The sequence below is a fragment of the Nostoc sp. ChiQUE01b genome (genome assembly GCF_034531255.1).
In the GTDB taxonomy this organism is placed as follows: domain Bacteria; phylum Cyanobacteriota; class Cyanobacteriia; order Cyanobacteriales; family Nostocaceae; genus Nostoc.
On the sequence record NZ_JAVRBM010000064.1, the window covers coordinates 1 to 53,340 of the forward strand.

The window sequence follows — 53,340 nt, forward strand, 5'->3', positions numbered from 1 at the left end:
GTCTGCTCATATTTCTTCTTTAACTATCTTTATCATTTTTTTAGTGAAATGGTATAAGAGCCTGCTCTTAGGGGCTGGGGGTGGGGTAATGGGGACTTTTGCAAGAGACTCCATGAGCCAATACGGTTCAGTTAAGGAAATTTATCCGTTGAGGCAGGCAGGGGGAGCAGGGGATGCAGGGGAAGCAGGGGGAGAAAAAAAGCTTATCTGAACCGTATTGCTCCATGAGCGGCGCTCACAAGGAACAATGAAAATACTTCTTTCCCAGTCCCCAGTCCCCAGTCCCCAGTCCCTATTTTCAAGCTAGGTCTAATGCCCACTTCTCATTACTATTGAGAAGGTCTAAGTCTATCCCGCCAAGATGGTTGTGACGATGAAGAACCAGAAGAACCGGAACTATTTGCGGAAGGCAACTCTCGCCGAGTTCTTCGAGGTCGAGGAGAATCAGATTCTACTCTTCTAGAGCGTCGCCGTGGAGTAGATGATTCGGAGGAGGAGTTACTAGACCTTGATTCGCTGCGATCGCGCCTTCTCCGTCTTGGGGTATAATCGCTCGATTGCTGTTCTTCTTGAGAATAGCTTCTCCTTCTTCTACGTCTTTGAGATGAACCACTCTCCTCAGAATTTCTCGCACTTTCCCCCTCTGAGTCATCATCTTTAGAGGCAATAGAACGATTCAGCACTTGTTTGGGCTTGATAGACTGGGCTTTGATAGTGCCTTTGCGACCGTCTAACTTGGGTCGTTTGGGAAACTTTTCTACAGGCATCCCCTCTACCGCTTTTTCCATAAATTCGTGCCAAGTGTAAGCGGCACTACTACTACTGCCATAAGTGGGGCGGTTGTCATCGTTACCTAGCCATACCCCTGTCACCATCTGAGGAATGTAGCCAATAAACCATAAATCGCGGGCTTCGTCGGAGGTGCCGGTTTTGCCGGCAACTGGTCTATTATCTAATTGGGCAGCGCCACCAGTTCCCGCTTGGACGACGTTGCGTAGCATCCAAGTCATGATGGCGGCACTGTCAGCGTCAAGGGCGCGTTTTGACTTGAAATTAGCTGACCAGATGACTTTGCCTTGGCGGTTGAGAATGCGGGTAATACCATGAGGTTCTGCGTGCAATCCCTGAGTCGCAAAACTGCCATAAGCGCTGGTCAACTCTAGCAGATTGACTTCATTTGAACCAAGAGCCAAGGAGTAAGTAGGCTTGAGTTCAGATGTTATCCCCATATCATGGGCAAGTTTAATCGTTGGGGTAAATCCTACATCAATCAACACCTTGACCGCAACAATATTAACAGAGCGGGTGAGGGCATCTCGGATGTTCATTGAACCCCGGAAGTTTTCACTATAGTTTTTCGGTTCATAGCCGTCTACGACAAAGGGTGCATCTTCGTAGCTATCGTAAGGGCTTTTACCGGTAGCGATCGCAGTTGCATATACAAACCCTTTAAATGTCGATCCTGGCTGCCGTTGTGCCTGGGTAACTCGATTAAACTGATTTTTACCAAAGTCTTTTCCCCCAACCATTGCCTTAATTTCACCGTTTCGGGGGTCTATGGCCACCATTGCAGCTTGCTTAAAGTTTTCCCAGCGTCCTTGATTTCGCAATGTTTTCGCAACTGCCTCTTCTGCCACTTTCTGCCAACTTGGGTTAAGCGTGGTTTCTACTACTAGACCTCCACTTTTGAGCACATTAGGAGAGACATACTTGGGCAATTCTTTTTGGATGTAGCTGGTAAAGTAGGGTGATTCTACTTGGACTCGCTTGGGTGAACTGCTTTTGAGGGTTAATGGCTCCTGAACGGCTGCTTGCCTTTGCTCTGGTGTAATTACTTTATCTTCCTGCATCCGTAGTAATACTAAGTCACGCCGCCGTTTTGCCGCTTCGGGATTTTTATCTGGGGCGTATAAGCTAGGAGCAGGAGCTAATCCAGCAATCGTTGCCATTTGGGCGAGGGAAAGTTGATCTGGCGACTTACTAAAGTATACCCAGGCGGCATCTGCCACACCATAAGCTCCAGATCCCAAATAAACCAGATTTAGGTAACGCTCTAAAATCTGATCTTTGGTTAATTCTTGCTCCATTTTTTGGGCTAGGCGGACTTCCTTGAGTTTGCGCCAGATTGTCTGCTCTTGTTTCAAAAACAGAATCCGGGCTAGTTGTTGGGTGATGGTGCTACCACCTTCTACCACACCTTGCGATCGCAAATTATTCAAACCCGCTCTGACAATCCCTTGCGCATCGACTCCGTTGTGTTGCTTAAATCTTCGATCTTCTGAGGCGATGAAAGCTTTTTTTAAATTATCTGGTATTTGTTCTAGCTTTAGCTGTTCTCTGGTCGCTTCACCTTGTTGTTGTAATATGCTGCCATCAGCAGCTTTAATGGTCAGTGTTTGCTCTCGAAACACAGCATTCAACTCGGACTTATCTGGCAAAGTCCGATCTATTAAACTGATGCCGTAGATCGAGGCAAGTATCCCACCACCAACACCCAAACCCGCCCAAAACCAGATGCGGCGATAGAGTGGTCTAGCGCCAGTTGCCCGATTGACCCTCATCCTAGATGGTAAAATTTTCATTTTGCTCAGTAACTGCCTCGTCTGCGCCAGATGTGCTGGTGGTAAGCTCTCATTCGTTCCTCCTTGTCCAGAGTCACTCAAATTAGTTGGTCTTCGCTTGAACCAGGAGGTAAGCTTCCCCACGTCAGTTCCTCGCTCAAAGTAGTAAGCAATTGTATAACCACAATTAATCAACTTTGGGGTTATAGCACTACCATTGTGTTTAGTATAATATCCTATAAATAATTAACTGAATTCACTATAAGATAATGTTTTTTAAATTTGGTTAATTTAGTTTTGTAAAAAAGCTTTAATTTTGATAACTACTGCGAATATAAAAGCTATTGACAAATATCCCCAAAGACAGCCCGAAAACGGCTTATTTCAGGAAAGTATAATGTCTACACCAGGCTACGACGAAGCAGAGTTAAGACGAAGCGCCGTTGCTCTTGGTAGTAATATCGGCGATTCCCAAACAATTTTAGAAGCAGCTATCGAGACTTTAGCCCAAACACCAGGTATTGTTTTAGAAACTAGATCCCATTGGTATCAAACCAAAGCTGTCGGGCCACCACAGCCAGATTACCTCAATGGCTGCGTCACATTGCAGGTAGAAATACTCCCCCAGCAGTTATTAGAAATTTTGTTAGGAATTGAACAACAATTTGGGCGCGTGCGTCAGGAACGCTGGGGGCCACGAACCCTAGATTTAGATTTGTTATTATATGATGACATTATTTTGGATACACCAAATCTCCAGATTCCACATCCACGAATGCGGGATCGGGCCTTTGTGTTAGTCCCCCTGGCAGAAATTGCCCCAGATTGGATAGAACCAGTTTCCGGCTGTGTTATTAAAGAGCTGCTGAAAGAGGTAGACTGTTCTGATGTACATTTATGGATGGACAATTAAAAACACCATCCTTAAAAGCAGAAGAACACTGATTTTTGCTCTGTATTCACAGATAATCAGATTTTACTATGCCATTAGGTAGAGAATTACCACAACTGCTGAGACAACGCCTGTTTCATAAAGGACGCAAGTTTGATTTTGAAGTTAATCGCTTGCGTTTGCCGAATAAATCGGAAGGAGAATGGGAATGTATTCGTCACCCTGGTGGTGCCTTAGCTGTACCAGTGACAGCAGAAGGTAAACTTATACTGGTGCGCCAGTACCGTTTTGCAATTCAGGGACGGATATTAGAATTTCCGGCGGGAACAGTGGAAGCAAGTGAAGAGCCTTTAGAAACAATACAGCGTGAAATTGCTGAAGAAACTGGCTACAGTGCCCAAAAATGGGATAAGTTAGGCGAATTTTTCCTAGCTCCTGGCTATTCTGATGAAATTATCTATGCTTTTCTGGCGCGAGATTTAGAAAAGCTGGAGACACCACCACCACAAGATGGAGATGAAGATATCGAAACTGTATTTATGACTCCTGAAGAACTAGAAAAAGCTATTCTGGAGGGAGAACCGGTAGACGCTAAATCAGTTTCTAGCTTTTTTCTGGCGCGTCCGTTTTTAGCTTAATACCCTGATGCTGCTAGAGTTAGCGATTGCAGATGCCTACGGTGTAGGTTTTAAATATGCTGACGAAACGATCGCTAACAATGATTTGAGTCGATACGTTGAACATCCGCGTTTTCGACTCAATCCTGGTAGCTATACTGATGACACCCAGATGAGTATTGCCATTGCGGAAGTGATTATCGCTCAAGCACCGTGGACGCGAGAAGTTTTAGCCGATAGTTTTGTTAAAGCTTTTAAACGCGATGAGAGAGAAGGTTATGCTCGAAGATTCTACCATTTTCTGTTACAGAGCTAAATCAAAAACCTGTTGCGCGGTTAGGTTAAGTTTGGGAAAGGTGGGGGAGGTAATCACATCACTACCCCTGAATAGTTTTTTTATATATTCTCCATCAACTAGTTCGCACACGAAAAGAGCAGGTTGTTTGGGGTTCCCAATAAAATCACGTCCCCCTAACCCAGCATAATCTACAATCCAGTATTCGGGGATACCCATCTCCTCATAGTCCCCAAATTTGTCGTAGTAATCGTCACGCCAATTGCTGCTCACAACTTCTACTATTAATTTGACGGAAGTTGAATTTTGAATAACTGATTCACTTTCCCAACGTGTTTCAGTATCAATAGTTTCTTGGTTCAGAACAATGATATCCGGTTCGTAACCTGACTGATGGCGATTAGGTTTAACTATCGATTCTCTAGGAATAAACCAAATATCGCCTTTAGCTGTCTCTCTAATAGTTATAAGTAGTTTTTCAATCAGGGAACCTGTTAATTTGGAATGTTTGCCTCTAGGCTTAGGCATTTCAACAATTACCCCATTATGTAATTCGTAGCGCAGTTGTGAGGTTTCTGGATACCATTCGATAAATTCATCGAAAGTAAATGTTTTTGGTTCGGCTTGTATTTGGTTCATCAAGTTTAGTAGTAATCCTTGCTTTGAGGGATGAATCGCTCACTATAAACTAGGATTTTATTTTATGTTGAATTATGCCTACCTACTCAATTTAGAAATCTCGCTTTCAAAACGGCTGATAGCGCACTGAAAAATTAAAGCCATTCTCTTGCAGCGAATTACCGCGATCGCTTGTGCCAATTAATGGTATACCATAGTCTGCACGCAATACTAAACCGTTAAAAGGTTGCCAGTTCAAGCCTAATCCCAAGCTGGCAATGGTTTGCGGGTCGGCATTAATACCGCGATTATTCCAAGCTGTACCGATGTCAAAAAATGGAATTAGCTGTATAATTTCCACTTTTGAGGCCAGGGGAATCCGAACTTCCATACCTCCAACTACCCCATTGTCAGCCACAATTTGATTTTGATCGTAACCGCGCACTGTATCAACTCCCCCAATGCTAATTTTTTCCAATGAAAGTAAGGAATCAGGAGTAAGTTGAGTATTAACTTTGGCTAGCATCAAGATGCGGGGAGATAGTCGTTGTACCCATTGAAATTGTCCCACCCAAGAGAAAAAGCGCCCATCGGTACCACTATCGTTAACGGTTGCGTCAATTGCATCAATCCCAAAACTAAATTGCGATCGCGCTGCTAAAACACTGTTAGCATTACGTTGTAACCAATCTTGAGAAAAGCGGATTACCGTAACTCTTGATTCCCCATCTTCGGGCCCTTCGGTAAAGGAGAAGGGGATATCATTGAGGATGTAAGTTTGACTGCGCCGTAAATCGAATGCTAAACCGAGAGCAAATTCTCTGTTTGGCGTGTGGATTAGCGGTTGACGGACATTAAAAGAAAGAGTTTCGGCTTCACTGCGAATATTTAAGTCACGAAATTCGCTTTCAATAATGCGGCTAGCGCTGTTGCTGTAGCGGACACCGATGGTTCCATCTAAGGCGTTAAAGGGAATAGAATAATTGATATCGTAAATGTCTAAACCTTCGCTACCAGCATATTCAGCACTAAATTTATCCCCAAATCCTAATAAATTATCATGAGCAAGAAAAACACTCCCTTGTTCTGAGCCTACGCTAGTTGATTGGTTATTTGCAAAGGCAACTCCAAGGTGAAAGGGTGGTGATTCGGTAATTGTCACCTGTAAAATATTATTTCCGGGAGTGCTACCTGCGGTTAACTCAGCATTAACTCGTTGAATCACCGGGTCAAGTTGTAATAATTGTAGCGCTTGTTCGAGGCTTTTTTGATTTAAAGGCTTACCTGCAAGCCGTTCAATCCGGGAACGCACATATCCGGGCTGCAATCTTTGTAACCCTAAAATGGAAATTCCTTCGAGTTCGCCTTCCACAACTTGGATTTGCACGACACCGCTAGCGACATTTTGATTGTTGGAAATAAATGCACCACTGGTGATATAGCCATTATCAACATAAAGTTTAGTGATTTGCGATCGCAGTTGCAATAACTGCTCAAATGTGATGTTTGTATTTTCTAACGGCTGTTTTAACTTGATGATTTCATCTTCTAAAACAGAATAACCTGTGACATGAATTTCTTTGACAAAAAACTTTTCACCACTAGGAAAAGCTGTATCGGGTAGATTTTCCTGTAGGGGTGATGGAAGTATAGGAACAGTTGGTGTCGGTGATGGTTGGGGTAGAGTTGGTGTCGGTGATGGTTGGGGTAAAGTTTCTTCAACTTTCCCTGGTGTATTGGGGGGAATTGTGACTCCTGATGGGGGTGTCGATTGTGCAAATACTGCAAGTGGAGTGATGTTGATGCAGGTAAATAATATGAAAAAAAGTTTTTGAAACCGAAAGTATGAACCCATTGTTGATATATGATATGTAAAATTTTTAAAAGAATTTTTGCGAATCACATCGGGTATAGCAATCCGATTTGATTCGGTGAATTACTCGTAGGGACTGGGGACTGGGGACTAGTACCGCAAGGCGGAAGTCAAAAGTCAAAAGTCAAAAGTCAAAAGTATTATGGAATGGACTTTTTAGGGATTTTAAATGGTTGCTCTATTTACGCCGTGGTGTACTAGGAAGAAGGAATAAAGGTGTACTGAGTTTTTTTCACACAATCAAATATGAGTCCTATATCTGAGAGAATAAAATACCCAGATATCCGACTTCTGCTTAATAATTAATCAAGCAGATATGATGTCATATCATGTCCAGATTAATAATTAATCAAGCAGACATGATGTTAGTAGATTTTCTAGAATTGTGTTTCTCAGATGAAGTCTGAAACATGATATTATTATTTAATTAAAATACCATAATAGTTTTCTTGATGATTTACATTTTTATGCAATCATCAAGAAATGATTTGGAAATCTCTAAGATTATTGATGGTCGCCTCCATGACCATAGAAAGTTATTCCATAGGTGCTGCAAAGATCGGCATGACGCATGACATCATAAGTGCCATCACTATAAATGGCTTTGACATCATAAGTACAATGATTACTATTATTGTCAAAGCTAATGGTGTCAGATGAACCATTAACAATATCTGAATTGAGAATATTACTACCCCAATATTTCGATACTGTTGATGATACATACAATTGAGTAATTTCTAATTCGTTATTGTTGTATACAAAGAAATCTCGATTATCTGCAAGAGCATTTTGGCTGGTTAATGGTACTATTGGTAATGTCAAAGCTGTTGCTAAAAGTGTGTTGCGGAATAGTTTGGAAAACATCATAAACCTCTCAATCTGAGTGAATAAAAATTACGAAATTTTCATCAGCAACGGTTAATAAATTTATGCTTGTTGTCTGTTTCGACTCATTAACCGTTTCTTTAATACTCAGATTAAGGGAGATGACTAGGTAATTCATTCACCATTTATGCATATATAGTTGCATGAATTGGATGGTGCGATCGCATGATGGTGCATCCCATTTTGCAGAAAACTGTGTATGCGATTTTTCCGATATGTGCAATATTTATCGAACAGAATTCAGGAGTCAGGAGTCAGAATTCAGAATGAATTCTGTACGACTGGTAGATGAATAATCGGCGTTTTTGCGCCCCCACCAAATTTTCAATTTGGTGGTGCAACAATTCAGTCGCGGGTCTGAATCCCAGACTGATAAAGCAGCGTTAGCGAGTACTCGAGCGTCGCGTCTTGATTCTGACTCCTGAATTCTGACTTCTGAATTCTTCTTCAATTTGAACAACTTCGACTCAAAATTAATTGTCCATTGGGTAATCGATACAATCCTTGTGGTTCAATTATTGGGTCGCCTTTTTTCCAAGGACGTGGTGTTGGTTCAACACTACGTACATCACCAGTTGTATAGGCAGAAGTTAACACATCTCCTGGAGTATAGCGTAAAGCACCAGAACCTGTAATGGTAAAAGAGTTTTCTTGTCGCTTGGTGGCGCGTGAAATGCAGCTATTGGCAATGAGTGCATTAGTATCGATAACGTTTGGTGATAATCCGGTGAAGCTATTTTGAATAGAACTGTTATCGGGTGTATTGATATTTGTTACACCAGAAACGCCTAATTCCGAACTGGCGGTAATATCACTTTTTTCGGTTAGTTTTGGACGCGATTCGATACCGAAAATACCTTGCGAGTTGATTTGGATGTTTCCACCTGTTCCTGTAAAGGCATTAGCGCTGATATCGCTGTTTTCTTTGGGAACTGCAACGATAAATTTTGAGTTGATATTAATATTACCGCCATTGCCACCTAATTTTTCTGTACCTGCGTTGGTGGAAATTTGAGCGCCATGACGGAGTAAGAGGAAGTCGCTGTTGGCGTTGATATTACCACCGTTACCAGATGCAGATTCGGCGTTGAGTTTACCTTGATTGTCTAAGGTAATTTTGGGTGAGTTGATTTCGATGTCGCCTGTGATTCCTGAACCTTTGGAATTGACAAACAAGCCACTGTTAGCATCGATATTTAGTACGTTATCAGGAAATTTAGTAATGCGATCGCTGTAACTAGGATCAATACCACTAATTATTACTTTATCAGTAGCGTTGACAGTTATTTTACCTGCACGTCCATTGCTTGAGGTAGTACTGGTGAGTTGTCCGCCGTTGAGTGCTTCAAAGACATTTGCATTTACCGTAATATCGCCACCCTTTTGATTATTTGTAGTGCGTGCATCCAGTAAAGCGCCGTCTGATACGTGAAAGATATTGGTGTTTACATTAATATCGCCACCTTTGCCTTGAGAATTAGAATCAGTAAATGTGAATAAAGCACTAGATAATCCTGTCTCTTGATTGGTTCCAGAAACAGTTACTGTATCTTTTGCATTGATGCGAACATTCCCCGCATTTCCCTGTCCAAAAGTTGAGGCAACAAGTAGAGCGCCATCAGTGAGTGACAGTGTTGCTGCATTAATGTCGATATTGCCTCCTTTACCTACGCCTCCTGCTTCTACGGTGCTTAAAATGTAACCATTTGCAAGGTCAACAGCATTTTTTGCACCCACTGTCACATTCCCCGCATTCCCCTGTCCCAAAGTTGAGGCAACAAGTCGAGCGCCATCACTTAGAGAGAAGTCACCAGAATCGATAAAAATGTTACCCCCATTCCCAACTGTTCCTGTATTCACCAAGCTGAAAATCGCACTAGGAAAACCGTTTTTCTGCCCAACAATATTAACAGCACCTGTTACTTTAACATTGACATTGCCTGCATTTCCCTGCCCTGCTGGTTGGGTAGCAGATGCTTCACGAGTAGCAGTTAGCAGTTGAGCGCCATCAGTGAGTGACAGTGTTGCTGCATTGATGTCGATATTGCCTCCTTTACCTACGCCTCCTGCTTCCACGGTGCTGAAAATGTTACTATTTACAAGGTCAACAGCATTTTTTGCACGTACCGTTACATTTCCTGCATTTCCCTGTCCATAAGTTGAGGCAGAAAGTCGAGCGCCATCACTTAGAGAGAAGTCACTAGAATCGATAAAAATGTTACCCCCATTCCCAACTGTTCCTGTGTTTACAAAGCTGAAAATCGCACTAGGAAAACCGTTTTTCTGTCCAGCAATATCAACAGTACCTGTTACTTTAACATTGACATTGCCAGCATTTCCCTGCCCTGCTGGTTGGGTAGCAGATGCTTCACGAGTAGCAGTTAGCAGTTGAGCGCCATCAGTGAGTGACAGTGTTGCTGCATTGATGTCGATATTGCCTCCTTTACCTACGCCTCCTGCTTCCACCGTGCTGAAAATGTTACTATTTGCAAGGTCAACAGCATTTTTTGCACCTACCGTTACATTCCCCGCATTTCCCACTCCTGAAGTTGAGGCATTAAGTAGAGCGCCATCACTTAGAGAGAAGTCACCAGAATCAATGGTAATGTTACCGCCATTCCCAACCGTTCCTGTATTCACCAAGCTGAAAATCGCACTAGGAAAACCGTTTTTCTGCCCAACAATATTAACAGCACCTGTTACTTTAACATTGACATTGCCTGCATTTCCCTGCCCTGCTGGTTGGGTAGCAGATGCTTCACGAGTAGCAGTTAGCAGTTGAGCGCCATCAGTGAGTGACAGTGTTGCTGCATTGATGTCGATATTGCCTCCTTTACCTACGCCTCCTGCTTCCACCGTGCTGAAAATGTTACTATTTGCAAGGTCAACAGCATTTTTTGCACCTACCGTTACATTCCCTGCATTTCCCACTCCTAAAGTTGAGGCAGAAAGTTGAGCGCCATCACTTAGAGAGAAGTCACCAGAATCGATAAAAATGTTACCCCCATTCCCAACTCCTCCTGTGAGCAGAGTACTGCGGATAGCACTGTTTGATCCCACAACTTCTGCTTTTCCTGTGGTATTGAGGGTAATATTTCCTGCCTGACTCTTAGGTGAATCTAAACCTTGTCCAGCAGTGCTAGCGACCAGTCGAGCGCCATCACTTAGAGAGAACGAGCCACTTGAGATGTTTATATTTCCCCCATTACCTCTTGCTCCCGTTTCTACATCGGTGAAAATTGCACTAGCACTTCCGTCTTTTGTTCCAGAGATTGTCAACGCACCAGTTAGATTAATATCAACACTTCCCCCATTTCCTTGTCCAGAAGTTGAGGCAATAAGTTTAGCGCCATCACTGAGGAAGAACGAGCCACTTGAGATGTTTATATTTCCCCCATTACCTCTTGCTCCCGTTTCTACATCGGTGAAAATTGCACTAGCACTTCCACCTTTTCTTCCAGAGATAGTCACCGCACCAGTAACATTAATATCCACATTTCCGCCATTTCCTTGTCCAGCTAACTCGTCAGTATCTGCTTTAAGAATTCCACTTTGCAGTTGAGCGCCATCAGTGAGAGAGAGGGAACTTCCTCTGATGTTGATACCTCCACTGTTTCCCACACCTCCAGATTCTACGTTATTGAAAATGGTACTACTTGCAAGAGAAACAGCATCTTTTGCAATCACTGTCACATTCCCTGCATTTCCCTGTCCATAAGTTGAAGCAGAAATTTCAGCGCCATCTCTTAATAAGAATGAGCCAGAATTGATAAAAACGTTACCACCATTACCAATTCCTTCTGAAAGCAAAGTACTGCGGATAGCACTGTCTGCTCCCGCAACTTCTACTTTTCCTGTAGTATTGAGGGTAATATTTCCTCCCTGACTCTTAGGTGAATCTAAACCTTGTCCACTAGTGCTAGCAACCAGTTTAGCGCCATCAGTGAGTGACAGTGTTGCTGCATTGATGTCGATATTGCCTCCTTTACCTACGCCTCCTGCTTCCACGGTGCTGAAAATGTAAGCATTTGCAAGGGAAATAGCATTTTTTGCACCCACTGTCACATTCCCTGCATTCCCCACTCCTAAAGTTGAGGCATTAAGTAGAGCGCCATCACTTAGAGAGAAGTCACCAGAATCAATGGTAATGTTACCGCCATTCCCAACCGTTCCTGTATTCACCAAGCTGAAAATCGCACTAGGAAAACCGTTTTTCTGCCCAACAATATTAACAGCACCTGTTACTTTAACATTGACATTGCCTGCATTTCCCTGCCCTGCTGGTTGGGTAGCAGATGCTTCACGAGTAGCAGTTAGCAGTTGAGCGCCATCAGTGAGTGACAGTGTTGCTGCATTGATGTCGATATTGCCTCCTTTACCTACGCCTCCTGCTTCTACAGTGCTGAAAATGTTACTATTTACAAGCGAAACAGCATCTTTTGCACCCACTGTCACATTCCCTGCATTCCCCTGTCCATAAGTTGAGGTATTAAGTTGAGCGCCATCACTTAGAGAGAATGAGCCACTTGAGATGTCTATATTTCCCCCATTACCTCTTGCTCCCGTTTCTACATCGGTGAAAATTGCACTAGCACTTCCGTCTTTTGTTCCAGAGATTGTCAACGCACCAGTTAGATTAATATTGATACTTCCCCCATTTCCTCGTCCAGCTACCTCGTCAGTGTCTGCTCCACGGATTCCACTTTGCAGTTGAGCACCATCAGTGAGGGAGAGGGAACTACCTCTGATGTTGATACCTCCACTGTTGCCTACACCTCCTGTTTCCACATTATTGTAGATGTCGCCACCCACAAGGGAAACAGCATTTTTTGCAATCACTGTCACATTCCCTGCATTCCCTTGTCCATAAGTTGAGGCATTAAGTAGAGCACCATCTCCTAATGAGAACGAGCCAGAATCGATGGTAATGTTACCTCCATTGCCTTTTGAATCTTCACGCACAAGATTGCGAATCCTACTCTCAGAGTCAGCAACTTTGATGTCCCCGGTAGCATTAAGCGTAATATCTCCCGCAGTCGCCTCTGGTTGACCCAAACCTTTAGCGATACCAGCAGAAAGCTGACTTCCTCCCAAAATATTTATGTTGCGGGCATTAATCGCAATATCACCGCCACCAGCAGCTTCTACAGACACACGCGCTTCATTGGTAAGTGATACCGAAGCACGAGTCACATTAAGAGGAAATTTCAAGCTGAGATTATCCCGATTAAAAAGAAGATTGACATTTCCAGGTGCTGCTAACCCCCCTAATTCAACTCTCCCGCCATAAGCATTTAAGTCGCCGCCATCCATGCTGACATTACCGCCCACTAGCAGCAAACTTTTACCATCAGGTACTCGTAAACCAGATGCATTAAAACCTGCTGGGTCTGTTCCGGCTCGTGCAATTGAGTTATTTTGAATCACTGCACCTTGATTAATCTGATTAAAGAACAACGCCGAAGGATTTACCGTCAACAATGGTGGTGCTTGAGGATTGGTGGCACTGAAAATACCTTGATTCCCAAATTGCACTCCATTGGCTGTTGTCCCAACAAAACTCCCCTGCACATCTAACCGCGCATTCTGCCCAAATAAAATTCCATTGGGATTAATCAAAAACAAATTTGCTGCACCATCAACTCCCAATGTCCCGAAAATATTTGATGCATTTCTACCTGTTACCCGCGTCAATATATTTTCTATTCCAGTGGGGTTAGCAAAATAGACTCGTTGCCCATTTTCGATATTAAACTCGCTGAAACTATGAAAAAGATTGCTGCCGCGTATTGCACCACCATCAATTTTGTCGCCCAGTATGCCATTAATTATCAAATTTTGATTGAGTCGAGAAGCTTCTGCACCCAGAGTATTATCGGGTGTGATTTGTGCCTGGGCTGGCGAAGCTTGGCTGAATGCAGTGGATATTAGGCATAAACAAAGAAGACTTTTAATACTGGCTTTTTGAGGATGATGTGCTTGATTCATAAATAATTTACCTTGGATAAATTCAAATAAAATCCACGAGCAAGTAAACGACTAGACAATGCATTCACCTTTTATGCAAATATCGTTGCATGATTTTGTCTGGTGCGATCGCATGATGGTGCATAGCATTTTGCAGAAAACTGTGTATGCGATTTTTCCAATATGTGCAATTCTGTACCTGCGTTGATGGAGATTTGAGCGCGACGACGGAGTAAGAGTAAATCGCTTGGCTCGTTGCCTTTGTTTAATTTTATTTTTCCTTCGGACAAGGGAGCTATGGTGTTTAAATTAGAACCATAATGAAAAGCAAAAGTTCAGGCTAAACTCTGTATGCTGACATTTACCCAACTTAAACCACCTAATTACGATGCCGCTGTTACTTTTACTCTGGCGCTGACAGCAGAAGAACGTACCCGCAGTCGTCATCGCTTTGAAACTGAAGATGGTAAAGTGGTGTTTTTACATTTACCCAGAGGAACTGTCTTACACGATGGCGATATTTTGCAAGAAGAAACCCATAGCAGTTTAATCAGAATTACTGCCAAACCAGAACTAGTGCTGACTGCCTTTGCCCAAACACCACTTTTATTATTACGGGCTGCATACCATCTGGGAAATCGCCACGTACCTGTAGAAATTACTTCGACTTATTTACGCTTGTCCTCAGATTCTGTTTTACGCCAGATGTTGGAACAACTGGGATTAGAAATTAAAGAGGAAATTGTACCGTTTCAGCCAGAATTAGGAGCTTATGGACAACACCATCATGCTCACTGATAGCCATCTTTTAAGTATTTTACAGTTGGCTAGCCCAGCTTTACCTGTGGGAGCATATAGTTATTCTGAAGGCTTGGAAATGCTGATAGAAAATGGTACGATCGCTAACCACGCACATCTCAAAGATTGGTTAAAAGCAGAGTTGCTTTATGGGGCAATTCGGTTAGAGGCGGCGGTGATGGTACGATCGCAGCAAGCTGTAAAAACAGGTGATGTTGAGTCCCTATGCCGTTGGAATCTGTGGTTATCGGCTGCTAGGGAAACAGAAGAATTACGCGCCTCTAGTTGGCAAATGGGGCGATCGCTGATCCAATTACTTGGTAAACTAGAACCGCAGATTGTACCTATTGCAGATGCTGTGGGGAATCCTTGCAATTATGCGATCGCTTTTGGTATTGCCGTTGCCCATTGGCAAATCAGCATCCAAGCCGCATTACTGGGATATCTGCACAGTTGGGCAAGTAATTTGATTACTGCTGGCGTAAAACTTATCCCCCTTGGACAAACAGCAGGACAGCAGTTATTGCTAGATTTGCAACCATTACTCAGTGCTGCGGCATTAGAAATTCTCACGTTAGAGGACGATCAACTCGCCTGTTGTAGTTGGGGTTTGTCGCTAGCGAGTATGCAGCATGAAACGCAATATACAAGGTTGTTTAGGAGTTAGAGGCAGAAGAATTTTAGATTTTAAATTTTGGATTTTGGATTAAATAGGACTTTCAAGAAACACAGGGAGTGGGGAGTAGGGAGTAGGGAGTGGGGAAAGATGGCTGATTTATTAGCTTTACTTATGTTATGAGGTTAACTCAGCCATTGGTATTGATATTTAAAATCACTAATTTTTCAACAAAAAACACTTAGTTAACTAAGAGTGTCCATACCGCATCGGAGAACGAGTGCGGGCATTAAAATTATTACGCCGAAAAATATAACACGGTGCGTTAGGTTAAAGCCGTAAGACACCCTAACTTTTGATTTACTTTATAAATGGTCTCTCAATGGTCACAATTCCAGTAATTGATTTTACTAATTTTACTAAGAGCAACGCAATAAATCGGCAAGCTGTCATCAAACAAATCTATGAAGCTTGTCATGAAATTGGCTTTATATACTTGCAAAATTTGGTAATATCAAAAGACCTAATCAAGGAAGTATTCACTCACAGCAAATCTTTTTTCAATTTACCTTTAGAAGTTAAGCAAAAGCAAGCTTGGAGTGATGAATTTAGTAATATGGGTTACGTTGGGATTGAGAGAGAACGTCTTAACCCCAATAAACCAGGCGACTTAAAAGAGGCGTTTAATGTAAACAAACAAGCGGCTATCGGGAGAGATGCTTCTATTGTCACCTTCTACGATCGCTGTACAGAACTTGCTAACACAATCTTACAAGCTTATGCGTTGGCGTTAGAATTGCCAGAAGATTTTTTGACTATCAGACATAATCAACAAAATCATACCTTGCGACTATTACACTATCCGCCATTGCAGACACCAGCGAAACCCGAACAGGTGCGTGCTGGTGAGCATTCCGATTATGGCAGTATTACCTTGCTTTTTCAAGATGACATTGGCGGGTTGGAAGTACAGACAGCATCTGGAGAGTGGATTGCCGCACCTGCAATTCCTGATACTGTCATAGTCAATACTGGCGATTTAATGCAACGGTGGACAAATCATCTGTTTTGCTCAACTAAGCATCGAGTGATGATTCCCACTGATAATAGGGTAAATCAGTCTCGGTATTCTATGGCTTTTTTCTGTCATCCTAATGATGATACAGAAATTACTTGTTTGGAGAGTTGCCAGAAAGAACAATCGCCTATCTATCCCCCTATCCTGGCGGGAGAATATCTTTTAAGCCGTTTACAAGCAACTTATGGTAATTCGTAATTCGTAATTAACTACTATTTCTTGTTGCACTCTCCGCTCGAAATAAATATTTATTTCTTCTTCCATACTTAGAAGCTCTTTCTTCAAACCCTTCGGTGCTGAGTGCGATTATTACTTTTTGGCGTTGCAGAGAAAGCGGGATGATTTTGCTAGTTTTGTGGGATGGGCATCTTGCCCGTCCCTTGTATTTCAGGGCGGGCGAGAAGCCCACCCTACAAGAATCATGATTCAGCAACGCCTACTTTTTTACTCAGCACTCAGCACTGTTTCGGTGAGTTGACAAGTGACGCATTTTAAAGTTGCTTTCAATAAACCTGTCTAATTCTTATTGCTCTAATTTAGACTAAAGCAGTTTTTTTTCTCTAATAACCCAAGTTGCTAGTTATTGATTCAGGCGATCGCTTTGTGCAAGCTGTGGGTTTTGCATCGGTGGCGAGGTGCGATCGCTCTACATCATCTATTTAATTTTTTGTTTAAGTGCATAAATCAGAAATTGCATCGTAATAAGCAATGTGGATTGGTAAAACCCATTGAGGGTTTGAAAAGCTCGTAATTTCATAATATCTCACACCAGCACGGGGGGTTTTGTGGGTTTATTCGATAGCTCTGAGGGCTTCTATGACCTCAATGGCTGAGGCGGTTGACTTGTAAAAAAATGGAGTATAAACATGCTAAGAAGAATAAAGATTCCAATTATCTTAACCGCAATGGTTGCGATTACGGGAGTGTCTCCTAAAGCAGCATTTGCTGATAATAGGCTAGCGACTTTCACTTCCTCTAATGGTTCTTATCTTAGTGCCGAAAATGGGGGTGGAAGTGGACTCTATGCCAATAGACCAGCGCAGGGACCTTGGGAGCGATTTACGATCATAGACATTTATCAAGGCGCACTTATGAGCGGTGATGCTGTCTGCCTTAGAACCGATAATGGTTATTTTGTAACTGCCGAGAACGGCGGTGGTCGTGAGACTAATGCAAACCGAAGTACTTGCGGTTCTTGGGAAACATTTCAGATATTCCTACTTGGCGATACGCCAGCGGGGCTTTTCCCGGTGTTTGGTGAAATCCCACGTTCCGGGCTTGTGAAAGTGGCATTTAAAGCGAGTGATGGAAGTTGGGTCGTTGCAGAGAATGGTGGCGGTGACGGCGTAAACGCCAACCGACCTGCGATCGGTCCTTGGGAAAAATGGACTTTGCTCCAGGATGCGATCCACTAGGAGACTTCCAAGAAATAAATTACTCAGAAAAAATAGACCTCTTGCAAAAATCCTTGAATCACCCCTCCCTAACCCTCTCCTTGTCAAGGGGAGGGGGCAAGATTTCAAGTTTCCTCCCAAAATATCGGGGGGATAAAGAAGGGTATATTCGATTTATACAAAAGGTCTAATCATAAGTTAAGGGACTTTCAGAGAATAAAATAACGCGATGTGCAACTTATTTTGTCACAAGAGCATCGAACTGTAATAGTTCCAAACCAATCTGTTTTGCCTCGCCTGTAGCAACTTCCGCCTTCACGTTTAAGTGTTTCGCGCACTCTGTATCAAATTCTGTCTTCCCTGGATCAACTTCCGCCTTCACGTTTGGGTGTTTTGCGCACTCTGTATCAAATTCCGTCTTCCCTGGATCAAATTCCGCCTTCACGTTTGAGTATTTCGCGCACTCTGTATCAACTTCCGCCTTCACGTTTGAGTGTTTCGCGCACTCTGGATCAAATTCCGCTCTGACGTTATCAGAAGTAGCTGGAAATTACTTAAATTTTAGATTTTTAAATAAAAACCAATAATTTTACGTATGACAACCTTTGAAACAATTGTCCACTATAGAGTTATGGTATATTTGAAAAATAAGTAACAATTATGGCAAGACCAAAACGAAATTCACGTACTCTGGGCAAAGCTCAAACACGTCTAGCAAGCATTAAATCCATCAATTTAAGTCTAGATGTCGGAGAGGGATTGTCAGTCAAAGATTATACTGGAAAAATCGAAAGCCTGCGACAATCTCTAGAAGCATACAATACTACCCTCTCCACTATTGATGTCTTACTAACCCAGATCCTTGAAAATGAGCAAGATTTAGCAGATTATTCTGAGAAAATTTTGCGTGGTATTGCTTACAAATTTGGTAAGAATAGCTATGAGTATCAGATGGCTGGAGGTATTCGTAAAAGCGATCGCAAGCGTAATGTGCGTAAAAGCGTGGTTTCTGCTCTCGGTGAACCCGCCCCTACTGGTTCGTAAATCAAATAGAAAAAGAGACTAGTAATTGCTAGGGCGTGTTTTCAAAGTCTTAGATCCCCCCAACCCCCCTTAAAAAGGGGGGCTAAGAGTATCTTAAAGTCCCCCTTTTTAAGGGGGATTTAGGGGGATCTAAAAAGTTAAAGGGCTAAACCAAAACCAGTAGTTTGAAAACACGCCTTAGTCTCTACAAGGTTATTGCATAAGAATCTGGCGGATTAAAATGCTCATCACCTCATGTGGATTTTCGGTGGGTACTAGTGGACTCCAGTCGCCAACGCTGGCGTAGCCAATTACTTGTAAATAGTGAATGGTGCTGGTAACGGCTTTTGCAGAACCAATCAATGTATGTTTAATCGGTTCTCGCCGGGGTAATGGTTGTCTGGTTGGTTGATGGCTGGTGGATGTATCTAAATTTTCCCCAGACAAAAACTGTTCTAACTTGGACTGGGCAGATTCTGGTAATTGTGACATGATGATATTTATACTCCGATATTGGGGTTTATATAAAGGCGATCGCTGTCTTCTTTGCGGGATTTGGCGATCGCCTTTATCGATCTTGGGGTTTAGATAGGGGCGATGGCTGTCTTCTTTGCGGGATTTAGCGATCGCCTCGATCATACTTTGATAATAATGTATAATTTTATACTTGTCAATCACTATTTGAAAAATTTTTATTAATAATTCTCAAGTTTTAACGGAAATAAATTATGACCAAATAATTACTAATTCGTAATTTGTAATTAAAGAGGGTACAGAGCAAGCATTGAATTAAGAATTCAGTGGTCAACAAGAAAGTGGCGCTTTTTTGCCCTCACTAATTGCAACTACGAATTACGAATTATTAATTACGAATTACCTTGACCCATTCACAATTTGCAAAATATGAAAACCTACGACTGGATTGTTGTTGGTGGTGGAATTACAGGTGCTGCACTCTCTTACGAACTAGCGAAAAAAGGTTTTGCTGTACTTTTGCTAGAACAAGATGTTACACCACAAAATGCAACTCGCTATAGTTATGGTGGACTTGCTTATTGGTCTGGTGCTACACCGCTAACTCGGCGATTGTGCGAAGAAGCGATCGCACGTTACCATATCCTATCTCAAGAGTTAGACGCTGATATCCAATTTCGGGAACTAGATTTATTACTGACTATTTCAGCCCATAACGACCCAGAAACAACTGCGGCATCATATAATCAGTTTGCCATTCCACCCCGTTTACTCAGTATCCAAGAAGCTTGTGAGTTGGAACCGCAACTAAATCAAGAGGCGATATCTGGGGCTTTAACTGTCAAACACGGTCATATTCACCCAGAAAAAACAGCACAAGCTTACATCCAAGCTTTTGAGCGGGCTGGGGGTGAAATGCAGATTACCCAAGTATTGCAAGTATTGCAAGATGGTGTACAAACTACCACTGCAACTTTCCACAGCGCTAACGTTGTCATCTGTGCGGGTGGACTCAGCCGCCAGCTCCTCAAATCTGCTGGTGTTTCCATCAAGCTGTATTTTACCCACGAAGAAATCATTCAAACCCCACCTGTTGATGTCAGGTTACGCACCTTAGTTATGCCAGCGAATCAACAACGGTTTCAACTAGAAGCTGAATCTACTCAAGTTGATGAATTATGGGATGAATTTGGTAATGAGTTAGTACCAGCAATTTTAGATGCGGGTGCGATTCAGTTTCAAGATGGTAGTATCCGCATCGGTCAAATTAGCCGTGCGATCGCAGATCCTCATGCCAAGATAAACTCAGACGTAAGCGAAAAATGGTTGCGACAAAGTGTTGGTCAAATTTTACCAGCATTGGAGAATTTACCAGGGACTTGGTATCACTGCTTAGTGGCATTTAGTAGCAATCAACTCCCCTTAATTGGTGCTATTCCAGGATTTGAAGGCGTTCATGTTTTCTCTGGGTTTAGTAATCCCCTAGTACTTATACCACCTTTGGCAAAGCGCTTTGCTAATTTTGCAACTGGCCAGGAAGATGAAATTATTACACAAATGCTAATCTAAAAGCCCGCAGCGAAAAACACAAATATTACTAATGCTGGCACATTAGGTGCAGTCAAACTTTGGAGTTATAAAAAGGGGATATGACCTGCACTGATTTTAGTTCAATCTCATTCTTGGTTAATTGACAATAGTGCAGCTTGTCTGTCTAAATAAATAATTAGAGTTCGCCTAATTTTCAGTAAAGGAACAGCAGCAATGTCTTCCATTGAGGACAACAAAATAATTGCTCAACGGTGGATTGAACTTATTAGCGAGCATAAAATCGAAGAAATTTGCGAGATAACCGCCCCGACTTGGAAAATGCACGGTGGTTTACCAGGACTTCCCCTTGGCCCTGAAGGAGTACGCAAACTCTTTGGTTCATTTGGGCCTATCCAGCAGAAATGGACAATTGAAGACGTAATTGCTGAAGGTGACAAAGTTGTTGTGCGTGCGACTAATACCTGCATCCAAGAGAGTTTCCTTGGCATACCTAGTTGCGGCCGTCAACAGACATTCACTGCTACGTTCATTCATTATATTGCCGACGGAAAGATAATTGAAACCTGGCGAAACGCTGACGATCTTGGACGAGTTCTTCAGCTTGGGGCACGAATTGAACCAGGAGTATCTAAGCAATAGCAGTGTAGGTGGAAGATTTTAACCTGACTTAATAATTAAAACTATTGTTGTATTAACCAGCTATCTATTCAGCATCGACAATAATTTTGCACAAAGATAGCCGTTTTTAACTGTCTAGAATCAAAAATGTTCGTGGAAGAGAAAGGTTTCGTTCATCCATAACGTATTGCATAGATATGAGAATCTTTATAAAGTTAATAAAGCTTAATATTAAAAAGATTGTTTTTTATTACAAAAACAATCTTTTTTGTATAAGGCGTCACTTTTTACTAGTAAACTATCGCACTAATATCACACTTTAAAGATTGATATTGTCAGCTTTCTATAAGTTGGCTGATTCATCAACAGGAAAATTCATAAAAAGATGAGAAGACAATTTAACCGACGCAAGTTTATAATCTACGGTTCTTTAACTTTTGGAAGCAGCTTTTTTTTGAAAGCTTGCGCGAATAATTCTCCAACTGCTACACAGAGTCCAGTTGCGCCTCCTACTGCTTCACCAGCGGCGGCTACTGCTGGTGACACCATAAAAGTAGGTATTTTGCACTCTCTGAGTGGTACGATGTCTATTAGTGAAAAAAGTGTTGTTGATGCTGAAAAATTAGCAATCAAAGAAATTAACGCTGCTGGTGGTGTCTTAGGTAAACAAATTGAAGCAATTACCGAAGATGGTGCTTCTAACTGGGATACTTTTAGAGAAAAAGCAACCAAGCTAATCGATCAAGATAAAGTTGCTGTAGTCTTTGGTTGTTGGACTTCTGCTAGCCGTAAGAATGTCAAGCCAGTATTCGAGAGCAAAAACCACATGCTCTGGTATCCTGTGCAATACGAAGGTCAAGAGTGTTCTAAAAATATTTTCTACACTGGCGCTGCGCCAAATCAACAAATTGAACCATCTGTTGATTGGCTGTTAAAAAATAAGGGCAAAGAATTCTTCTTAGTTGGCTCTGACTATGTTTTTCCCCGGACTGCTAACACAATTATTAAAGCTCAACTAGAAGCTTTAGGCGGAAAAACAGTTGGTGAAGACTATTTACCTCTTGGGAACACCGAGGTTACACCAATTATCACTAAAATTAAGCAAGCTTTGCCGAATGGAGGTGTAATTTACAATACTCTAAATGGTGATAGCAACGTTGCTTTTTTCAAACAATTGAAAGGTGCTGGATTGACACCAGAAAGATATCCTTCCATGTCTGTCAGTATTGCCGAAGAAGAAGTTAAAGCAATTGGTGTAGAGTATCTCAAAGGTCACTACGCTGCTTGGAATTACTTCCAAACAGTAGACACACCTGCTAATAAAAAGTTTGTCGCAGCTTTCAAAAAAGAATACGGTGAAAATCGGGTAACAAATGACCCAATGGAAGCAGCATACATTGCAGTTTATTTGTGGAAGCAAGCAGTTCAAAAAGCTGGTACTACAGATATAGCTAAAGTAAGTGCTGCGGCTTATGGTCAAACTTTAGATGCACCTGAAGGTAAGGTGACAATGGATGCTAATCATCACATATCTAAAATTGTGCGAATTGGTCAAGTTAGGCTAGATGGTTTGTTCGATATTGTCTATGCTACTCCGACAGCAGTTGAACCAGTTCCTTGGAATCAATTTGTCAAAGAAACTAAGGGATTTGCTTGTGATTGGAGTGACCCTGCTAAGGGTGGTAAATACAAGAAAGTTTAATTCATTAGTCATTAGTCATTAGTCATTAGTCATCAGTCATTAGTCATTAGTCATCAGTTAATAGTTACAAGCAACAAAGGACAAAAGACAAAGGACAAAGGACAAATGACTAATGACAAATAAGGAGAAATAAGTGTTAGCAGGATTTTTAGAAGCTGTATTTAATGGTATTAGTATTGGCGCAGTATTATTAATTGCTGCGTTGGGACTGGCGATTATATTTGGATTGATGGGCGTCATCAATATGGCGCATGGTGAATTGATGATGTTTGGTGCTTATACAACTTATGTTGTGCAAAATGGCTGCAAACAATTGGGTGGGGTGTGGTTTGAAGTCTATATATTTTTGGCTTTAATTATTGCTTTTATATTCACGGCTGCTGTGGGATTAATTTTAGAAAAAGGCGTGATTCGTTATCTCTATGGACGCCCATTAGAAACTCTACTAGCAACTTGGGGAGTAAGTTTAATTTTTCAGCAGTTTGTCCGCAGCGTGAATTGGGTATTGATAATTGGTATAGGCTTATTTTCTCTGCTGTTTTTTGGAGGTTTATGGATTTTAAATTCCCGCACTGATTTAGGAAGAGTTCGTAACTGGATTGTAGCGGTGATATTTTTATTATCGCTGGGGGTGACAATCACAACGGGCAATTTATTGAGTCAAACTTATCAGTTAGCAGTAACTCAACCTTGGTTTGGCGCTCAAAATGTGGATGTAACAGCACCTACTTGGTTACAAGCAGGGATGTCTTTAGGTGGTGTACAATTACCCTTTGCCAGATTATTTATTATTGCTTTAACAATAATCTGTGTGGCAGGAATTTATTTATTTTTACAACGTTCTAGCTGGGGTTTAAGAATTCGGGCTGTGACGCAAAACCGGAGTATGAGTGCTTGTTTGGGTATCCCAACTCAAAAGGTCGATGCGATTACTTTTGCATTGGGTTCTGGTTTAGCTGGTGTGGCTGGATGTGCGATTAGTTTGCTTGGTTCTGTGGGGCCAAATACGGGACAAAACTATATTATTGATACTTTTATGGTGGTTGTCGTTGGAGGTGTGGGGAATTTAGCTGGGACGATTGTGGCTGCTTTGGGTATTGGTACGGCTAATTTTTTAATTGGTTCTGGGACTTTGGCTTTGTTGTTGAGTTCTGTTAAACCTTTGGCTGATTTGTTTACTTTTTTTGCCACGACGAGTATGGCTAAGGTGATGGTGTTTGCGCTGATTATTGTGTTTTTACAGTGGAAGCCTGGGGGGATTTTTCCGCAGAAGGGACGTACTGTTGATGTTTAAACCGCAGAGGCACGGAGGACGCAGAGAATGAGGAAGAGGGGAGGAAGGTTAATTTTAATTGAGGTGGGGGTGGTGGTTGCAATCGCACTTTTCCTCATTATGATTATGCCACTGCTACTGTCGGAGTTTCGCCTGAATTTGTTGGGGCGATTTTTATCACTGGCGATCGCAGCTTTGGGTATTGATTTGATTTGGGGGTATACTGGTTTATTGAGTTTGGGACATGGTATTTTCTTTGGTTTGGGTGGATATGCGATCGCAATGTACCTGAAACTGCAAGTCCCTAGTGGAGAATTGCCTGATTTCATGGGACTTTATGGGGTTACAGAACTTCCCGCATTTTGGCAACCTTTTTATTCGTTTCCTTTGACAATAGCTTTGCTGGTACTAATTCCAGGGTTATTGGCGGGATTGTTGGGATATTTAGTTTTCCGAAATCGCCTCAAGGGAGTTTATTTTTCTATTTTGACTCAAGCCGGAACTATTGTATTTTTCAACTTCTTTAACGGTCAGCAAAAACTATTCAATGGTACGAACGGACTGATAGATTTTACAACCTTATTTGGAGCAACGGTCAGCGATGCCAAAACGCAGTTTATTTTCTACACGCTGACGGTAGTATTTCTCGCAGCCACCTACGGAATTTGTCGCTGGTTGACAACTGGACGCTTTGGTAGGTTGTTGATAGCGATTCGTGATGATGAAAGTCGGGTAAGATTTTCTGGCTACGACCCTACAGATTTTAAGGTAGTGGTGTTTGCAGTTTCCGGTGCGATCGCAGGTATAGCAGGAGCATTTTACACCATTCAAAGTGGTTCTGTCTCACCCAGAGCAATGGATATTGCCTTTTCAATTGAAATGGTGATTTGGGTAGCTGTAGGCGGACGCGCTACTTTAATTGGGGCGATTGTCGGAACTTTGTTAGTAAATTATGCCCGCACTTTTTTAAGCGAACAATTTGCCGAAATCTGGCTATTTTTCCAAGGCGCACTATTTTTGATAGTCGTTACAGTCCTTCCTGACGGCATTGTGGGATGGTTGCGTAGTCAGAATATTTCTCTTTTCCACCGTCGTCAAGAAATTGCTACATATCCCACCTTGGAAGAAGACCCCGAAGTGCAACATGAACGCGAAAATATTGGAAACTGAAAACGTAACTGTTAGTTTTGACGGTTTTAAGGCTTTAAACCAGCTTAACTTTAGTATGGATGTGGGTGAATTACGAGTAGTAATTGGCCCCAATGGTGCGGGAAAGACCACGTTTCTGGATGTGATTACGGGGAAAGTTCAGCCAACCGTTGGGCGAGTCTTATTCAAAGGTAAAAACCTACGTTCTTTACCTGAATATAAAATTGCCCGATTGGGAATTGGGCGCAAGTTTCAAACACCCAGAATTTACCTGAACTTAACGCCCCGTGAAAATTTAGAAATTACCAGTAACAAGAAGAAAAATGTCTTTTCTACTTTGTTTGAACATTCTAACGCTGTTGAAAAGAATAATATTAAAGGATTATTAGAAACCATCGGTTTAACGCCAAAAGCCGATATCAGAGCAGCTTTACTTTCTCACGGAGAAAAGCAACGTTTAGAAATTGGGATGTTAGTAGCACAGTCCCCAGATTTATTACTTGTTGATGAACCAGTTGCGGGTTTAACAGATGAAGAAACCTACAACATTGGCGAATTACTTTTAGCACTAGCGCAGAGTCATTCAATTTTAGTAATTGAACATGATATGGAATTTGTGCGTCAAATTGCCAAGAAAGTAACGGTGTTACATGAAGGTTCGGTATTGTGCGAAGGTAATTTTGAAGAAGTGCAAAATGACTCTCGTGTGATTGAAGTGTATTTGGGAAAACAGGAAGAATGAAAAGCCCCACCCATGAAGGGATGGGGCTTAAGGAAGAAGGAAGGAGTCAGGAGGAAGAAGGTAGAGCTATCATTCCAGTTTTTGCAGAGTAGATACTAGAATACGCTGCATTTCATCAACTTCTTTTAAAGCAGAATCAAACATTTCAGGTGCAAGTAATTTTACTTCTTTAGCAATAATCAACTGCGTGTCTAACTCTCTTAAAGAACCTAAGCTTATTTGCAAAAAACGAACGTATTCCGCTTTCGATACCCGCCCATACCCTTCTGCAATATTAGAGGGTACTGAAACCGCAGAACGTCTAATTTGACTCGTTAAACCGTAGATTTCGGAGTTAGGAAAATGTTTAGTCAGTTCGTAACATTTTTTAGCAAGCTGAATACCACGTTGCCAAATAAACTGTTCTCGGTGGCTCATAAGTTTGATGGAAGAAGTTTGAAGTTCAGTTGTTATTTTATCACTTCTTCCTCCTTGCTTCTTCCCTCTTCCTTAGTAACGGCGGGGCGGCGGTTCCTCCCCACCCATGAAGGGATGGGGCTTCCCCGCCGTTACTTTATGAAACAATTCGCAATACGCATTTTTATACCCGCTCAACAACTTCATCTTTTTTCCAAATAACAGATTCTTCCATTTCAGCGTGTGTGCGACTAATTGGATTTACTTTAAGTGTAATCTTTCTGCGATTGGGATTGCTGCCAGCATTGATACCAAAAAATACGCTACTACCTATCTCTAACTTTGCGATTGTAGCGCGATCATCTTCACTACCTGCTGGAGTCATTTCCCTAGTAATTCTGGTCGATTTGCGCTGTTAAACACCTGCTCTACTGTTAGCGTCCAATCAGCAATTACCACTGATTCCATACAAGTCGCACCTGTAAATACCTTATCTTCATACTGTCCCTCCACCCACTGGCAAATCGTAATTTGTTGTATCTGTGGGTCAACAATCCAATACTCTAATATTTCCCTAGCGGCATACTCCGTCCGCTTGTAACGATAATCACGAACGCGGTTTGCTGTTCCCGGAGAAACAATTTCAATCACTAACGCAGGTGGCGGCATATCACGGGTAAGGGTAGCACGAGTAGCACTGATAAGAGCACCATAAGATTCTTCTGTGTGAACCATTAAGTCAGGTAAACGACATCTCGCCCGTCGCCCCGCCACCTCAATTTCTGTATCCTTGTGAGCAACTAAATAAAAGGGGAAATGTTTTAGTAGTTCAACGAATAGAAATCTTGCCAGATTGCTATTTTCCTGACTTTCTGGTGGCATCTCAACTAGTTCTCCATCCACCAACTCATAGCGCGTGTCTGTACCATCGTCATAGGTAAGATATTCTTCAAAGGTCAGCAGTTTTTGGGTTTTCGTCGTTTGGGTCATTTGCTTTGCTTTCTTACCCTATACAGACTATCACTAATGATAGTGTAGTGAAGAAGTACATCATGTGACTGGAGAAAGAAACTTATGAATCCATTGCGCGTTCGCAATGGGCGAAAAAGCGAACTGCGAATTGCGAATTGTTCGGTCATTACAAATTAATATCATTTGTTGTACCAAGTTTTTCGCCACTGTTGCATTTGTTTAATCTCTATCTCTTGGGCTTTAACAATTTCTTGGGCTAATTTTTTGATTTCAGGGCGCTTAGACTTATTTAAAGCATCTTGCCCCATTGTTACAGCCCCTTCGTGGTGAGGAATCATCGCATTGATAAAGCGCAGATCAAATTCAGCATCGGCTGCACCTAAGTCTTGACTCATCATCATAGTTTTCATTTGGTTAGATGACATTTCCATCGTATGACCCATTTGACTGTCATAAGCCATTCGTTTATCTCCCGCCTTGGGATACCAAGCTTGTCGCCACCGCTTCATCTGAGTGATTTCTTGGTTTTGCGATTTGATAATATTGTCTGCTAGTTTTTTGATTTCAGGACGTTTTGATTTCACCTGAGCAACATTCGCCATTTCCACAGCCCCTTGATGGTGCGGTATCATAGCATCGATAAATCGTAAATCAAAATTAGCATCGGTTGGGCCTAAATCCATTCCCATGCTGTGATTCATCATCTGCTTGTCATTAGCATTGGTGGCGGTTTCCTTTGGCGCTTGGCTTTGGTTCTGAGAAGCAGTATTAGCACAGCCTGTAATTAACCCACCGCCTGAAGCGATCGCAGTAAAAGTTAACGCCAAAAAGCCATTCCTTAAAAATAGCAGTTGCATAAATCTTACCTAAGAGTTTTTTAATTCTAACGATTTAACTAATGATCTAATGAAATTAAGATGAAATCTAAAGATCCCCAATAACTTTTACGAAGTTGGGATCTTGTTTCTCATTTCTATGTTGTCATCAATACTTACATTGTCAAAGCTAGCAATAGTCATTTATTAGCTTCTGCCAAAGCAAGCGATCGCATTCTTGCAGTTACAAAAAGTTATCTCATAACATTTAATATTCATTCTTCTGTAATTTGCATTCCAAAACGCGAATCTACCAAAGGTGATAATGCCTAATGGTACAATAACAGAAGCATGAAAGCGTGAATACAAAACTCCTCATTTCTCCTCAAGAAGTCACGTCACTGTTAGCAGAAAACTCATCAAAAACTGTCATTATCGATACGCGAAGTCAAGAAGATTATGCTATTTCTCATATTTCTCAATCCATAAATATTAGAGATTTTTTCACCTATCTTTTAGAAAATTCCTCCCCAACAGGATTAAAGGAATTGCAAGAGTATTTTGCAGAAATCATGAGCAGGGTAGGAATATCTGGTGCAGAACAGTTAATTGTTTATGAAGATGCTTTAAATAAAGGTTATGGTCAATCTTGTCGAGCAGCTTTTTTACTGAAATATTTGGGTTGCGCTCAGGTATCTATTTTACACGGAGGATATAGAGCATGGCTTAAGGCAGAATTACCTACTACCGATGAAGTACCGCAGCGTGAAAGCAGCATATTTAGATTGCATCCCAACGCTGACATAATGGTGACTACCACCGAGATGTTGCAAGCAATTGAAAATCCAGCAATTATTAAATTAGATGTGCGCGATCGCAACGAATGGCTTGGGTTGAATTCATCTCCTTATCATCCTGATTTTTGTCCTCGCAAAGGTAGAATCCCTAACGCAGTATGGTTAGAATGGCATCATCTAATGAATTCTGAATCGGAAATTCCCACGTTCCGATCGCCAGATGAAATCCGAGAAATTTGTCAGTCACTAGGTATTACTTCTGAGTCCACTGTGTATATTTACTGCTTTAAGGGTTCAAGGGCTGCGAATACATTAATAGCCCTTGAAGAGGCAGGAATTTCTGCTAGAAATTATTTTGGCTCTTGGAATGAATGGTCTCGTGATTTTTCACTACCAATTGATAGCAGAGTCATGCAATGAGCGTATAAAGTAATACGTTTGGGTTGAAAATATGAGTAGCATTATTGCGTCGCTACAATCCAAATACAACAGTCGAAGCATAGGTTAGGACTATGTTGGTTGCTGAAACCTTTGATAATACTGAGTTTCTACTCAGCACTCAGCACTCAGCACTCAGCACTTTGCTATACATGAACACTTAATCGAACGCTGAATAAACCTTACAACACTACACTAAATCTGCGATTTAGTGGTGCAATAATTAACAAAGTGTAGGGGTTTAAATCCCTGGCTTCTATCAAGCCGCAAGTGTTGTGGCTCTTGTCTTTATCCCCGTTACAACACGTAATTGCGTTAGCGCAGCGTTAGCGAGTCCGCGTACTCTTACAGAGAAGCAAGCTACGCGCAGCGTCTCGTAGAGAGCGTCATTGCGAATTGCGAATTGCGAATTGCGAATTGGTTTAAGTGGCGGGTCTGAATCACTTACCCATTGATTCTCAATCTTGAATTCTGAATTCTTCTTCAATCAAACATCAACATTTATTTGTTCTATCTGTCTAGCAGCTTTATCCCAAAGCTTTGCTGAAGTCTCATCTTGCCAATGAGTTCTTAAATTTTCCGCTTTTTTGTGACATATTCGCTCTAACATTTCTAATATTGCGGATAATGTCAATTTATTAATTAATGATTCTAAAATTTCCATATATTCTTTTTGCATGATAATTACCTCCTTAACGTTACGCAAACGCTCCGAATTCAAAATTCAAAATTCAAAGATTTTAGACACCTATAAATAAATTTAGGGGCTAACTGCAAATTTTCACATTACTCCAACGCTCAAGTATTAGGTAATTTCTGGAGACAAAAGCTCATCTATGCCAAATAAATATTTATTAAGAAGTGTTTGAGTTATTTTAAAGTCAAAATCTTTTCTAATATCTGAAAACTTTGCAACAGTTTGTCAAATAAGGGAATGGGCATTGAAAGAGGCAGAGGTAGAGAGGAGAAAGACTTACTGCAACTTCTCCCCTGCTCACCTCATCTCCCTATTCCCCAGTCTTTATTTACTCGAATGCGACTTTTCCGGCATGACTATATTAGTGTGGCTTGCCTTGCCATTTTTGCCGTTAGTATTTCCGTTACCATTGCGCGGATGGATAACACCATAACCACCGTGGTTACGTTCGTAAATTACATTAATCTCTCCAGTTTCAGAATTGTGGAACATATAAAAGTCGTGTCCCACGAGTTGCAGTTGTTCTAGGGCTTCTGCAACCGTCATCGGCGGCATGGAAAAATATTTGGTGCGAACGACTTCGTTGGGCAATTCGGCGGTGCGATCGCCAATTAAATCTGTTACTATCGACTCTGGAATAACTACTTCTGTGGGTTGAGCATGAGTTTTGTGGTCTTGACGCCGTTCTTTATATTTCCGCAGTTGACGGGCAATTTTATCTGCAACTAAGTCAATGCTGGCATATAGACTTTCGCTGCTTTCCTCGGCACGAATCACGCTACCATTAGCATAAATAGTTACTTCAGCCGCTTGTCTTGGATTGATTCGGGGATTCCGGGCGACGCTAAGATGCACATCCACTTCATTTGTAATGCTTTGAAAGTGACTAACTGCTTTTTCAATCTTTTGATGTACATACTCACGAATCGCATCGGTGATTTCAATATTTTTGCCGTGGATGACAAGCTTCATGTAATACTCTCCCACTGAATATTTTGGATGTGTGAATTTGCTTTGTATGAAAAGAAATTGCGGTAAGGTTTATTACTCCCGCCAAAACAAATTGTGAACTATATTGTATCTACTGCTGTTAAGCTGTCTCTCAACTTACTGCATCTGAGGAATTGTCAAGTATACCCTTGATTTACCTCCTCATCTCTGCGCTGATGTCTAATTGTATATCCAATTAGCACTTTTGAGTGAGGAAATCTAATTGTAGCTCCTATGACTACCTTTTCCTTTAAAGGAATGCTTACAGAACTGTTGATATTTGCTCCTTCTGTGTTCGATTGAGGTTTGCTTGCTGTTGTTCAAGAATACAAGGCTTTGTGGAAGTTTGATTCTGTTTGAAATGCAAACAATGATATTAAAGTCATCAGCCAGTACATTCTTTTTTTTCTTTATTGTCTTGGCATAATGCTTATTGCAGAGAATTCCTCCTAAAACCTATTGAGGTTATCTATTCAAGCTAGCACTTTGCATTTTCTAATGCATCTTCCCTTGACTTTCCTTTAAAATCCTTTGCAAAGCTTGACAATTGTTGATTATAATCCTCTAACTTGAAATATATTTAGTTCTTTATACGGTTGAATTTTGGCATGATCCATAGTAATAATAAACCACATAAAAACATTTGTTTGCTATATAACCAAGGATTAATACCTTACTTGGAAGCTCATGGATGGCAGCGATCGCTTCTGACTGAGCGCATTCATGACCCCAGTCTAGATGATGTGTTAATTTTGCTAGAACATCCTCCTGTCTACACTCTGGGACAAGGAAGCAACTCAGACTTTCTCAAATTTGAGATTGACAAAGGTCAGTATGATGTGCATCGAGTTGAACGAGGCGGTGAAGTTACTTACCATTGTCCCGGTCAACTGGTGGGCTATCCAATTTTAAATCTGCAACGTTATCGTCAAGACCTCCATTGGTACTTACGGCAACTCGAAGAAGTAATAATTCGCGTATTGGCAATTTATGGATTGCAAGGAGAAAGAATTCCGGCTTTTACTGGCGTTTGGTTGCAAGGGCGAAAAGTCGCAGCTATTGGTATTAAAGTCAGCCGTTGGATTACTATGCACGGCTTTGCGTTAAATGTTTGTTCAGACATGACAGGCTTTGAGCGCATTGTACCCTGTGGCATTTCTGACAAACCTGTAGGCAGTTTAGCCGAATGGATTCCAGATATCACTTGCCAAGAAGTGCGTTTTTACATAGCACAATCTTTTGCGGAAGTCTTTGGCGTGGAATTAGTAGAATCTCATACCAATTCTGTATGAAGCTGCGCCAAAACAGAAGGTGGTGCATTGGATAGAAAAGTTATGGGTATGAGATTGGAAGTTGAGATAAAAGAAAGCCAACAAGAGTTGTAGAAAGCCCTCAAACATGCTACGACCGCAAGCAGCACAGCATTCGATTGATTACAAATGCTTTACTTGCTTAAAAGCGGTCAAGTGAGCAGCAGGCGATCGCGCTTCTGAACTCATAGGACGAGATGCAATGGGAAAGTTGCAAAACCCTCGTGCAACTACAGCAGAAATTAACTGATGTACTAAAAACAATTACACTTCAACAGATTGTTTCTGTGACTTATTACGACTTTATTCTTGAAGCTTTATTTAGCGCAGCTTCATAAAGAATTGGTATTACCACCCTATTGTTTAATGGTAATTTGGTAGCGTAATAAAAAATCACGTAAAAGTAACATGGTTTTACTTAACTGGAAATCTTGTATAACAGCAATAACCTTGACTGCCATCAGTCTTACTGCATCCAAGTCGGCATTGGCGGTATCTTTATACTCAGTTACTGACTTAGGCGCTCTTACTGGAGACCCCTTCAGTTATGCTCAAGACATCAATGACTCTGGTGAGGTAATCATTAATTCTTCTGGAGATTCTTTTTCTTCTTTTTTGTACAGTAATGGTTCGCTCAAAAAAATTAGTCCGCTGCCTGGTGATAATGGAATTGCAGTGGAAAGTATCAATAACTTGGGACAAGTAGTTGGTAATTCGGGCAGTGAGAATCACGCCTTTATTTACAGTGGTGGAACAACCCAAAGTCTCGGTTTTAACGGCATTCCATATGCTATCAATGACTCCAGTGAAGTGGTTGGCGGTACAAGTGGTGGCGGTATATTTCCAGAGCTTGCCTTTCCCTACGGAGCCGCTTTCCTATACAGCAATGGTACAACAACTATCATTAACAATAATTTAGAAGAAAATTATATTGCCTATGGCATAAATAATCGAAGTCAGGTAGTTGGCATTTTCGGTTCTCCCAGCCGAGCCTTTTTATACGACAACGGCATAATCACTAATATCGGCACCCTCCCTGGTGACAACTACAGTTCAGCGCTGGATATTAATGACTCAGGACAAATGATTGGTATTTCTGGACTCAGTGAAGGAGAGAATATTAGTACTTTTCTTTATAGTTCTAGTACTGGACTCCAAGACATTGGTAGGTTAAGTCCTACAGATTTGTTCATTGGTCAGGGGATTAATAATTTGGGTCAGGTAGTCGGGTATTCTCGCACTAACGATGCAGGGGCTTTACTTTATAGTGATAACACTTTGTACAACTTGAATGACCTGATTGCTCCCGGTTCAGACGCTGGCCTTACCTTAACACAAGCATTTGACATTAATATTAATGGACAAATTGTAGGTATTGGTGCAGTTAATAATGAATTTCATGCTTTCCTCTTGACGCCAGTTTCATCTGTCTCTGTAGCTGAACCAACTTCAGGCATTCCTATTTTGTCGTTCACTGCTGTCGTAATTTTATTTGCAGCATTCAAGCGCAAATCTTACTCTAGCAGTGCAGCCATACAACAAAGAAGTGAATGCAATACATTTCAGGTAAACAAAGTGATTACTTGAGAGTCTGGATTTATTTAATCTGTATTTACTAATGTAGGGTACATTAGTACGCTATCACTAACGCACTCTACAAAATTAAAGTTTCACAAAGCTCAAGCTCTTGATTATCCAGATATAGGAATCATATTTGATTTCTGAAATTATCTACGTAGCTGGGGATAAGGGGTAATGGGGAGTAGGGAGTAGGGAATAGGGCTGAAGGCTTTTCGAGTTGTACGGAGTTTTTTCAAAACCTGAAAAGCCAGATTAAATCAGACTTTTTGAATTTTGAATTGGTATAGCAAGAGGCAGGGGGCAAGAGGCAGGAGGTAAAAACATTACTCTTCGTGACATTCACGCTTGTCATTATGTCCTAACCTGTATGACTATGGCTATATAACTGCGGTTGTCAAAGCTAGAATTTGATTATTTTTAAATTTTTATATTAACTTTTTACGGCTGTCAAGCACCACTTTGCGCGTGAATTACTCAAATAATCTCCAGGTATATGCCCCATCGATAACGTCTCTAAGAGAACGTGATTGGACAGCTTTGATAGAACTATTTGATAGAGACGACGGTGATGAAATTGAAGCCGATATCAGCGATAGTTTGTTTTGGCTAATCCCTGAACCTTGTTGGGAAGATGATCCCTTTGATTTCTTGCGCGAGTACCTTTAAGTAGTGCTGAGTGCTGTTGGCGGTAGCGGGGCGTTTAGCTCGTGATGAGTGATGAGTGCAAAAGAAGCCTTTAATTTATAACTCCTAACTATCTAACGTTGAGGCGACTTAGGAAAATACGTAGGCGATCGCTTTGGGGATTGGTCAGCACTTCATAGGCTGGGCCTTGTTCTGTCACAATACCTTTGTCTAAAAATATCACTTGATGGGCTACTTCTTGCGCAAATTGCATTTCATGGGTGACAACTACCATTGTCATGCCTTCTGTGGCTAATTGCTGCATCACTTGCAGAACTTCGCCAACGAGTTCAGGATCTAGAGCGCTGGTGGGTTCGTCAAATAGCATGATTTGGGGATTCATACATAAACTACGAGCGATCGCTACTCGTTGCTTTTGTCCGCCAGAAAGTTGTTCGGGATAAGCAGAGGCTTTGTCAGATAAACCGACTTTTTCTAAATATAATCTCGCTAGTTGGGCGCTTTGCTTTGGTGTTTTACCCAAGACTTTACGCGGTGCGAGTGTCATATTTTCTAAAACGCTGAGATGGGGAAACAGGTTGAACTGTTGGAAAACCATGCCTACTTGTGTTCGTAGTTGCCGCAGTTGGCTATAGTTGACAGTGGGTCGGGATAAGTTGATTCCGTTGATGATTAAACGCCCTTTGTCAATCGTTTCTAGGCGGTTGAAGCAGCGTAGTAGGGTACTTTTACCACAGCCGGAGGAACCAATAACTGCAACGACTTCTCCCCGATTGATTTCGCCGGTGATTCCTTTGAGAACTTTCAGGGAACCAAAGTTTTTTTCGATATTGTCAAAAATAATCGCGGGGATGGTATTGTTCATAACTTATGTCAAGCTGCTCTAAAGTTGATTGTAATGTTTTAAGAAACCGCAGAGGCACAGAAGGAGAGAAGATAATATGGCTAAATTTGGTTTTATACGTTGGCTGTATTTATGTGTCTTCGTAGGTTTTAGCTGTTTATTACTGATTAGCTGTGCTGTGAACTCTAGCGCGGGGAAAACTTTGCGGGTTGCTACCGAACCGGCGTTTCCACCTTTTGAGTTTCAAGGAAAAGGTGGCGAGTTGCAGGGGTTTTCCATTGATTTGATGAATGCGATTGCTTCTTCTGCTAACTTTAAAGTTGATTTTCAAAGTCTGCCTTTTGATGGCATTATCCCAGCTTTGCAAGCCAAAACGGTAGATGCGGCCATTAGTTCAATCACAATTACTGAGGAGAGGGCGAAAACGATTTCTTTTTCCCGTCCTTATTTTAAGGCTGGGTTAGCGATCGCAATTCGTGCAGACAATCAAGAAATTACTGGTTTTGACAGTCTCAAAAATAAAAAAATTGCGGTACAAGTTGGCACAACTGGGGCTGCAAAGGCTAAGAGTATTCCTGGGGTGCAAATTCGCAGTTTTGATTCAGCACCCTTAGCCCTGCAAGAATTGCTCAACGGTAATGTCGATGCAGTAATTAATGATGCACCTGTGACTATATATGCTATTAATACGGGCAATCTTCAGGGAATTAAAGTAGTACAGAAATTGCTGACGGAGGAGTTTTATGGAATTGCTACAGCTAAAAACTCGCCAAATTTGATATTGATCAATGATGGCTTGGATCGGGTACTGAAAAATGGCACTTATTCCCAAATTTACCATAAATGGTTTAAAGTTGAACCACCATCACTACCAGCTAAATCACCATTTGAGAATCAAACTAACGCTGGCGCACCTAAAATATTAACTTCAATTAGCGTGATATTGCAGGCTTTTCCAAGTTTATTGCAGGGTGCATTGATAACGTTGCAATTGACGATACTTTCTGTAGTATTTGGTTTAATTGGCGGTTCCTTGATTGGTATTGTTCGCCTTTCTCATATTGCACCTGTGCGTTGGTTAGCGAGGGCGTATGTAGATTTTTTTCGAGGAACGCCTTTGCTAGTGCAAATTTTTATGATTTACTTTGGATTACCCGCAATTTTGCAAGAACTTGGCTTGACATTTACTTTTGATCGCCTAAGCGCTGGAGTAATTGCTTTAAGCTTGAATAGCGCTGCATACATTGCCGAAGTTGTCCGTGCTGGAATTCAATCGATTGAAATAGGACAAGCAGAAGCAGCAAAATCATTAGGTTTGAGTTCTGTGCAAACTATGAGGTATGTAATTTTTCCCCAAGCTTTCCGGCGGATGATTCCACCTTTGGGTAATGAGTTTATTAGTTTGTTGAAAGATACTAGCTTAGTTTCTGTGATTGGGTTTGAAGAATTACTACGTAAAGGACAGTTAATTGTTGCTGATAACTATCGCGCCTTTGAAATTTACACAGGTGTAGCGGTGGTTTATTTATGTTTGACATTACTTTCTTCCCAAGCGTTTAGTCGCTTAGAAGTGTGGATGAATCCGGTTAAAGGAGAGAAGAAATACGATACATAATAATTTTCAGTAGGGTGTGTTACGCCGCAGGCTAACGCACCTGAACAGAGGAATTGAAGGGGAGCATTCCAATTTGACTTTTGATTGGTTGAGTTGCCTTTTGTATATTATTTTTGTAGTAATAACTCGAAGAATGTTTCTTTGTCAATGCCAATATCTTGAATCATTCCCATCAAAGTACCTTGTTTTAGGTCTTTCCCAGAATGAATTAGAACGACAACTCGACTGCCGTGAACATTCTTATAAATAGCATGGCTACCCTTTTAACGATCAAGATAAAAACCCAATTTTTCAATAACTTTAACAAAGTCTTGAGCTTTGATACTAGGAAAATTACTCATATTAAAATACTTAATAGCTTAACAATTAAATCTTCTTTAGGGATAGGTTGATTATCAGCCATTAAACTTTCAAGATATAATTCAATAGCTTCCGTAATATTATTAATAGCTTCTTCAAAAGTATCGCCTTGAGAATGGCAACCTTTGAGAATAGGACAAAAAGCGTGATAACCACCATCTTGTTCTTTTTCCAGAAGAACTGTATAGTTATAAGCTTGCTTACTGTTGTTTTCCATATATTTTCACCTTTTGTAAAAGCTATTAATTTTAACTTAGACCTATTCCATAATGATAGAACAGATTTTGCTGTGGGTTAATATTTTGTTCAAATAGGTTTGATACAGGTAATTTGGATTGGATTGCACTTTAATCAAACAAAAATGTATGACAATTCTCAATGCTCGTAATTTATCCTTAGAAAAAGTTCATCGTCTGTTTGGTTTTCAAGAACAGTACAGTGAATCATTTTCTAACTACTTATCTCTGGAACATCTTGCGGAAGAAGAACAGCAGGAACTTCTGCAAATTAAAAATGACTTTGATAGATATCTGACTGCTGGCAAAATTTCTAAAGGTCTGGTAAAGTTTTTTGCAGTTGCGCCTTTACTAAGATTAGCTGGTTTTTATCGTTATCCGATCGAGATTGTTTTGGAGGAAAATATTGCTGATATTGAAGTTGAAGATGAAGATATCAAAATTAAAGGTAGATTTGATATTTTAGCTATTAGCAAAGCTAAACATACAAAGCCTCAAACATATTTTTGCGTACTGTTGATTGAATCTAAAAATAGCCAGATTGATATATCAACAGGTTTACCTCAGCTACTCACATACTCTTATAAAAATTTAGATAATCAAAAATCAGTTTGGGGATTAGCGACTAATGGGAGGAGTTATCAGTTTGTTTATATTGAACAAGGAAATCCCCCGATTTATTATCTGTTACCAGAATTAAATTTAATGGAAAGAGAGCGTTCAAGTCAGTTGCTACAAGTTTTGAAAGCAATTTGTCAGCTTTAAAAGTGAATTTTTTTATGCCTAAAAAAGAAAATCTGAACTGATCAGTAACAGAATAATGTCGGCGGTGTTTAGATTATCGTTAATTTGGTGATCCCACTCCTGTCCAGGTAGTATCTTGCGATCGTGCCAGCTTGAAATCACACCCTGCCATTCTAATATAGTCAGGTGTTTAGCTAGTTCATCCCGTAGAGTTTCGTCTTTGTGAGAGTAAGAAAAGAAAAGCCGTAACGATTCCTCTGGCATTTTTGGTCTCAGGAGTAGGATAAATCACGCTTTAAGGAAATTATAGTGTTTTTACCTGATTTGCTTGAGAACTAACGCCCTAAGTGCGATCGCCATACACTTGACCAAAACTATGATCGGGATTAATCTCAATCACTAAATCAACCGCTGTCGCATCTCTTACCAACGGCGTGATAAATAATTCCGGGTGAAGCGATCGCCAAAAATAATTGACAAATTGCTCTATCTCTGCATTACTCATTCCCGATTTCCCCGCAGCAATCATCTGCTGTTCCGCTTGTTTGCGCCACTCCAAAGAACAACGGTAATCGGTGGGATAAAGCACAATTAAGCTGTCCAATCGATTCCACAGTGGCAAATAATCGTGGAGGCGAAGATTCATATAGCGGGCAAATGCTCTATCTTCATCTATGACAATTGGCGGTGGCGCAGTATCAAATAAATCAGGGTCGATTGGTCGCACACCCACAAACCAACCTTCAAATAGTACAATATCTACATCCGTCACCATTTCGGAAGTAGTGCGATCGCCAGCACCTGCAAAAGCTGATTTATCAAAGCGGGGAAGCATGACTGGACTTTGCAACTCGCGGATTTGATCTAGTACATTTAAACCTAAGTCTATATCGTGGGTTCCTGGTGGGCCGCGCCAAATTAAGCGGGGATCTTGCTGTGTTAAAAGCAAGCGATCGCTGTAAGTTTTATATAAGTCATCCAAAGATAAACTCACAGTCCTGTATCCCAAATGAGCGAGAATCAAAATTAGAACCTTTGACATTGTGGTTTTACCAGTGCCTTGTCCTCCCAATATTCCTTGAATCAGGGGGCGTCCCAACTGTTGGCGCTGCGATGCTAGTTTGATCCCCAAAGGCAGCCACAAGTCCCACAATACCTGTAACATTTCCTGGGGTTGTACTTGGAGAGTAGCTTGGCAGAATTCGCTAAAAGCTGGAAAGACAGATTTTAGTAAATGCGATCGCCTTTCGATCATTGCATCAACATTTTCCGGTGCGATCCCAAAAGCTTTAGCCTTTAACCGATCTGCCAGCGCTGCTTCTCTTGCTTCCTGCTTCCAAGTTTCCCCTACCCCATTGGTTGCCAAAACACTCAGCCACAAATTCATAAATTCTCCATCTCACTACGATCCCAGCTTAAAAGCTTCGAGAAACAGGCTGTAGATGAAACCAACTTTCAGGAGATTTAGTGAGTCTACCAAGAGCGATCGCCTATCCAAAAAGCTGCGACTATAAAATATTCTGCTGGTAATTTCTGTCAACAGTACTAAAAAACCAGCTGCCACAATGTCTAACTCTGCCCGTTGTCCAGCTGTAGTGGAAACTGCGTTTCCCAGAAAAAAACCGAACAAAAAACTAATCATCAGTAACGATAGTCGTCGCCAAGGATTTAAAAACCATTGCCCAAAGCGTGTAGCAATGGCATCGAACAAGTTATTGAGACGAGTGTTTTGCATCAAAGGGACTTCTGGATAAAGTCAAGATATCTTGAAATATATCTATTATTAGGATAAGGAGGATACTGGTTTTAGCATCAGCTTGTTTGTTAATATTATAGATATCTACTGGAATTCCAGTATTTATTCAAATTTGACCATTCTATCATCTTCTTCAGAAGTACAGTTTCTTAGAGGGTGTTTAGAAACAATAAATATTTAGTTTGATCCCCACGTTCAAGCCTTAAAAATGGGAAAATGATTCAAAATTCCCCTTTTTCAAGGAAGCTAGTCCTTTAAGTGGGTTTCCTGACTTGTATCGATATTATCCATATACGGAAGTAAGCTACCCGTAGCATCTACCAAAAGGAGAAGGGACTTGCGTAGATTTAAAAAGGAGGATCTCTAAGCTATTGGTATATCACCAGGCAGTTTTCAAACATCTTCTGAAGGTAGCTTTTCATAGCAGAAGAGAAAAATATATCACTTAGATTTATTTGAGGTTTAGCAAAGGATATCTTGTAGAGGCCGCTAGTGGTTTCAGGAAACTTTTATTTTTTATACAAATGAATTGGCTGAATATCCTTCAAATGTATTCTAATCAAAATGATATTTATCATACATTTGTGTTTCTAATTTTAGGAAAGTCTATATTCGGCTATTTTGTGTGATTGCCTTTTGGGATAATAGGCTACTATTTGGTCAAGCCTAGACAAAATATTTATTTCTAATAACTATCAATATGAAATCTTCAGTGTATCGTAACGTCGGTATTACAGCTTTTTGCTTGGGACTGCTTGTTGCTCTGGTGGGATGCTTTGGAGTGAGTGTATCCTTTGAGTCCACCAATCCAGATACAAACCCAGATACATCTTCACAACTGCCAACAGAAACTCAAGAGTGGCAGACAACCTCGGTTGTACCTGAAAAAGGTATTTCCGCTAATCTATCTACTCCAGCACCTACCCCATCCAATCAAGTAGAACATAGCAGTAAAGAGAATACTTATCCTGTCTTGGCAGAGCGTGATAAATCAGCAAGCATTGCCAAGGATCAAGGGACTTTGCGAATGAGCAATCAAACAAATCAGCCTGTGCGGCTGGTTTTACTGGCACGACAGTCGGTAGCAAAAGGATCTAGTAAAAAACAGACTCACTATGATGTACCGGCACATTGGGATTTTGCTCCCCAAGAAGGTAGTGAGAAGGGACTGGTTCTATCCCTACCTCAGAATAATTTAAAGCTGGAGAAGGGAGATGTTTTAGTTGCTTTTGCACAAGATGGTTCCCGTCGTTACTGGGGCCCTTATGTTGTTGGCGAAACTCAATTACCTAAGTGGAATTCCCAAAACAGAGAATGGCAACTTGTGCTGAGTCAATAAATATTGCTAAGTGGTAAATATTGAGTACGGAAGCAATTTTTGGACAGTGGGCATTGTTTCCCGTTTGCTCAAACCTTTATTTCTACATCCTTACTCTACAGTTGGTAAAGTGTTAAATAATGAATATAGGACTCATATTTGGCCCCACCTTCCCCAGTCCCCAGTCTCTACGAGTAATTCACCGAATCAAATCGGATTGCTATAGAGGAAAATTGTTGAATTAAAAATTCCCAAGAACAAAAGATCGATAACCAACGACTATTGATTAGTGATTGTTGACTATTGACTAAATGAGAATGAAATTGAGTGTTAAGCACACTGTTGATCGGTGGTTCAACAAAATAGCAAAAAATCCAGCCCTGAGTGTAACTGTGTCGATTTTGTGGTTGATGGTGGTTGGCTGGGTGGCTTTTGGGTGGAATTTGGGCAACACTGGCTTGATTGATGAGACAGAGCCGCTCTTTGCCGAAGCTTCCCGCCAGATGTTCGTCACAGGTGATTGGATTACCCCATTTTTCAATGGTGACACTCGTTTCGATAAACCTGCTTTAATTTACTGGTGTCAGGCGATCGCATATCACATAATTGGCGTGAATGAATGGGCAGTACGCCTTCCTTCTGCGATCGCCGCATTCGGCTTAGTTTGTTTAGCTTTTTACACCATCCAGTGGTATCTGGCTAAACAAGACGAATTAGAGGAAGTTTCACGTCCGACTCGCCGCTACTTAACATCTTTTATAGCAGCAGCGCTCATGGCACTCAATCCCGAAACTATTATTTGGGCCAGAACGGGTGTCTCTGATATGCTGCTCACCGGATGCATCGCATCGGCTTTGTTATGTTTCTTTCTAGGGTATGCAGGGGAGCAGGGGAGCAGGGGAGCAGGGAGCAGGGGAGCAGGGAGCAGGGGAGCAGGGGGAGCAGGGGGAGCAGGGGGAGAAAGAATAACCAATGCCCGATTCCCTAATAAGTGGTATTTAGCTTTTTATGTGCTGATTGCTGGCGCAATTTTGACCAAAGGGCCAGTGGGAATTGTTTTACCAGGGCTAATTGTTGCCGCCTTTTTGCTTTACGTGGGTAAAGTGCGAGAGGTGTTGCGGGAAATGCACCTTCTCGTAGGTATACTGATAATTCTCGCTTTATCAGTGCCCTGGTATGCTTTAGTAATTTGGCGCAATGGCTGGAATTACATTAACTCCTTTTTTGGTTATCACAACCTGGAACGCTTTACAGAAGTAGTTAATGGTCACTCAGCACCTTGGTATTTTTACTTTTTAATTGTGCTGTTGGGTTTTGCACCATACTCAGTGTATTTACCAGCTTCTATAATCAGACTAAAGTTTTGGCAGCGATCGCATTGGCGATCCCTTGAACGTTTTCAGCAATTTGGTTTATTTGCCTGGTTCTGGTTTGCTAGCGTCTTTGCCTTTTTTAGCATTGCCGTTACTAAACTCCCTAGCTACGTATTGCCTTTAATGCCAGCAGCAGCAATCCTGGTAGCCTTGCTGTGGAGCGACCTTTTCCAGGAGAAAAGGGGATACAGAAGAGTAGGGGGAGATGCGGAAGATGCAGGAGACAAGGGAGAAAATTTTACCTCATCCTCCTCATCCTCCTCATCCCCCTCACTCGTCTGGAGTGGTTGGGTGAATGTAGTATTTTTATCAGTTCTGGCAACAGCACTGCTCAATATAACCCAGATATTAGGTACTGATCCAGCGATCAGTAACTTCCACGAACTAATTCAACAATCTGGTTTACCAGTAATTGCGGGTATAATTTGGCTAGTTTGTGCTATTTTGGTTGCGGGTTTATTATTGAGTCGCCGTTGGAACTACATTATTAGTATTAATTTAATCGGGTTTGTGGCGTTTATAATTTTTGTCTTAACGCCTGCTTCGTTCTTTATCGATCAAGAACGTCAATTACCCTTAAGGGAATTGTCTGCGGTCATTCTAGAAGCAAAACAACCAAACGAAGAATTGATCATGCTTGGCTTCAAAAAGCCTAGTGTGGTATTTTACAGCCACATCCACGTAAATTATTTAAAATTTCCCAAACAGGCTATAGAGCATATTAAAAACCAGGCTGCCAAAGGATTAAAACCTCCCTCAGTGCTACTGTTGGCTGAACAGAAAAAGTTTTTACAAATGGACTTACAGCCAGATGATTACAAAAATTTATCAACCAAAGGTGCTTATAACTTAGTTCGAGTTCCTTTTAAGAAAATGAAAAATCAAAAAATAGACATATCATAAATTGTCATTAGTCATTAGTCATTAGTTATTCACAAAGGGTGAAGGACAAATGACTAATGACCAGATTAACATTTGTCATTGTAACCGTTGACAGCTAAAGCTTGATTGATCTGGTTTAAGAGGTCTTCCATTGATATTGATCGCGGTAATATTTGGGTAGCGATCGCACCAACAACAGTTTCTATCGATTCCAAACCATTCTTCTTGGGCTTGTTAATTTTCTGATAAGCTACCTCATGCTGTAAACCGGTTTCTGAGTGATTTAATCGCTGATTTAGTACCAAAATTGGTGGCAACTTTAAAGGCGAATCTCCTAATGTTTTCAGTGCTTTGAGCACATCTTTGTGGATAGGGGTTTCTCCTAAGCAAATTAGCAGTAAGTCAACGCTTTCGTGGCGAATTTGTTGCAACACTTCTGCCCAACAAGGACTGATTGCCGCTTTGAACCCTGCTGTTTGGAGGTATTGAATTAAAGCTTGGAACCATTCAGATCCCCGTTCAGCAGTTTCACTACTAATTGAGCAATTTTTTTCTGTCCGATAACCCTTAGCTGGCTTGCGTCTTACCTGGGGGAAATCCCGCAGCATTGTTAAATCCACTACTAAGATGTTAGGAGGACAGCAAATACCAGAAGCAATTTCCAGTACTGATAGTAAATCATCTGTTTTCTCAGTGCGACTGCTGTTATCTTTAGCAAACGGTGTTAAGTAAGGAAATACAGATAGCCCTGGTATTTTAGAAGCGATTAAGGTAGTTGCAACATCGCAAGTAACCAGTGGTATAGCCGCTAAACGCGGATGTCCAATTAGTTGTTGCAAATAAATTTGGGCGGTGGTACTTTCAACATCTAACAAAATCACATCAAACTGCCATACCCGCGCCAAAAGTTCTGCCTGATCTAGGTCATCTACTTCAATCACCCGATGTTCTCGAAGTGAGGTGTGAGGATTGACCGATTCTAACTGGGGATTCACCAACCTGAGAATTCGCAGTGGGGTTTTAGTTGGGATAATTGCACTATTATTTAACCCTATCTGCGGTATTACTTGTGCAGTACATAATTTTTCTAGAACTGGTGCTAAGACCTGATGCTCTACTGGCAAACTCAAAAAACCATCGGCTCGGTTAGCAAATGCTTGCTCCTTTTCGGCTCCCGTCGCTGTCACAATTACAGATATATGACGGGTTGCAGTGTCAGATTTTAGTAAAGTCAGTACATCCCAACCTGATAGCAGGGGTAACAACGGATTTAAAAATATCGCTATTGGTTGTAAGCGCCGCGCTTTTTCGACTGCTTCTGTCCCCGATCGCGCAATCACTACCCGATATCCTAAACCTTTGAGTTGTTCGGTCAAGTCTTCAATATATCGAGCTACTGCCTCGACTACCAAAACCAACCGTTGCGAACTGGCAAGATGATGCTGTGTGAGCGTAACAACCTGATGAGTGGCTGCGGAGTTTTCCCGTGTCGGTTGGTATTGTGTCTCCTCGTCTTCTCTGATTGCCATATCTGGTTCCGAAAAGCCTGTTTTCGGAGGGCTAGGCGGCAGAAGTAGTGTAAACTGGCTACCTTTACCTTCACGCGATAAGAAGCTGACATCTCCTCCGTGGAGGCGAGCCAAGGCGCGAGTTAATACTAGCCCTAAACCAGTGCCTTCAAATTGGCGGGTGAGGGGATTTTCTAGTTGTTGGAATTTTTGAAAGATTAAGTGTTGCTGGTGTTCAGGAATGCCAATACCTGTATCCCAAACTGTAAAGGCAATCCATCCTTCCCAACGACTTACCCGCAGCCCAATTTCGCCAGATATTTCGGTGAATTTAAAGGCGTTGGAAAGTAGGTGTACTAGCATCTGGCGTAAGCGCAATTCGTCTGCCACCATCTGATCTAAACCTAGTTCAATGGAAAGACAGAATTGGGGAGCAGATGAACGACGGGCATTTTTAGTTGGGGAGGCAGGTGTTGTTTTGCTGGTTTGAGTGTGGATAGCTTTGGCTTCCGATAGGGCGCGATCGCACACAGTCCGAATTTTCACCGGAGTCAGTGTCAAATCCATTTGTCCCGTCTCCATCCGGGTCAAATCTAAAATGTCATTCACCACACTCATCAGGTGGCGTCCGCTTTGATGAATCAGTCCTGCATAACGGGCTTGACGCTCGTTAAGTTCTCCCAACTGCCGATCCACTAGCAAGCGCGATAATCCCAAAACGGCAGTTAGGGGAGTTTTGAGTTCATGACTAATACAAGCTAAAAACTCGTCTTTTAACCGATTTAGTTGAATTAAATCAGCATTCTTCGCTGCTAGTTCTTTACAAAGTTGCTGCTGTTCAGTCACATCAGTAGCTAAAATCAACCACAAATCAGTGCTGAGTGCAATCTCCTCTTCGGCACTGATAACTTTAAACTCAGGACTATCTAAGGGAATTTTGGCAAATTGCCAGATTTGCTCTTGACCATTTTGCACTTCAACAACGCAGGTACAAGTACCCACCTGACTATCCAAATAGCATCGGCTGTATGTAGCGTCACTTGATGCTTCTTGCTGTGTCAGTTCTTCTTCACCAGTATGCTCATTCTCCCTACCATTGGGATGAACCTTGATTGCTGGTTGGGTGACATATTCTGCTATTTCGGAGCGTTTAGGGACAAGTATTGCCTCCACCTGTTGCCTAACTCCTTCTGGATCTTTTAAGGTTCCTAATTGCTGCCACCAGGCGGGATTTCGCGCTACCACCTCGCCAGTACCCGTTTGCAACATTAAAGGCCAAGGCAGTCTTTCTAGCAAGTGTACCAGTGGCTGGTGTCCTAACGACTTGGGTTCATTTGGCGCACCATCATACTCATGACGATGCTCGCTAGACCTTTGTAAGCCAGCCATACGTTCTTGAGCCAGCGATCGCAACAGGCGTGAACTATCTAGCAGCCCCAAATATCGACCCTCAGAGTCAATCAGCGCCCAATCTAAGTTTTGGGGTTTTTCGACTTGGGAATCGCACCAGCGTAAGCTTAATCGCTCTACACGCTCCGAAGCTGATATTGTCTGTATTGGCTCAATTAGACCTTGACCCCAGGTAGAGAGCGATTGGTGTAAATTTAGATTTTTATCGTCACTTTCGGCTAATAATTTTGGGATTAAACGGGCAGAATACAGCAATCCGATGGGGCATTGCTGTTGATTCACTACTACCAAGCGATCGCACTGCTCTTGCTCAAAAATCTCCAACACCACTGCCAGAGAACTTGTTTGGGGGCAGCTAGGTACGGTTGCCTGAAAGTTATAAAGCGGGTAATCTAGCATTAACATAGGGATTTGGGGGTCATTCTTCCTGTGGAACCCTCCGGCATTTCCATCTGCCAGTTGATGGTCTTTTGGCCTGAAGTCATATCCTCTAAGAAGACTCATATAAGCAACTCTGGTGATTTCAACGCCATTAAAACAACGGGATTTCCTCTAACGGACACGGGAATTGCGAACGAGTGCATTTTTCCAAGAGGCGACGTTTCTAATTTCTAGTAACTAGCCAGCCTCCCCAGTGTCTTACTGGTATTTAAACTCCTCATCGATAGCGACGGCTAAAACAATTATGGCCCCAAAGATTCGCTTTAGAACCTTGAGGAATTATAATGATTTGGAATGCGACAATCCTTTAAGTTCGTTTAAGTATCTTATCAAGGAGCAAAATAAAAAAATTTATCTATCTTATATACATAGATATGTAAATCATGAGTTAATTATTGTGTCTTGCGATGCCGACCGATACCTCATCATCAAAGACCTACTAAGTTCTACCAGTTGGTTGCTGCACTAAATTGTTAAGTGCATAGCACTATCTGCTCACATCAAGCGTTATTTTGGGGTGAAATCACCAGTTTACTGCACACTCAGTATTTCCCTACAAGCGTTAACCAAACTTATCAGCCCTCGTTTCTTGGTCAGGGCGATCGAGGAGATATATTCAAGAATAGATGTTATTACCGATATTGATTCTGCAATCTGATTTTAACAAATGCTTAAATAATCCAGTTGACTTAGCCAACCTAAAAGGTTTGAGTACGTGGGTGGGGAAATTGATGGACGCAATTATTACCCAATTTTACTACTTACCTGTTGCTGCAACCACCTCTGCAAAAATCAACTCCTTACCAAATTGGCCGCCACTAAATCCAAGTAAGGCATACACTAGCAAGTACGTTTATGTATTTGCCAGTCAGATGCAAAAAAGTCAACAGCATTTTCAGGAGATGAATCCGGCAGAAAGACAAGGATTATTAAGACAGCTTAAAATAGATTATAGCCTGATTCTTATAGATTATTTTACTACAGACAAAACACTCAAAGAGAAAATTGATAAATTTATCAATACTATATTTTATGCTAATATTCCTGTGCCCCAAATAATCGAAATTCACATGGAGCTAATTGAAGAATTTTCTCACCAGCTAAAATTAGAAGGAAGGAGCAATGAGACGTTACTTGATTACCGCCTAACGTTGATAGATATCCTGGCTCACTTGTGCGAAGCCTATAGGAGTTCGATTTGTAAATAAATTAAGTTTATTGCTGTATATTCCACTTTGAACAAGTTGCTGCTAGTACGCCACGGCGTAAATAGAGCAACCATTTAAAATCCCTAAAGAGCTTATTCCATAATACTTTTGACTTCCGCCTTGCGGTACTAGTTACTCTCAATGCACAAACGCATCTTGTTATTTTTATGCTCATGACAGCTATTAAGTATATGATTAAAGCCAGAAAAACCTACGTTCTTAAGCTTTACGTAGCAGGAAATACTCCAAATTCAGTCCGGGCATTAAAAACACTCAAAGATATTTTAGAGCAGGAGTTTGAAGGTGTTTATGCTTTAAAAGTGATTGATGTATTGAAAAGTCCGCAACTGGCAGAAGAAGATAAAATCTTGGCAACGCCAACATTATCTAAAATTTTACCTCCACCCGTTCGCAAAATTATTGGGGATCTTTCAGATAGAGAAAGAGTGTTGATTGGATTAGATTTGCTTTATGAAGAACTGAGTGAAGAAGATTTTGAAGAGTAAAATTTTAATCATAAATAAAAAAATTAAGTACAAGTTTTAGTAATAAAAAAATAGGTTTTAATACCCTTTTGTTATCAACCAATGAATGAAAACGAGCAACTAGAACCAAAGCAACCACCAAAAATTGGGGGTATAGAAAAAATTCGGACGATGATCGAAGGGTTTGACGATGTTAGTCATGGTGGTTTACCAATTGGTAGAACTACCTTGATCAGCGGTACATCCGGCACAGGCAAAACTTTATTCTCTCTTCAGTTTCTCTATAACGGTATTACTTATTTTGATGAAGCAGGAGTATTTGTTACCTTTGAAGAATCACCTAGCGATATTATTAAAAATGCTCATGTTTTTGGTTGGAACTTGCCCCGCTTAATTGAAGAAGGCAAGTTGTTTATTCTTGACGCATCTCCCGATCCAGAAGGTCAAGATATCGTGGGAAATTTTGACCTTTCTGCACTCATTGAGCGTTTGCAATATGCCATCCGCAAATACAAAGCTAAACGAGTTTCAATCGACTCAATAACAGCGGTATTTCAGCAGTATGAAGCGATGGGAGTAGTGCGACGCGAGATTTTTCGCCTGGTAGCACGTCTCAAATTATTGAGTGTCACTACTGTAATTACCACTGAACGTAGTGAAGAATATGGGCCTGTTGCCTCTTATGGAGTAGAAGAATTTGTTTCCGATAATGTAGTAATTGTTCGCAACGCTTTAGAAGGAGAACGCCGCCGTCGCACAATTGAAATTCTCAAGTTGCGCGGCACAACTCACATGAAAGGCGAATATCCCTTCACGATTACTAATGAAGGAGTTAACATCTTCCCACTCGGAGCAATGCGCTTGACTCAACGTTCTTCTAATGTCAGGGTATCTTCTGGTGTCAAAATCTTAGATGAAATGTGCGGTGGTGGTTTTTTTAAAGATTCAATTATTTTGGCAACAGGAGCCACAGGTACTGGCAAAACCCTGTTAGTCAGTAAGTTTATTCAAAATGGCTGCCTGAATGGAGAAAAGGCAATATTATTTGCTTATGAAGAATCACGCGCCCAACTATCTCGTAATGCTTATTCTTGGGGAATTGATTTTGAAGAATTAGAAGATCAAGGTTTACTCAAAATAATCTGTACTTATCCTGAATCAACTGGTTTAGAAGACCACTTACAAATTATTAAATCAGAAATTGCTATTTTCAAACCCGCTCGAATTGCTATTGATTCCCTATCAGCACTAGCTAGAGGAGTTACAAATAATGCATTTCGGCAGTTTGTTATTGGTGTAACAGGTTATGCTAAACAAGAAGAAATTACTGGGTTCTTTACCAACACAACCGACCAATTTCTGGGAGCGCATTCGATTACTGACTCTCATATTTCTACGATTACCGATACAATTCTGATGTTACAGTACGTAGAAATTCGCGGAGAAATGTCGCGGGCAATTAACGTATTCAAAATGCGCGGGTCTTGGCATGATAAGGGCATTCGTGAGTATAATATTACTGCTGATGGCCCTGAAATTAAAGATTCTTTCCGAAACTACGAACGGATTATCAGCGGTGCTCCTACTCGCGTTAGTATCGATGAAAAGGCGGAACTTTCTCGCATTGTTAGACGTTTTGAAGATAAACAGAGTTCCGAATCCTAAATTTAGTATCGTAGTATATTCATTCCTAAATTTAGTATCGTGCTATATTCTGTGGTGAAGAAAGGTTTTCTGCCGCTAGATTGATTTTCGTGTGAGGGATGCGGTGAAAGGACAGCAATTATTTTATAGCTTCTTACCTGGTGTAACGGCAGCGGTCTTAACAACTCAGCCTGCTTGGGCTGGTACTGGTAAACTAACTGGGATACAACTGGCATCTTCTCCTAGTGTTTTGACTTCTACTTATGGTCAAGGCTTAGTTGTGGATACCATAAATAGGCAACTGCCTAACAGTGCAAATGTTAGTGTTCCAACCCTAGTACCTGCTTTGGGTTTTACTAAACTTAGTGTGAAACCTTTAAGTAATAACAGTATTCCCGTATTTACGGCTGAAAATACTGTTGTGCCAATAAAACAACTACTTAAGAAAGATAAAGGTAGATTTTTCAGTTTGACACCTACCTCTAATTCTTCCCAAGCTCAAAAGAACCAAAAACAGAATAATTCAAGCGCTTATGGGCAGAAATTAAAGAAGATAGTAGTTCCCAACTACACTTCAAAACCCCCTTCTGTCCAAAAAGGAATTTTGTCCCTGTCTTCTTTCCAGCAGCCAGTGGTTCAAAAGATAAATACTGTTACTCAGTTGCAAACATTTTTACAAACTTCAGCCACAGGTGCAGGAGCAGCAAAACTTTTGTCAGCGCAGAGGTGTCCACAGGAGTTGAGCAAAAGCAAAACTGACTCCTTGGCTGATTTGCTAATAACCTCAAGCACTTGCTTACAACAAAATGCTATTGGTCGTTTGGCTCAGAGTAATACCACGATTCCGGCAAATTCGACGCCAACTCTCACTGCGCCAGGAACCGTAACTCCTGTACCAGGGGGTTCAGTGCAACCTACTACTTTACCAGGAACTGTAACTCCTGCACCAGGAGGTTCGGTGCAACCTGCTACTGTACCAACAACTGTAACTCCCGTGCCATCAGGGCGGGTACAAATTCCACAGAACCTGATTCCTAACTCAAATCCCCTACAATTTCCCACCAAAGCGGAGGAAGTGAGACTTCAGGAAAATCAACCAATTACTTTGGTACAGGCTCTAGAGCTAGCACGGCGCAATAATCGGGATTTACAGGTGTCTCTATTGGAGTTAGAACGCAATCGAGCGGCTCTACGCGAGGCGCAAGCTGCTTTATTGCCCACTTTGGGAGTTAGCACGGATATTACTCGTAGTCAGTCTGCTGGTAGTCAGCTTCAGGACGAAATAAACGGGCAAAATCCGTTCGCCGCTAAGGTAGATCAACCCAGTACATCTTTCAATGGTCAAGCACAACTTTCATATAACCTTTATACTTCTGGGAGAGTGCAAGCTACCATCAGAGCGGCTGAAGAACAGGTACGTTTCTATGAGTTTGCTGTAGAAACTCAGTCTGAGACAATCCGTTTGAATGTTGCGACTGACTACTACAATCTGCAACAAGCGGATGAACAAGTACGCATTAGTCAGTCGGCTGTAGTGAACTCTGAGGCTAGTTTACGTGATGCAGAAGCTTTAGAGCGAGCTGGGGTTGGTACACGGTTTGATGTGTTGCGATCGCAGGTGAATTTAGCAAATGCCCAACAAAATCTAACTAATGCTAGATCCCAGCAGTCAATTTCCCGTCGTCAATTAGCAACTCGGATAAGTTTGCCGCAAGCAATAAATATCAGTGCCGCTGACCCTGTACAATTAGCTGGTCTTTGGAACCCAACCCTAGAACAAAGTATTGTGCTGGCTTATCAAAATCGTCCAGAACTGCAACAGTTTTTGGCACAACGCAATACCAGTGAGCAACAGCGTAGGCAGGCCCTTGCAGAACTAGGCCCTCAAGTTAGTTTGGTTGCTAGCTACAACCTGCTAGACCAGTTCGATGATAATGTCAGCGTTACTGATGGTTATTCATTCGGAGTTAGGGCAACCCTAAATTTGTTTGATGGAGGAGCAGCAAGAGCAAGAGCAGCTCAGCAAAAAGCTAATATTGCGATCGCAGAAACTCAATTTGCTGAACAGCGCAATCAAATTCGCTTTCAGGTAGAACAAGCCTATTCTACCCAGCAATCTAGTTTGGAGAATGTTCAAACTGCTAATACCGCTTTAGAACAAGCTAGGGAAGCTCTACGTTTAGCACGTTTGCGATTCCAAGCTGGTGTAGGTACTCAAACTGATGTCATTAACTCTGAAAATGACCTCACACAAGCTGAAGGTAATCGAGTCACAGCAATTTTGAATTACAACCGCGCTTTAGCTCAATTACAACGGTCTGTTACCCTCAGAGCATTCCGCTAGTGCCCCCTTTGGGGAAGTCAAAAGGAGCCAGTGTGTTGGGCGGCTCTGCCGACTTGAAGCAACTGGCGTTCAAGTCAAAAGTCAAAAGTCACCCATGCTTTAATTTTGGGCTTTCTGGCTGTAATGAAATAGTAGGTTTATTTCCGCCGACCTGTACTAGTACTGCTGACTAATCTTTCAATTAAAAATTCTAAAAGCCTCATTTTTCAATAATTACATTGAAGAATGAGGCTTTTAGGCTATTTTTTCATCTGTATTGATCCTTATCCAACAAGGTTTTGGTGAAATGAGGTGTGTTTGCCCTGTCCCAATCCCCAATCCCTATTATCTGCTTTGGCTACAAGCCTTAAACGCGAATTTCTCACAAACAATAAAAAATCAATTTATATGGACTGATGTTAG

General features: G+C 41.4%; 47 protein-coding genes and 1 pseudogene. 27 read left to right on the plus strand and 21 right to left on the minus strand.

Features of this window, described 5'->3' with window-relative positions:
* A partial coding sequence (locus RMY63_RS30265) for a hypothetical protein (RefSeq protein ID WP_322732257.1) occupies positions 1–211 on the plus strand: 211 nt, incomplete at its 5' end.
* A 118-nt stretch (positions 212–329) separates the two neighbouring features.
* Here RMY63_RS30265 and RMY63_RS30270 read toward each other — a convergent pair.
* Entirely contained in the window at positions 330–2,705 is a 2,376-nt protein-coding gene (locus tag RMY63_RS30270) for a penicillin-binding protein 1A (RefSeq protein ID WP_322732258.1), read from the minus strand.
* Between the two features lie 253 nt (positions 2,706–2,958).
* Here RMY63_RS30270 and folK point away from each other — a divergent pair, with 253 nt between their 5' ends.
* From folK to RMY63_RS30285, 3 genes are all read left to right on the plus strand, one after another.
* Positions 2,959–3,474 carry a 2-amino-4-hydroxy-6-hydroxymethyldihydropteridine diphosphokinase gene (gene folK, locus RMY63_RS30275; protein WP_322732259.1) on the plus strand — a complete coding sequence of 172 codons (516 nt, stop codon included), beginning with the start codon at positions 2,959–2,961 and terminating at the stop codon, positions 3,472–3,474.
* Positions 3,475–3,542: 68 nt separating this feature from the next.
* Entirely contained in the window at positions 3,543–4,091 is a 549-nt protein-coding gene (locus RMY63_RS30280) for an NUDIX hydrolase (RefSeq protein WP_322732260.1), read from the plus strand.
* Between the two features lie 7 nt (positions 4,092–4,098).
* Positions 4,099–4,386: an ADP-ribosylglycohydrolase family protein gene (locus tag RMY63_RS30285; protein ID WP_322732261.1), complete on the plus strand. Its 288-nt coding sequence runs from the start codon at positions 4,099–4,101 to the stop codon at positions 4,384–4,386.
* Here the strand turns inward: RMY63_RS30285 and RMY63_RS30290 are convergent.
* The 5 genes from RMY63_RS30290 to RMY63_RS30310 all read right to left on the minus strand — a co-directional run bounded on the left by RMY63_RS30290 (position 4,375) and on the right by RMY63_RS30310 (position 14,001).
* Positions 4,375–5,004 (minus strand): Uma2 family endonuclease, encoded by a 630-nt coding sequence (locus RMY63_RS30290; protein ID WP_322732262.1) that lies wholly within the window; start codon positions 5,002–5,004, stop codon positions 4,375–4,377. The genes RMY63_RS30285 and RMY63_RS30290 overlap by 12 nt on opposite strands.
* A gap of 106 nt (positions 5,005–5,110) precedes the next feature.
* The gene (locus RMY63_RS30295; protein WP_322732263.1) at positions 5,111–6,838 is read right to left on the minus strand and encodes a ShlB/FhaC/HecB family hemolysin secretion/activation protein; all 1,728 of its coding nucleotides are present in this window, start codon (positions 6,836–6,838) and stop codon (positions 5,111–5,113) included.
* A 522-nt stretch (positions 6,839–7,360) separates the two neighbouring features.
* Positions 7,361–7,726 carry a hypothetical protein gene (locus RMY63_RS30300; protein ID WP_322732264.1) on the minus strand — a complete coding sequence of 122 codons (366 nt, stop codon included), beginning with the start codon at positions 7,724–7,726 and terminating at the stop codon, positions 7,361–7,363.
* A gap of 465 nt (positions 7,727–8,191) precedes the next feature.
* Positions 8,192–13,732, minus strand: coding sequence for a filamentous hemagglutinin N-terminal domain-containing protein (locus RMY63_RS30305; protein WP_322732265.1), 5,541 nt, complete (start codon positions 13,730–13,732; stop codon positions 8,192–8,194).
* Between the two features lie 71 nt (positions 13,733–13,803).
* Entirely contained in the window at positions 13,804–14,001 is a 198-nt protein-coding gene (locus RMY63_RS30310; protein ID WP_322732266.1) for a hypothetical protein, read from the minus strand.
* Positions 14,002–14,062: 61 nt separating this feature from the next.
* Between RMY63_RS30310 and ureE the strand changes: the two genes are divergently transcribed.
* From ureE to RMY63_RS30330, 4 genes are all read left to right on the plus strand, one after another.
* Positions 14,063–14,509 (plus strand): urease accessory protein UreE, encoded by a 447-nt coding sequence (gene ureE, locus RMY63_RS30315; RefSeq protein WP_322732267.1) that lies wholly within the window; start codon positions 14,063–14,065, stop codon positions 14,507–14,509.
* A complete protein-coding gene (locus tag RMY63_RS30320) occupies positions 14,484–15,176 on the plus strand; it encodes an urease accessory protein UreF (protein WP_322732268.1) in 693 nt (230 codons plus the stop codon). Before ureE ends, RMY63_RS30320 begins: the two co-directional genes overlap by 26 nt.
* A gap of 331 nt (positions 15,177–15,507) precedes the next feature.
* Positions 15,508–16,401, plus strand: coding sequence for an isopenicillin N synthase family dioxygenase (locus RMY63_RS30325; protein ID WP_322732269.1), 894 nt, complete (start codon positions 15,508–15,510; stop codon positions 16,399–16,401).
* A 707-nt stretch (positions 16,402–17,108) separates the two neighbouring features.
* Positions 17,109–17,618, plus strand: coding sequence for a hypothetical protein (locus RMY63_RS30330; protein WP_322732270.1), 510 nt, complete (start codon positions 17,109–17,111; stop codon positions 17,616–17,618).
* A gap of 217 nt (positions 17,619–17,835) precedes the next feature.
* On the opposite strand, the gene RMY63_RS30335 is transcribed toward RMY63_RS30330, so the two are convergent.
* Positions 17,836–18,084, minus strand: coding sequence for a hypothetical protein (locus RMY63_RS30335; RefSeq protein ID WP_322732271.1), 249 nt, complete (start codon positions 18,082–18,084; stop codon positions 17,836–17,838).
* Positions 18,085–18,257: 173 nt separating this feature from the next.
* On the opposite strand from RMY63_RS30335, the gene RMY63_RS30340 reads away from it, so the two are divergent.
* Positions 18,258–18,641: a hypothetical protein gene (locus tag RMY63_RS30340; protein ID WP_322732272.1), complete on the plus strand. Its 384-nt coding sequence runs from the start codon at positions 18,258–18,260 to the stop codon at positions 18,639–18,641.
* Positions 18,642–18,833: 192 nt separating this feature from the next.
* On the opposite strand, the gene RMY63_RS30345 is transcribed toward RMY63_RS30340, so the two are convergent.
* Complete coding sequence (locus RMY63_RS30345; protein ID WP_322732299.1) at positions 18,834–19,112, minus strand: hypothetical protein; 279 nt, start codon at positions 19,110–19,112, stop codon at positions 18,834–18,836.
* A gap of 411 nt (positions 19,113–19,523) precedes the next feature.
* Here RMY63_RS30345 and RMY63_RS30350 point away from each other — a divergent pair, with 411 nt between their 5' ends.
* The 6 genes from RMY63_RS30350 (at position 19,524) to urtD (ending at position 26,129) form a co-directional block, all read left to right on the plus strand.
* Complete coding sequence (locus RMY63_RS30350) at positions 19,524–20,663, plus strand: FAD-binding oxidoreductase (protein ID WP_322732273.1); 1,140 nt, start codon at positions 19,524–19,526, stop codon at positions 20,661–20,663.
* 195 nt (positions 20,664–20,858) lie between these two features.
* Positions 20,859–21,284 carry an ester cyclase gene (locus RMY63_RS30355; RefSeq protein WP_322732274.1) on the plus strand — a complete coding sequence of 142 codons (426 nt, stop codon included), beginning with the start codon at positions 20,859–20,861 and terminating at the stop codon, positions 21,282–21,284.
* 364 nt (positions 21,285–21,648) lie between these two features.
* The gene (urtA, locus tag RMY63_RS30360; protein ID WP_322732275.1) at positions 21,649–22,965 is read left to right on the plus strand and encodes an urea ABC transporter substrate-binding protein; all 1,317 of its coding nucleotides are present in this window, start codon (positions 21,649–21,651) and stop codon (positions 22,963–22,965) included.
* 133 nt (positions 22,966–23,098) lie between these two features.
* Positions 23,099–24,259 (plus strand): urea ABC transporter permease subunit UrtB, encoded by a 1,161-nt coding sequence (gene urtB, locus RMY63_RS30365; protein ID WP_322732276.1) that lies wholly within the window; start codon positions 23,099–23,101, stop codon positions 24,257–24,259.
* Positions 24,260–24,286: 27 nt separating this feature from the next.
* Positions 24,287–25,408 (plus strand): urea ABC transporter permease subunit UrtC, encoded by a 1,122-nt coding sequence (gene urtC / locus RMY63_RS30370; RefSeq protein ID WP_322732277.1) that lies wholly within the window; start codon positions 24,287–24,289, stop codon positions 25,406–25,408.
* The gene (urtD, locus tag RMY63_RS30375) at positions 25,383–26,129 is read left to right on the plus strand and encodes an urea ABC transporter ATP-binding protein UrtD (protein WP_322732278.1); all 747 of its coding nucleotides are present in this window, start codon (positions 25,383–25,385) and stop codon (positions 26,127–26,129) included. The genes urtC and urtD overlap by 26 nt, the downstream gene beginning before the upstream one ends.
* Positions 26,130–26,198: 69 nt before the next feature.
* Here urtD and RMY63_RS30380 read toward each other — a convergent pair whose 3' ends face one another.
* The 4 genes from RMY63_RS30380 to RMY63_RS30395 form a co-directional block, all read right to left on the minus strand.
* Entirely contained in the window at positions 26,199–26,546 is a 348-nt protein-coding gene (locus RMY63_RS30380) for a four helix bundle protein (protein WP_322732279.1), read from the minus strand.
* 163 nt (positions 26,547–26,709) lie between these two features.
* Positions 26,710–26,910 (minus strand): hypothetical protein, encoded by a 201-nt coding sequence (locus RMY63_RS30385; RefSeq protein ID WP_322732280.1) that lies wholly within the window; start codon positions 26,908–26,910, stop codon positions 26,710–26,712.
* Positions 26,907–27,515 carry a Uma2 family endonuclease gene (locus RMY63_RS30390; RefSeq protein WP_322732281.1) on the minus strand — a complete coding sequence of 203 codons (609 nt, stop codon included), beginning with the start codon at positions 27,513–27,515 and terminating at the stop codon, positions 26,907–26,909. The genes RMY63_RS30385 and RMY63_RS30390 overlap by 4 nt, the downstream gene beginning before the upstream one ends.
* Before the next feature lie 161 nt (positions 27,516–27,676).
* Positions 27,677–28,354, minus strand: coding sequence for a DUF305 domain-containing protein (locus tag RMY63_RS30395; RefSeq protein ID WP_322732282.1), 678 nt, complete (start codon positions 28,352–28,354; stop codon positions 27,677–27,679).
* Between the two features lie 317 nt (positions 28,355–28,671).
* Between RMY63_RS30395 and RMY63_RS30400 the strand changes: the two genes are divergently transcribed.
* Positions 28,672–29,529: a sulfurtransferase gene (locus RMY63_RS30400; protein ID WP_322732283.1), complete on the plus strand. Its 858-nt coding sequence runs from the start codon at positions 28,672–28,674 to the stop codon at positions 29,527–29,529.
* A 505-nt stretch (positions 29,530–30,034) separates the two neighbouring features.
* Here the strand turns inward: RMY63_RS30400 and RMY63_RS30405 are convergent.
* On the minus strand, positions 30,035–30,226 hold the full coding sequence (locus RMY63_RS30405; protein WP_099099305.1) for a hypothetical protein: 192 nt from the start codon (positions 30,224–30,226) through the stop codon (positions 30,035–30,037).
* Positions 30,227–30,568: 342 nt separating this feature from the next.
* Entirely contained in the window at positions 30,569–31,216 is a 648-nt protein-coding gene (gene hpf / locus RMY63_RS30410) for a ribosome hibernation-promoting factor, HPF/YfiA family (protein ID WP_322687893.1), read from the minus strand.
* Between the two features lie 626 nt (positions 31,217–31,842).
* Here hpf and lipB point away from each other — a divergent pair.
* The 3 genes from lipB (at position 31,843) to RMY63_RS30425 (ending at position 34,791) form a co-directional block, all read left to right on the plus strand.
* A complete protein-coding gene (lipB, locus tag RMY63_RS30415) occupies positions 31,843–32,526 on the plus strand; it encodes a lipoyl(octanoyl) transferase LipB (protein WP_322732284.1) in 684 nt (227 codons plus the stop codon).
* A 426-nt stretch (positions 32,527–32,952) separates the two neighbouring features.
* Complete coding sequence (locus RMY63_RS30420; protein WP_322732285.1) at positions 32,953–34,131, plus strand: hypothetical protein; 1,179 nt, start codon at positions 32,953–32,955, stop codon at positions 34,129–34,131.
* A gap of 459 nt (positions 34,132–34,590) precedes the next feature.
* The gene (locus RMY63_RS30425) at positions 34,591–34,791 is read left to right on the plus strand and encodes a hypothetical protein (protein WP_322732286.1); all 201 of its coding nucleotides are present in this window, start codon (positions 34,591–34,593) and stop codon (positions 34,789–34,791) included.
* Positions 34,792–34,879: 88 nt separating this feature from the next.
* On the opposite strand, the gene RMY63_RS30430 is transcribed toward RMY63_RS30425, so the two are convergent.
* Positions 34,880–35,635 carry an amino acid ABC transporter ATP-binding protein gene (locus RMY63_RS30430; protein WP_322732287.1) on the minus strand — a complete coding sequence of 252 codons (756 nt, stop codon included), beginning with the start codon at positions 35,633–35,635 and terminating at the stop codon, positions 34,880–34,882.
* 76 nt (positions 35,636–35,711) lie between these two features.
* On the opposite strand from RMY63_RS30430, the gene RMY63_RS30435 reads away from it, so the two are divergent.
* A complete protein-coding gene (locus RMY63_RS30435) occupies positions 35,712–37,229 on the plus strand; it encodes an ABC transporter permease subunit (protein ID WP_322732288.1) in 1,518 nt (505 codons plus the stop codon).
* 107 nt (positions 37,230–37,336) lie between these two features.
* Here the strand turns inward: RMY63_RS30435 and RMY63_RS30440 are convergent.
* A pseudogene (locus tag RMY63_RS30440) lies at positions 37,337–37,480 on the minus strand (type II toxin-antitoxin system HicA family toxin); the annotation flags it as partial.
* Positions 37,481–37,566: 86 nt separating this feature from the next.
* On the minus strand, positions 37,567–37,806 hold the full coding sequence (locus tag RMY63_RS30445; RefSeq protein WP_322732289.1) for a type II toxin-antitoxin system HicB family antitoxin: 240 nt from the start codon (positions 37,804–37,806) through the stop codon (positions 37,567–37,569).
* Positions 37,807–37,954: 148 nt separating this feature from the next.
* On the opposite strand from RMY63_RS30445, the gene RMY63_RS30450 reads away from it, so the two are divergent.
* Entirely contained in the window at positions 37,955–38,590 is a 636-nt protein-coding gene (locus RMY63_RS30450; protein WP_322732290.1) for a restriction endonuclease subunit R, read from the plus strand.
* Positions 38,591–38,608: 18 nt separating this feature from the next.
* Here the strand turns inward: RMY63_RS30450 and RMY63_RS30455 are convergent, their stop codons facing one another.
* From RMY63_RS30455 to RMY63_RS30465, 3 genes are all read right to left on the minus strand, one after another.
* The gene (locus tag RMY63_RS30455; RefSeq protein WP_322732291.1) at positions 38,609–38,833 is read right to left on the minus strand and encodes a toll/interleukin-1 receptor domain-containing protein; all 225 of its coding nucleotides are present in this window, start codon (positions 38,831–38,833) and stop codon (positions 38,609–38,611) included.
* A 79-nt stretch (positions 38,834–38,912) separates the two neighbouring features.
* Complete coding sequence (locus tag RMY63_RS30460; protein WP_322732292.1) at positions 38,913–39,956, minus strand: glycerate kinase; 1,044 nt, start codon at positions 39,954–39,956, stop codon at positions 38,913–38,915.
* Positions 39,957–39,971: 15 nt separating this feature from the next.
* Positions 39,972–40,304, minus strand: a complete 333-nt coding sequence (locus tag RMY63_RS30465) for a DUF565 domain-containing protein (RefSeq protein WP_322732293.1) — start codon at positions 40,302–40,304, stop codon at positions 39,972–39,974.
* Between the two features lie 721 nt (positions 40,305–41,025).
* On the opposite strand from RMY63_RS30465, the gene RMY63_RS30470 reads away from it, so the two are divergent.
* Together RMY63_RS30470 and RMY63_RS30475 are read left to right on the plus strand one after the other, a co-directional pair.
* Positions 41,026–41,664 carry a hypothetical protein gene (locus RMY63_RS30470; protein ID WP_322732294.1) on the plus strand — a complete coding sequence of 213 codons (639 nt, stop codon included), beginning with the start codon at positions 41,026–41,028 and terminating at the stop codon, positions 41,662–41,664.
* A 290-nt stretch (positions 41,665–41,954) separates the two neighbouring features.
* The gene (locus tag RMY63_RS30475) at positions 41,955–43,919 is read left to right on the plus strand and encodes a glycosyltransferase family 39 protein (RefSeq protein WP_322732295.1); all 1,965 of its coding nucleotides are present in this window, start codon (positions 41,955–41,957) and stop codon (positions 43,917–43,919) included.
* 65 nt (positions 43,920–43,984) lie between these two features.
* Here RMY63_RS30475 and RMY63_RS30480 read toward each other — a convergent pair whose 3' ends face one another.
* Positions 43,985–47,221 carry an ATP-binding protein gene (locus tag RMY63_RS30480; protein WP_322732300.1) on the minus strand — a complete coding sequence of 1,079 codons (3,237 nt, stop codon included), beginning with the start codon at positions 47,219–47,221 and terminating at the stop codon, positions 43,985–43,987.
* A gap of 662 nt (positions 47,222–47,883) precedes the next feature.
* Between RMY63_RS30480 and RMY63_RS30485 the strand changes: the two genes are divergently transcribed.
* The 4 genes from RMY63_RS30485 (at position 47,884) to RMY63_RS30500 (ending at position 52,938) form a co-directional block, all read left to right on the plus strand.
* On the plus strand, positions 47,884–48,465 hold the full coding sequence (locus RMY63_RS30485) for a KaiA family protein (RefSeq protein ID WP_322732296.1): 582 nt from the start codon (positions 47,884–47,886) through the stop codon (positions 48,463–48,465).
* A gap of 191 nt (positions 48,466–48,656) precedes the next feature.
* Positions 48,657–48,971: a circadian clock protein KaiB gene (gene kaiB, locus RMY63_RS30490; protein WP_069069132.1), complete on the plus strand. Its 315-nt coding sequence runs from the start codon at positions 48,657–48,659 to the stop codon at positions 48,969–48,971.
* 81 nt (positions 48,972–49,052) lie between these two features.
* On the plus strand, positions 49,053–50,615 hold the full coding sequence (kaiC, locus tag RMY63_RS30495; RefSeq protein ID WP_322732297.1) for a circadian clock protein KaiC: 1,563 nt from the start codon (positions 49,053–49,055) through the stop codon (positions 50,613–50,615).
* A gap of 103 nt (positions 50,616–50,718) precedes the next feature.
* Positions 50,719–52,938, plus strand: a complete 2,220-nt coding sequence (locus tag RMY63_RS30500) for a TolC family protein (RefSeq protein ID WP_322732298.1) — start codon at positions 50,719–50,721, stop codon at positions 52,936–52,938.
* Positions 52,939–53,340: the final 402 nt, after the last annotated feature.

What these genes read in the sequence shown, in the direction of transcription:
- folK (WP_322732259.1), top strand. Translation starts at nt 2,959, where the DNA reads ATGTCTACACCAGGCTACGACGAAGCAGAGTTAAGACGAAGCGCCGTT.
- RMY63_RS30280 (WP_322732260.1), top strand. Translation starts at nt 3,543, where the DNA reads ATGCCATTAGGTAGAGAATTACCACAACTGCTGAGACAACGCCTGTTT.
- RMY63_RS30285 (WP_322732261.1), top strand. Translation starts at nt 4,099, where the DNA reads ATGCTGCTAGAGTTAGCGATTGCAGATGCCTACGGTGTAGGTTTTAAA.
- RMY63_RS30290 (WP_322732262.1), bottom strand. Translation starts at nt 5,004, where the DNA reads ATGAACCAAATACAAGCCGAACCAAAAACATTTACTTTCGATGAATTT.
- RMY63_RS30295 (WP_322732263.1), bottom strand. Translation starts at nt 6,838, where the DNA reads ATGGGTTCATACTTTCGGTTTCAAAAACTTTTTTTCATATTATTTACC.
- RMY63_RS30300 (WP_322732264.1), bottom strand. Translation starts at nt 7,726, where the DNA reads ATGATGTTTTCCAAACTATTCCGCAACACACTTTTAGCAACAGCTTTG.
- RMY63_RS30305 (WP_322732265.1), bottom strand. Translation starts at nt 13,732, where the DNA reads ATGAATCAAGCACATCATCCTCAAAAAGCCAGTATTAAAAGTCTTCTT.
- ureE (WP_322732267.1), top strand. Translation starts at nt 14,063, where the DNA reads ATGCTGACATTTACCCAACTTAAACCACCTAATTACGATGCCGCTGTT.
- RMY63_RS30320 (WP_322732268.1), top strand. Translation starts at nt 14,484, where the DNA reads ATGGACAACACCATCATGCTCACTGATAGCCATCTTTTAAGTATTTTA.
- RMY63_RS30325 (WP_322732269.1), top strand. Translation starts at nt 15,508, where the DNA reads ATGGTCACAATTCCAGTAATTGATTTTACTAATTTTACTAAGAGCAAC.
- RMY63_RS30330 (WP_322732270.1), top strand. Translation starts at nt 17,109, where the DNA reads ATGGTTGCGATTACGGGAGTGTCTCCTAAAGCAGCATTTGCTGATAAT.
- RMY63_RS30340 (WP_322732272.1), top strand. Translation starts at nt 18,258, where the DNA reads ATGGCAAGACCAAAACGAAATTCACGTACTCTGGGCAAAGCTCAAACA.
- RMY63_RS30345 (WP_322732299.1), bottom strand. Translation starts at nt 19,112, where the DNA reads ATGTCACAATTACCAGAATCTGCCCAGTCCAAGTTAGAACAGTTTTTG.
- RMY63_RS30350 (WP_322732273.1), top strand. Translation starts at nt 19,524, where the DNA reads ATGAAAACCTACGACTGGATTGTTGTTGGTGGTGGAATTACAGGTGCT.
- RMY63_RS30355 (WP_322732274.1), top strand. Translation starts at nt 20,859, where the DNA reads ATGTCTTCCATTGAGGACAACAAAATAATTGCTCAACGGTGGATTGAA.
- urtA (WP_322732275.1), top strand. Translation starts at nt 21,649, where the DNA reads ATGAGAAGACAATTTAACCGACGCAAGTTTATAATCTACGGTTCTTTA.
- urtC (WP_322732277.1), top strand. Translation starts at nt 24,287, where the DNA reads ATGAGGAAGAGGGGAGGAAGGTTAATTTTAATTGAGGTGGGGGTGGTG.
- urtD (WP_322732278.1), top strand. Translation starts at nt 25,383, where the DNA reads ATGAACGCGAAAATATTGGAAACTGAAAACGTAACTGTTAGTTTTGAC.
- RMY63_RS30380 (WP_322732279.1), bottom strand. Translation starts at nt 26,546, where the DNA reads ATGAGCCACCGAGAACAGTTTATTTGGCAACGTGGTATTCAGCTTGCT.
- RMY63_RS30385 (WP_322732280.1), bottom strand. Translation starts at nt 26,910, where the DNA reads ATGACTCCAGCAGGTAGTGAAGATGATCGCGCTACAATCGCAAAGTTA.
- RMY63_RS30390 (WP_322732281.1), bottom strand. Translation starts at nt 27,515, where the DNA reads ATGACCCAAACGACGAAAACCCAAAAACTGCTGACCTTTGAAGAATAT.
- RMY63_RS30395 (WP_322732282.1), bottom strand. Translation starts at nt 28,354, where the DNA reads ATGCAACTGCTATTTTTAAGGAATGGCTTTTTGGCGTTAACTTTTACT.
- RMY63_RS30405 (WP_099099305.1), bottom strand. Translation starts at nt 30,226, where the DNA reads ATGCAAAAAGAATATATGGAAATTTTAGAATCATTAATTAATAAATTG.
- hpf (WP_322687893.1), bottom strand. Translation starts at nt 31,216, where the DNA reads ATGAAGCTTGTCATCCACGGCAAAAATATTGAAATCACCGATGCGATT.
- lipB (WP_322732284.1), top strand. Translation starts at nt 31,843, where the DNA reads ATGATCCATAGTAATAATAAACCACATAAAAACATTTGTTTGCTATAT.
- RMY63_RS30420 (WP_322732285.1), top strand. Translation starts at nt 32,953, where the DNA reads ATGGTTTTACTTAACTGGAAATCTTGTATAACAGCAATAACCTTGACT.
- RMY63_RS30430 (WP_322732287.1), bottom strand. Translation starts at nt 35,635, where the DNA reads ATGAACAATACCATCCCCGCGATTATTTTTGACAATATCGAAAAAAAC.
- RMY63_RS30435 (WP_322732288.1), top strand. Translation starts at nt 35,712, where the DNA reads ATGGCTAAATTTGGTTTTATACGTTGGCTGTATTTATGTGTCTTCGTA.
- RMY63_RS30445 (WP_322732289.1), bottom strand. Translation starts at nt 37,806, where the DNA reads ATGGAAAACAACAGTAAGCAAGCTTATAACTATACAGTTCTTCTGGAA.
- RMY63_RS30450 (WP_322732290.1), top strand. Translation starts at nt 37,955, where the DNA reads ATGACAATTCTCAATGCTCGTAATTTATCCTTAGAAAAAGTTCATCGT.
- RMY63_RS30455 (WP_322732291.1), bottom strand. Translation starts at nt 38,833, where the DNA reads ATGCCAGAGGAATCGTTACGGCTTTTCTTTTCTTACTCTCACAAAGAC.
- RMY63_RS30460 (WP_322732292.1), bottom strand. Translation starts at nt 39,956, where the DNA reads ATGAATTTGTGGCTGAGTGTTTTGGCAACCAATGGGGTAGGGGAAACT.
- RMY63_RS30465 (WP_322732293.1), bottom strand. Translation starts at nt 40,304, where the DNA reads ATGCAAAACACTCGTCTCAATAACTTGTTCGATGCCATTGCTACACGC.
- RMY63_RS30470 (WP_322732294.1), top strand. Translation starts at nt 41,026, where the DNA reads ATGAAATCTTCAGTGTATCGTAACGTCGGTATTACAGCTTTTTGCTTG.
- RMY63_RS30475 (WP_322732295.1), top strand. Translation starts at nt 41,955, where the DNA reads ATGAGAATGAAATTGAGTGTTAAGCACACTGTTGATCGGTGGTTCAAC.
- RMY63_RS30480 (WP_322732300.1), bottom strand. Translation starts at nt 47,221, where the DNA reads ATGTTAATGCTAGATTACCCGCTTTATAACTTTCAGGCAACCGTACCT.
- RMY63_RS30485 (WP_322732296.1), top strand. Translation starts at nt 47,884, where the DNA reads ATGTTATTACCGATATTGATTCTGCAATCTGATTTTAACAAATGCTTA.
- kaiB (WP_069069132.1), top strand. Translation starts at nt 48,657, where the DNA reads ATGATTAAAGCCAGAAAAACCTACGTTCTTAAGCTTTACGTAGCAGGA.
- kaiC (WP_322732297.1), top strand. Translation starts at nt 49,053, where the DNA reads ATGAATGAAAACGAGCAACTAGAACCAAAGCAACCACCAAAAATTGGG.